Raw genomic sequence first — 55,474 nt, forward strand, 5'->3', positions numbered from 1 at the left:
CATCGGCGACACCCGCCCGCTCCAACACCGCCGCGCCGACGCCATCGGCATCCTCGCCGACCCCCGCTACACCGAACAACTCCTCACCCAAGCCCACATGACCCCCCACCCTCCGATCTCACCCACCGAAACCCCAACACCCACCGAAACACCAGCGCCCGCCGATGGACCAACACCTTCCCAAGCGCCGGCCTCCTCCCCCGAGCGGCCAGTACCCGCCGAAAGACCAGCACCTGCCGAAGCACGCACATCCGCTGGAGGCTCCATGCCTGCCGGTATCAGCGGATCGGCCGGAGGCTGTACGCCTGCTGGGGCGAGCGCGCCTGGCGGAGGCTCGATGCCTACTGACGTGAGCGGATCCGCTCACAGCTGTACTTCTGCTGGGCCGAGCGCACCCACTGGAGACTCCGAGTTCGCAGGAGTCAGCGGATCTGCCGGAGGTTGTACGCCTGCCGGAATGGGCGCACCTGCTGGAGTTGGCGTCGCTCGGGTGGTGTGCGCGCGGGAGACAGGCTTCGGCGTCGATGACGACGACCTGCTCGCCGCGTGGAACAGCGGCTGTACGGAGCCCGGCCCCCACGACGACGCCGACCGCGACGCACCACACCCCAGCCTCAGCGACCTCCCCGACCCACTCGACCACCCATTCACCGAATATCTCGAACCGTTCGAACCCGACACGGCGACCCACGCCGATGACATCGGCGACGGTGACTGGGCCATGGACCCTGCCGCCCGCCGCGCCCTCCACGCGCGACTCGCCCGGATCAGGCACGACGCCCACGCCAACCCGCACCGACTCCGCACACCGCCCAACGCACCCAGCACACCCGGAACACCGAGCGCACCCGGAGCACCCAGCACACCCGGAACACCCCGCGCGCCCGGGGGATCAGACCCGTCCGGATCAGACCCGTCTGCTCAGCCGCCGGCGTCCCGCGACCGCGGACACGTGCGCCCCGGCAACACCGACATCTTCGTGCACCTCACCGACCACACCCTCGCCACCAGCACCGGTGTTGTGCGCGCCGAAACCATCGGTCCGCTCCTCGCCGAACAACTCACCGAACTCATCGGCCACGGCCCCTACACCGTCAAACCCGTCATCGACCTCAACAAGACAATCAGCGCCGACGCCTACGAAATCCCCACCAAGATCCGCGAACACATCAAACTCCTCCACCCCGTCGAACTCTTCCCCTACGGCACCCGCGAGTCCCGCACCACCATCGACCTCGACCACATCCAGCCCTACGACCCACTCGGCCCACCCCACCAAACCAACACCACAAACCTCGCCCCACTCAGCCGGTACGCCCACCGCGTCAAAACCCACGCCCGCGGATGGACCGTCCACCGCCTCGACCGCCAAACCCTCCAATGGACCACACCCCACAACTTCACGTTCCGCGTCGACCCCACCGGCACACACCGTGTTCCGACGCGAGGTGATTCGTGAACCACCCAGGTTTTGATGCACACCGAGGCAGTACGACGAGCAGACGGAGGCCAAGATGGGTCCGGTTGGTGGCCGAGCACCGTGGTGACTATGGCGGTGAGTGGGAGGCGATCTCCACGGTCGCGGGCCGGCTGGGGATGACGCCGGAGGCGCTGCGGCGGTTGGGTCGCCAGGCCGCGGTCGACGCGGGTGGGGCCGAGGGTGGGCGCCGCCGAAACGGGGCTCCGTGGGAGCTCACGGTGACCTAGGTGCTGGCCAGGTGCTACGACTCGATGAGCACGACCGGGTGTCGGCCCGTGGGCTCACCTGCAGCGACGGGATCTTGGTGGCGCGCTGCACGGTCGAGCGGCGGTTCCGGGTGCCGGCGCCGAAGCGGCTGCTGGCTCCCGACTTCACCTGTGTGCGCCTGACAGGCGGCGGGGGGTCGCCAGCCGGCTCAGGCATCGCCTCGACCGAAGCCCACCCGCCGAGGCCGAAGCCGACGATCAACAATCCGAGACGACCAGCCGGTCGCACTCACACAACCGAGGGTGCATCAACCCGGGACGGTTCGCTTGTGATGGCCGAGCGCCCCGTGCGCATCCGCTCCCGCCCGACTCTGTCGGTTTGTACCGTGGGCGCATGAAGACGTTCGAGGGCAGGATCGTCGTCAATGACGGCGGCGGCGCCTGGGTGGAGGTGCCCGCCGAGGTAGCCACCGCGCTCGGCGGCGGCGGGCGCATTCCGGTACGGGCGACATTCGACGGCGTCGCGTATCGCGGCTCGATCGCCTCGATGGGCGGTTGCCTCGCCCTCGGCGTACTGAAGAGCATCCGCACGGAACTCGGCAAAGGCGCCGGCGACGCGGTCACCGTGACAGTCGAGCGCGACACCGCCGAACGCATCGTAGAGATCCCCGACGACCTGGCCGCGGCCCTCACCGCTGCCGGTGCGCGCGAGGCATTCGATGCCCTGAGCTTCAGCCACCGCCGCGAACACGTCAACGCCATCAACGAAGCCAAGAAACCCGAAACCCGCACCCGTCGAATCACCAAGACCATCAACATGCTCAAACCGCGATGACCTACAGCAGGCAGGCGCCGCGCTCGGTCAGTCGGTACACGACCTTGTGTCCGTCGCGCAGGCTCACGATCAGGCCGGCATCGCGAAGAATGCGGAGATGCCGTCCCACGGTTCCCAGTGACAGCCCCAGATCGCGGGCGAGTTCACTGACGGTGGCAGGCCGGGAGAGGGCGGCCAGGATGCGCGTGCGGCCGCGTCCGATGAGTTGTTCGAGCGCGGGGCGATCGCCGGCCATGTTCTCGACCGCCGCCCGTTTGGCCGGATAGACCAGGGCGTACCCGCCTGCCTCGCTCTCGCACAACCAAGTCCCGCTCTGCAACGTGACCGGCACGAACTGGAGCCCTTCAGCTCCGACGAAGCGGTCGGCTCCGGGCTGGTCGCTGAATCGGATGCTGTCGGAGCCGACCCATCTGCTCCGCCTGCTCATGCCCTCCAGCGCAGTGGGCCAGCCGAACGCGGCCAGCAGTCCCGCGCGGTACATCACCTCCCGCTCGAGGGCTTCACGCCGCCGCGCCCAGTCCACTGCGACGTGATCGTCCCAGATCGACCGCAGAGCGGAGGCAATCTGTGCTCCGAGGTCACGTCCGGAGAACCAGCTGGTGTCATGCTCGAGCCAGCTGTGCTGCAGCGAGACCTCGAGGGTGGCGCGGATCTCCGGGTCAGGCATCGAGCGAATCGGATCGAGTTCGCTCGCGAGTGACGTCGTCATGCCTCCACCGGGCGGCAGCGCGACGAAATCCGGCAGCCACTTCGTCGAGGTCAGGAGGTCCGCCAGCCCCTGGAGAAACGGATCGCGCTCCAGCCGCCGGTCGAACGGCCGCTGGTGCGCCGCGTGCCAGCTTTTCGTCCACGCCTCCGGCTGCCCGCGGCGGAGACTCATCATCGCCCCGACCGTCTCGGCCAGTGGTGACAAGGCGAAGCGCGACCTCGACAGTGCCATCGAACTCAACCGCAGGAGTGTCAACTTTCGCCTCCCAGCGAAATACTCGCCCGCCAGGCGGCGGCACCTCATCCTTACGCAGTGCCCACCCCGCTGCAGCAGCCGGCATTCCGTCGCTTTCTGGCCGGACAGCTGGTCACCCTGCTCGGCAGTTCGATGGCTCCGGTCGCCCTCGCGTTCGCGGTCCTCGACGCCTCGGGCAATCCGACGGACCTCGGCATCGTCCTTGCGGCCCGCATGGTTCCGATGGTGTGTTTCGTCCTGATCGGCGGCGCGGTCGCCGACCGGCTACCGAGGCGAACCGTCCTCGTCGCGGCGACGGCGGGGAGCGCCCTGACGCAAGGCGCGGTGGCCGCGACGCTGATCACGCATAACTACCAGCTCCTGCTGATCGGGGCGTTGAGCGCCGCGAACGGCGTACTGGATGCGTTCATGTCGCCGGCGCTGCGCGGACTCCTGCCGGAGCTGGTCGAGAGGGCAGACCTTCGCAAGGCGAACGCGCTGTTGAGCTCGGTGCGCAACGCCACCAAAATCGTCGGGCCCGCGTTGGCGGGCATCCTCGTCGCCGCCGCGGGCAGCGGCGCGACGATCGCCATCGACGCCGTCAGCTACCTCCTCGCGGCCATGCTCCTCGGGAGCCTGCGAGTTTCCGCACCGGTTGCTCCGCGCACGTCGACAGTCCTGACCGACCTGCGGCAGGGGTGGCGGGAGTTCCGCGGTATCCGTTGGGTCTGGGCCGTCACGCTCTCGTCCGCGCTGATGAACCTTGCGCAAACCGGCGTCTGGCAGGTACTTGGACCACCCATCACCAGGGAACTCGGCGGAGAGCAGACGTGGGGATTCGTCCTGAGCACACGCGGCGTCGGCCTGCTCGTCATGAGTGCATTGATGTACCGGCTGGTCGTCCGCCGCCTTCTCCGAACCGGCCAGCTCCTGAGCGCCCTCGGTGCGCTCCCGCTCTTCGCGCTCGGTCTTGGCCTGCATCCGGCGTGGCTGCTCGTCACTGCCTTTGCGGCCGGCGTGGGCTTCTCGGTCTCCGGTGTCAGCTGGGACACGTCCCTGCACGAACACATCGATCGCGGCGTGCTGTCCAGGATCTCGTCGATCGACGATCTGCTCTCCTTCATCGCCATCCCGGTCGGCGTACTGTCAGCCGGCCCGTTGGCGGACCGGTTCGGAGCGCAGAGCGTGACCCTGACCGCTGCCGTCGTCTACTTACTCGCTGCGTGGAGTTCCCCGGTTTTCAAGGAGGTTCGAGACCTCCCCCACGGACTGCTCAGGGTTTCTTGAGGGAGGCCAGTTCGGTTCGGTTGGAGACGTCGAGTTTGGCGTAGATGTGGGCCAGGTGGGTTTTGACGGTGCCTCGGCTCATGAAGAGGCGGGTGGCGATCTCGGGGTTGGTGAGGCCTTCTACGGCGAGGGTTACTACCTGCTCCTCGGTGGGGGTCAGGCTTGCCCAGCCTGAGGACGGGCGGCCGCGGGCGCCGCGGGTACGGCGGGCGTAGGCGACGGCCTCGTCCAGCGGCAGCGCTTGCTCGGCGGACTGTGGGAGGTCGGGACGATCGGGTGGTGTGGCGAGTCCGATCTCGGTGCGCGCGGCGGTAGCGGAGGCTGCGAGGCGGGCGGCGTCGGTGGCGCGGTTGGTGTGATTCGCCAGCAGGGCGATGGATTCGAGGCTGTCGACGGCGTACGTGCGCAGGCCGTGGTCGACGCGGATCGTCAACGCCTCGTGCAGGAGATCTGCCGCCTTGTCCGGTTGTTCCGCGATCGCGATCCGGCCGAGTTGGTCGAGCGCTTCGGCGTGGATGCGCGGGAGGTTGTAGCGGCGCGCCAGCCCGGCGGCACGCTCCAGCAGACCCCGCGAATCCTTCCCCTGCGCACGCAGAGCGGCCGCGACAGTTGGCAGCAGCATCGCCGGCGCAAACGTATCCGCAAGCGGACTGTCCGGTGCCGTATCGCGGGCCAGCCACTCCACCGCGGCGTCGTACTCGCCGCTCCAGAAGGAGATCAGCCCCATCACCTGCCCGAGGTTCGACAGTACGGCGCCGGAGGTCTCGGCCAGGTCCAGCAGCGGACGCATCAGCTCGCGGGCCTCGTCGAGCCGGCCGGTGCGGACGAGGAGGGTGGCGACCTGTCCGCGCGCGGCGCCGACCCGGTGGAAGTCGGCCAGTGGTTCGGCGGCGGCGAGTGCCCGCTCGGCTACCCGCAGAGCCTCTCGTGGCTCACCGATGGACATCAGGCTCTCGGACCAGACGGTCAGGACGGTTGAGGCGATGCCGCGTTCGCCGCTGCTGACCAAACCGTCCGCGACCAGTTCGATCAGCGGGCGCAGCTCGTCGTACCGGTCCTGCAGGGCGAGGAGCACGCATTGCAGGGCGATGTTCGCGTTCCGCGCCGGCTCGTTGCCGATTCCCTCCGCGAGCCGTCGCCCTTCGACTGTGAGATCCCAGGCCTTCTCGAAATCCGTGAAGAACTCACCGACCGCGACCAGCGCGAGGAACAGCGAGCGCAACCGATCGTCACCGAGCTCAGTCGCCAACTCGAGCCCGCGGCCCGCCGCGTCGTACCCGAACGGGTCGACGGTGTCGGCGACGGTCGCGTAGCCGTACAGCAAACGGGCCTGGAGCAACGTTCGGTCGTCGGGTGCGCAATCGATCGCGCGGCGGAGGTAGTCGATGCCCTCGCTGCCGGTCGCGTGCAGGTTCCACAGCCAACGGAGCGCGGCGGCGAGCCGACGGCCACGGTCGGGATCACTGGACGCCAGCCCGTGGTCGAGCGCTGCGCGACAGTTTTCGCGGTCCGGCTCGATCAGCGTCCGCCAGGCGTCGCGGTCCTTGTCCAGCAGGGGTTCCGCGGCCTCGGCGACGTGCAGATAATGGTCCAGGTGACGGTCCCGCAGGTCCTCGCCGGCTTCCGTCAGACGCAGCGCGGCGTACGCGCGGATCGTCTCCAGGAGCCGGTACCGGCCGCCCTCGGCGACCACCAGCGATTTGTCGACAAGTCGCGCAAGCACCTCGAGTACGTCGTCCCCGCCGCAGATCACCGTCGCGGCATCGAGGGTGAACCCACCCGCGAAAACGGCGAGCCGGCGGAACACCCGGCGCTCGTCCGGGTCGAGCAACTCGAAACTCCAGTCGATGGAGGCGGCAAGGGTCTGCTGACGGGCGGCGACCCCGCGAACGTTCCTGGTGAGCAGGCCGAACCGGTCACTCAGGCCGGACTCGATCTGCTCCGGGGTGAGCGTGCGGACCCAGGCCGCGGCGAGTTCCAGCGCGAGCGGCATGCCGTCGAGCCGCGCACAGATCGAGCGGATCGCCTGCTCCGACTGCGGGAACTCGGTGCCGGCGCGTTCGGCGAACAAGGCCCGCGCCTCGTCCGGCGCGAGCGCCGGCACCCGCCAGATCGCCTCACCGGGAAGATCCAGCGGCTCACGACTGGTCGCCAGGACGGAGATCTCGGGACAGCCCGCCTGCAGGGCGAGCACGAACTCCGCGACACCGTCGATGATCTGCTCGCAGTTGTCCAGGCAGATCAGGGCCCGCCGCGTGCGGAGCTGGCCAATCAGGAGCCGATCGCCCGACTCGACCAGGAGGCCGATCGCGGCCGCAACCGCCTCGGGAATCTGGGCAGTGCCGGTCGCCCCGGACAGGTCGACCCACCAGACGCCGTCAGGCCAGCGTTCGGCCAGTTGAGCAGCGGTCTGCGCGGCCAGGCGAGTTTTCCCGCTGCCACCTGGGCCGGTGAGCGTGACGAGCCGGCAACCGGACAGTTGCGTGCGAAGCGCCGCGACCTGGGTCCGCCGTCCGACGAAGCTGGTGAACATCACGGGGAGGTTGTTGGGTACGCCGTCCAACGACCGCAGCGGTTCAGCGGTCGAGGTCAGTTCGAAAATCCGTTCCGGCGAGCCGAGATCGCGCAGCCGGTGCACACCGAGATCGGCGACGTCCGTGAGATCGGCCGCAGTTGTTGCGGTGAGCAACGTTTGGCCGGGGTTCGCGAGGGCGAGCAGGTGTTCGGCATGACGGACCGCCGGCGCGAGGGTCGGTGCGGTGTGCACGGCGATCCGGAGCAGCTCGCCCGCCGGGACCCGCGAGGCCGACTCCCGCAGCGTGTACGCCGCGGCGATCGCGCCGGCCGGGTCGTCGTACCGGATGACCGGCCAGCCCGCGTCCCGGCGTACCAGAAGTTCCCCTGGCAGTTCCGCAGCCAGTTCGGCGGCCAGTCCGGCCAGGCGGGCGTAGGCGGGCGCGCTGGCGGCGCCGGCGTACGAGGCGGCCAGAACCGTTACCCCACTCATGGGGCTCAGTCTGCCATTCGGGCTGTGTCGGGTCGCCGTTGTCGACAGTATTCGTTACCCTCCCGGACAGGGGGATCGAAGCTCGGTGGACTCCAAGGAGTGAGGACCCTGATGGCAGACACCACAGCGACCGACCACGGACGATTCGCACTACCGACCAAGAACCTGCCCGCGCCGCAGGTCCGCGACCTGCCCGAGCCGCCCAGCAACACCTGGAAGATCATCGGCCCCGGCATGGTAGGCGCCGGCGTCGGGCTGGCCTCGGGCGAGTTCATTCTCTGGCCGTACATCTCCAGCCAGGTCGGCCTGGTATTCCTCTGGGGCGCCGTGGTCGGCGTGGTGGTCCAGTGGTTCCTGAACATGGAGATCGAGCGGTACACGCTGGCCACTGGTGAGACAGCGTTGACCGGCTTCAACCGGTACGGGAAGCACTGGGGACTGTTCTTCGCGATCATGACGTACTTCGCGAACCTCTGGCCCGGCTGGGCGACGAGCTCGGCGAGCATGCTCACGTACCTGTTCGGCGGCGGCGACCCACGCTGGATCGCGATCGGCATGCTGGTGCTGATCGGCGCGATCCTGACCTTCGCACCGGTCGTCTACGTGATGCTCGAACGCTTGATCGCGGTGAAGATCGCCGCGGTCGCGGTGCTGGTGATCCTGGCGCTGGTGTTCGCGATCCGCGGCAAGACGTACAGCGCGCTCGGCGACGCGATCACGCAGCCGCAGTTCCCGGCCGACCAGCTCGGGTTCGCGCTGGTGATGGGCGCCATCGCGTACGCAGGTGCGGGCGGCGGCCAGAACCTGGTGCAGAGCAACTGGATCCGGGACAAGGGTTTCGGGATGGGCGTGCACGTGCCGCGGCTGACGTCGCCGGTCACCGGTGAGTCCGAGGCCGACCCGACCGCCAACGGGTACACGTTCGAGCCGAACGACGAGAACCTGGCGCGCTGGCGGCGCTGGTGGAAGTTCGCGAACATCGAGCAGGCCGCGACGTTCGTGGCGATCACCGTGCTGACGATCGCGTTCACGTCGATGCTCGCGCACGCGACGCTGTTCGGGAACGACGCCGTGAAGAACAGCATCAGCTTCCTGAAGATCGAGGGTACGACGCTGCAGACGATCGTCGGCGGCTGGTTCGGGTACCTGTTCTGGGCGATCGGCGCGTTCGCCTTGTTCGCCGCGGCAGCCGGGATCGTGGACTACACGTCCCGACTGTCGTCGGACATGATCAAGGCGCGCTACCTGCGCGAGTCGAAGGTGACGGAGTCCAAGCTGTACTTCTGGCTGGTCTGGGGACTGGTTGCCTTCGGCATCATCGTGCTGCTGGCCGGTCTCACCCAGCCGCTGGTTCTGCTGGTCATCTCGGCCTGCACCGCCGGAACCATGATGTTCATCTACTCCGGCCTGCTCTGGTGGATGAACTCCCGAGCCCTCCCGCACGCCATCCGCATCACCAAGTGGCGCGCAGCCGTCCTCGCCTTCTCCTTCCTGGCCTTCGGCTTCCTCGCCGTCTTCACGATCATCGACCAGGTACAGAAACTGTGACCCACCCCGGGACACGCCGAACTCGCCGGTCTCTCAAAGGTGAGCCGTCGCGCTGGTGAGGTAGGCGACTGCGGCTTGCTCGGCGGCGGTTCGGCGGTCCAGGGGTACGTCGGAGTCGTCGCGGACCTTGCGATAGACGTCGACCGAGGCCCGGAGTGCGCGGAAGCAGTCGTTCGGGGTTGTGGTTGGGACGGTGTCGCGCAGGTCGGGAAGTAGTTCGGGCGCGAGGGTTTCCAGGCGGCGTACCCCGGCAGGCCTGGTGGTACGACCGATCCCCGCCAGTGGCGCGATCGCGGCCGAACGCATCATGCCCAGGCCGTCGATCGCCTCGAAGATCTCGCCGCGCTGGATCTTCACCGCGACATAGTGCACCCAGACCCAGAACCGGTCCTCGATCCACTGCGCATCGACCTGCGGCCAGGCCGGCGTACTCTCCTGCCGGAGGCGGTCGACCGTGTCGTCGCGCTGCCACAGCACGATCCCGTCCTCGACCCGCGTCCGCCACCCGTCCGGCGTCACGAACTTCAGGTCGACATGGATCAGCGGCGGACCGTACAGCGCGATCAGCAACCGCGGTTCGCCCACGTGTTCACCGGTGAAACTCGACAGCAGCGGCCCGACGCGACCGGCGAAGTCCTTCGCCTCGGCGAGACAGGCCGGCTGCCCTTCCTCCGTGCACACCAGCACCAGATCGAGATCCGAGTACTCGTCGGTGGTGCCGAAGGCAACCGATCCGCCCGCGATCACCGCCAGCACCCGCAGGTCCTTCGCCGCCTCGGCCACCACGTTGCCGGTCACTTCCCGGAGATGTTCCGGAACCATGCTCACCAGTCCTCCCTGGATCAGGTCAGCAGGCCATCATTACCCAGCACGAGTCCAGGAAGCGAACGAATTACCGGTGCGGGCCGTAGGCCTCCGGTGCGCCGTTGACGGTCGTGAAGAGCGAGTAGACCGACGTGGTCGCGGTGAGGAACAAGCGGTTGCGCTTGGGCCCGCCCCAGGTGAGGTTGCTGACGGTCTCCGGCACCAGGAGCTTGCCGAGCAGCGTGCCGTCCGGGTGGTAGATGTGCACGCCATCGGCGGCGGAGCCCCAGATGCGGCCCTCGGTGTCGAGGCGAATGCCGTCGAAGATCCCGTTGCCGCACTCGGCGAACAGTTCGCCACCACTCAGCTTGTCGCCGTCGACGGTGAAGACGCGGATCGTGCCTTCCTCCGAGTCGGTGATGTAGAGCAACGACTCGTCGGGCGAGAACGCCAACCCGTTCGGCCGGTTGAAGTCGTCGGCGACGCGGGTCAGTACGCCGTCCGGCGAAACGCGGTACACATGGCACCCGCCGGTCTCGATCTCACCCTTGTACCCCTCGTAGTCGCTGTCGATCCCGTACGCCGGATCGGTGAACCAGACCGACCCGTCACGCTTCACCACGACGTCGTTCGGGCTGTTCAGCCGCTTCCCGTCGTACTCGTGGGCGAGCACCGTGATGCCGCCGTGGTGCTCGGTCCGGGTCACGCGCCGGTTCCCGTGCTCGCAGCTCACCAGGCGGCCCTCGGTGTCCCGGGTGTGCCCGTTGGTGTTGCCGGCCGGCTGCCGGAACACGGAGACCTGGTACGACGTCTCGTCCCAGCGCAGGATGCGGTCGTTCGGGATGTCGCTCCAGAGCAGGTAGCGGCCCGCCGCGGAGTACACCGGGCCCTCGACCCAGCGGCCGCCGGTCCACAGTCGCTCCAGCCGGCCGTCACCGCGGATGCCGGCGAACCGGTCGTCGAGCTTCTCCCAGACGGCCGGTGCGGACCCTGCCAACGGCTCGAGAATTCCCGTCATCACGACTCCTCGCGAACTCGGCTGCAAACGCTTCCGCCCGAGCCTATGCGGTTCTCCGGCGGCGCGCCCCGAGACGCCCGTCGATTGGACCTCCCGCTGCGCGAGGAAGACCGCCGGCTCGGCGCGGTGGCCAAGTCCTACCGCTGAACCGTCGTCAGCCAGGACCACACCGACGTCGTCGCGGTGATGAACAAGCGGTTCCCCTTCGGTCCGCCGAAAGTCAGGTTGGACACCACGTTCGGCAGTAACAATTTGCCGATCAGCGTTCCGTCCGGGTCGAAGCAGTGCACGCCCTCGTGCGTCGCGGCCCAGACCCGGCCGGCGCCGTCCAGCCGGATGCCGTCGAACATCCCGGCCTCGCAGTGCGCGAACACTTCCCCACCGAGCAGCTTGCCGCCGTCGAGGGTGAACCGCCGGATGTGCTTCGCCGGGGTGTCGACGACGTACAACTGTGACTCGTCCAGCGAGAACGCCAGTCCGTTCGGGCGGATGAAGTCGTCGGCGACGACGGTCAATTCGCCGTCCGGTGCGATCCGGTAGACGTGGCAGCCGTCGATCTCCTGCTCGGCGGCGTGCCCCTCGTAGTTCGAGGTGATGCCGTACGGCGGGTCGGTGAACCAGATCGACCCGTCACTGTGCTCGATCACGTCGTTCGGGCTGTTCAGCCGCCGGTCGTCCAGGTGCGAGGCGAGCACGGTCCGGGTTCCGTCGTACTCCGTGCGCACGACCTGGCGATCACCTTGTGAGCAGCTGATCAGCCGGCCGGCGCGGTCGATGGTGTTGCCGTTGACGTAGCCGGACGGCTCGCGGAACACGCTGACGATTCCGGAGACCTCGTCCCAGCGGAGCATCCGGTCGTTCGGGATGTCGCTGAAGATCAGGCAGCGCCAGGCGGGCGAGTACGCCGGTCCTTCGAGCCAGCGACCGCCGTCGTACAGACAGTCCAGGTACTCGTCGCCGGCGATCCGCGCGAAGCGTTCGTCGAGCACCACGAGCTCGGCTCTCAGGCGCGGTGGAGTGTCGGTCAGGGTGATCGTCATGACCAAATCCTATCCTGCTATCTTCATCATCAACAGAATCTGATTTGGATGAAGGCGACAATGGCCATAGATGATGTGGATCGCACCCTGCTCGCGGCGCTCCAGGACGACGCCGGGCAGTCCTACGCGACCCTCGGACGGCTGGCCGGGCTCTCGGCCGGATCGGCCCACGAGCGGGTGCGGAAACTGAAGGCGTCCGGCGCGATCCGGCGCACGACGGTCGACGTCGACCCGGCGGAGGTCGGCCTCGGCGTCCTCGCGTTCGTCCTGCTCGAGGCCAATTCGTGGATGGGCGATGCTCCGACCGTCGACGCGCTGCGCGAGATCCCCGCCATCCAGGAGGCGCACATCATCGCCGGCCCGGCGTCGGTGCTGGTGAAGGTGCGGACGTCGACCACGGAGGACCTGCAGGCCACACTGCGTGCCCTTCATCAGGTGGACGGCGTGACCAGCACTCAGACAATCGTCGTACTGGAGTCCTTCTTCGAGCGACCACCCACCGTGGTGTGAGCAACACCCTGTCCTCCTGGACGGCCGCTTGACCCTAGACTCGGGCCAGCCGAAGGGAGCAGCTGTGTCCGACAGCAAGCAGATCACCAAGGTGCTGGTCGCCAACCGGGGCGAGATCGCCGTCCGGGTCGTCCGGGCCGCCGCCGACGCGGGCCTGGGCAGCGTCGCGCTGTACGCCGACCAGGACCGGGACGCGCTGTTCGTCCGGCTCGCCGACGAGGCGTACGCGCTGGACGGGTCGACCCCCGCCGACACCTACCTGAACATCGCGAAGATCCTGGACGTCGCGGCCCGCTCCGGCGCGGACGCCGTCCACCCCGGGTACGGCTTCCTGGCCGAGAACGCGGAGTTCGCGCAGGCCGTACTGGACGCCGGGCTGATCTGGATCGGCCCGCCGCCGTCGGCGATCGACTCGCTCGGCGACAAGGTCAAGGCCCGGCACATCGCCGAGAAGGTCGGCGCGCCACAGGTTCCGGGGACACCCGATCCGGTCGCCGGCGCGGACGAGGTCGTTGCCTTCGCCGAGCAGTTCGGCCTGCCGATCGCGATCAAGGCGGCGTACGGCGGTGGTGGACGCGGGATGAAGGTCGCGCGCACGATCGAAGAGATCCCGGAGCTGTTCGAGTCCGCGACCCGGGAGGCGGTCAGCGCCTTCGGGCGCGGCGAGTGCTTCGTCGAGCGGTACCTGGACAAGCCGCGGCACGTCGAGACCCAGTGCCTGGCCGATGCCCACGGCAACGTTGTGGTGGTGTCGACACGGGACTGCTCGCTGCAACGCCGGTACCAGAAGCTGGTCGAGGAAGCGCCTGCTCCGTTCTTGAGCGACGAGCAGATGTCGATCCTGTACTCCTCGTCCAAGAAGATCCTGCGCGAGGCCGGGTACGTCGGCGCGGGCACGTGCGAGTTCCTCGTCGGGCAGGACGGGATGATCTCGTTCCTCGAGGTGAACACCCGGCTGCAGGTCGAGCACCCGGTCTCCGAGGAGGTCACCGGTCTGGACCTGGTGCGGGAGATGTTCCGGATCGCCAACGGCGAGGAGCTCGGGTACGACGACCCGGAGATCTCCGGCCACTCGATCGAGTTCCGGATCAACGCCGAGGACGGCGGCCGTGGATTCCTTCCGGCTCCCGGCACGCTGACCCGCTGGCACGCCCCGTCCGGTCCCGGCATCCGCCTCGACGGCGGGTACGACCAGGGCGAGACGGTGCCCGGCGCGTTCGACTCACTGGTCGCGAAGCTGATCGTCACCGGCCGGGACCGCACCCAGGCGCTGGAGCGTTCGCGGCGTGCGCTGCGCGAGTTCGTCGTCGAAGGCATGCCGACGGTCATCCCGTTCCACCAGTCCGTCGTCTCCGACCCGGCCTTCGTCGGGACCGACGGCTTCCGGGTCCACACCCGCTGGATCGAGACCGAGTACGACAACCAGCTCACGCCGTACGACGGGCCGACGGCCGACGCGCCCGCTGACGACGAACGCGAGAAGGTGACGGTCGAGGTCGGCGGCAAGCGCCTCGAGGTCGTGCTGCCCGCCGGCCTGGGTGCGGTCGGCGCGGTGGCCGCGGCCGGCGCCGGTGCGAAGAAGAAGCCGTCGCGTCGGGCCGGTGGGTCGAAGGGGTCCGCGGCGTCCGGCGACTCGCTCACCTCGCCGATGCAGGGCACGATCGTGAAGATCGCCGTCGAGGAAGGCGCGACCGTTGCCGAGGGCGACCTGATCGTCGTACTCGAGGCGATGAAGATGGAGCAGCCCCTCAACGCGCACAAGTCCGGCACGGTCACCGGCCTCGCCGCCGAGGTCGGCGCAACTGTTTCCGCAGGTGCCGCGATCTGCGAGATCAAGGACTGACGGAGGGGGCCGGGAACCCCGGCCCCCTTGTGTTCAGTAGCTGAGCGTGCCGCCGACGACGTACCCGCCGTTGCCGCCCTTCGGGGCGAGCAGCATCACGAAGCACGTCCCCTTCGGCACCTCGGTGGCGAGCGTTTGCGCCTTCGCCTTCGCGGTGAACACCTTGACGTCACCCAGGTCGTGCCCGCTGTCGCACTCCTCCACCAGCACCTGCGTGTTCTTCGGCAGGGTGCTCAAGGTCAGCTTGATGTCCTCACCCTGGGACACGTACGCCCCACCGGTGCTGAAGCCTTTGCCTGACAACAGGTGCACGTACGGCTGACTCGCCCCGGTCGCCGTAGGCGCCGCGTAAGCACTTCCCACCGGCGCCGCCACCAACGCGACCCCCGCCACAACCGCTGCTCCGATCCGCATGACTTTGTCCCCTTCGTCGGTTACATACCGGGTATATAGATACCGAGTATGTCTGCCGCGAGGGTCACATCACCGGCCGGCTGTTCCCCGAGTCCGTTGAACCTCACTTCTGGCATAGTCCGGGAGTTATGGGGAGTTCAGTAGCGGAGTCGTGGGGGCGGATCGTCGGGTGGCTGGAGGAGCATCTGCCGGAGGCGGTGGAAACCCTCCAGCCGCCGGCATCGGCGCAGGACATCTCCCGGCTACGGGAGACGATGGCACGGCGGCTGCCGAGTGACTTGATCGCCTGGTTGTTGCTGAACAACGGTTTCAACCGACGCGCCGCGTTCGGGAACCTCATCCCGGTCCTCTACGTGCCGATGTCGACCGACCAGATGCTCCGCGACCGCGAGATGCTGCAGCAGGTCTGGACGTCGATCGTTCCGGAGCGGCCGTACGCGGCCGAGCAGGCTCCCGCCGGCACCCGGTCCTTCGAGTGGCTCGACGCGTTCCTCCCGATCGGCGACGCCGGAACGGACTGCCATCTCTTCGTCGACCTCCGCGAAGGCGACCACTTCGGCTGCGTCGGCAACTACGACGCACAGGCGGGTGGATTCGACGAACCGAAATGGTTCAGCATCACCGAGATGCTCGCCGACGTGGCGGATGCGCTCATCCTCGACCAGCCCGCCCTCGCCGACCACGGCCGCCGGGTACACGCCGCCAACCCGTTTCCCACGTCACCACCACGCGCCTGGACGCCATACATCGAGGACCGCTACCTCCGGTGGAACCTCGTCGACCTATAGCTACCCCGGAACGTACCGCGCCAGGTTCCGCCACGACTCCTGGCTGTCCTCGGAGTCGGCGTGCGGCAGGCGGAACAGCTGGACGTACGAGGCGATCTCGGCCAGCGTCCACCAGACTCCGAACAACTCAAGGGTCGCGGAGCGCGGGCTGACCGGCCCGGCCTCCGCTTGGTACGCCGGCAGGACGTCGGTCGACTCACCAAGGACTGGCCCTAGGTCACGTTCGCGCGGCGCGAGCTGCACGGTGTTCCAGTCGATCAGGTGCATCCGGCCGTCGGCTGTGCGTACGACGTTGGCGCTGTGCGGCTCGCCGTGGGTCACCACCCAGGGGTCGCCGGACGCGTCGACCTCGCGAACCAGCGCGTCGTAGTACGCGAGCCTTTCCTGCAGATGATCGAGCGCACCGGCCAGCCGCAGCCGCGTGGGCTCGGCGTAAGGCCCGGCGGACCAGGGCCGGTCGAGCTCCGTCAACGCGGCCAGCAGCGCATCGCGCCCCGGCACGGCGAAGTTCCAGCGCTGCAGGTTCTTCGGCGGTCGTGCGGTGTGCAGGCGGCCGAGGATTTCGGCGATCTGCAGGCGCTCCGCGGGGTCGTCCCATTCACCGCCCGGAGTGCTCCACCCCTCCAGGAACGGCAGGACCACCATCAGCCAACCCGGCAGCACCTCCCGGACGAGCTGCCCAGTGCGATCAGGCAAGGGCGCCACAACAAACTCGTAGCCACTGTCCGCCAGCTCCTTCGTCGCCCGCACCGCCGCCACGATCGCGTCTCGCACCCGCTCGGCGGTATCGCCCAGCCAGTTACCCCGCGGATCAAGCCGATCCGCGGTAACGAACCAACGCGGACCATCGGCATCTGCGGCAACCCAGTGATAACTGCCGAAACCCACAGGCGCGTAGGTCACCTCACGAGCCCGAAAACCCCAATAATCATTGAGGAATTCCCCCACCCTGCCACACGAGATCTCGCCGGGTTCATCCCTCATCCCACCGACACTAACCACCAGCCCAACGAGATTCAGGTGGTTTTCCTGGACCGAGAGTCACCCCAGCGCGAGTACGTAGATCGCCGCCGGATTCCCCGCACTCCACCCCGGCAACGGGTCAATCGTGTCGATCTGCACGAAACCCATCCGCTCCCAGAATGCCCGGGTGGATTCGTAGGGCTCGTACTCCACGCTCCCATCGAGCGTCTTCACCTCGACGACTTCTACACCGTCTGCCCGCAACTCCGCCAGTACCTCTCGCATCAGCAGCCCGCCAACACCCTGCCCGCGGAGCGATACCTCCACCGCCGCCCACAGAACCTCCGCCGCACGCGTGCCCCGGCGTTCAGCCACCACAAAGCCGGCCACCCGCCCGTCGCGCGCTGCGATCCACCCGTCGTGACGCTCGAGGTCCCCGCGCAGCGTCTCCGGTACGTCGGGCGTGAAGTACTCCGGAAGAGCCCGCACGATCCGCACGCAGGCGTCGACGTCCTCAGCCGCAGCTCGGCGCACATCCATCACAGCCCCCAGTCTCATAGCCACCCAGCCCACCCGCGAGCCCCCAGGCCGGACCTCCAGGCCATCGCGATCGAGGCGGGACGGCGCGCGTCACGCTCAGTGTGGCGGGGGCGGGGCGGATTGTGATGGCTTGGGGATTCGTTGGGTTGGGGAGGTGGGGTCTCAGGGGTGAAACGAATGGGGGGATTAACAGGCGGTTCTCAGGTTTTGGTTGTAGGTTCCCGTGCAGGCATTCGGGTGAGGAGGGTTACTGCATGTCCAAGAAGACCCATCAGCAGCAGCTGGCGGCGCGGAAGGCGAAGCGGCAGGCCGAGCGGGACGCGGAGCGGCGGCGGCAGCGGCGGAATCTGGCGATCACGGTGACGGCGGTCGCGACGGTGGTCGTGGTGGTGGTCGGGGTCTTCCTGGTGTTCGGCGTGGGCGGGGACGACAAGCCGGCCGCGGCGGGTCAGACGGCGCCGGCGGAGAACCGGCCGGCGAGCATCCCGACGGCGATGGCGGCGGCTCCGAAGCGACCGACGCCGCTGGCGGCCGAGGTGAACTGCACGTACAAGAAGTCCGCCGAGCCGGCCGCGAAGCAGGTGAACCTGCCGGCCGACGGGCAGACCAAGGCGTCGGGTACGTCGAAGGTCAGCCTGAACACGTCGATCGGCGACCTGCAGCTCACCCTCGACAGCGCGCTGGCGCCGTGTGCGGTGAAGAGCTTCCTGAGCCTGGTCGGGCAGAAGTACTACGACAACACCAAGTGCCACCGGCTGACGGTCGGCGAGGGGCTGCAGGTGCTGCAGTGCGGTGACCCGACGGGGACCGGGTCGGGCGGGCCCGGGTACAGCTTCGCGGACGAGGTGTTCCCGACGTTGAAGTACGGGCGTGGCACCCTGGCGATGGCGAACTCGGGCGCGAACACGAACGGGAGCCAGTTCTTCATCGTGTACGGCGATGCGTCGGGGCTGACCGCGCAGTACACCGCGTTCGGGACGATCGACGAGCCGAGCCTGAAGCTGATCGACAAGGTCGCCGAGGCAGGGGTGACGCCGCAGAACAGCCCGCAGGACGGGTCGCCGATCACGCCCGTGGAGATCAAGACCGCCAGCGCGGCAGCCTGAAACCGAACAGAAGCGCCGCCCGTCCCCTGCAGGGGACGGGCGGCGCGTTGTTGTTGCTTTGGGTCAGGCGAGGAGGCCGTACCTCGAGCGGGGCCAGGCCAGGAGGGCGTGGACTTGGGTCATGCCGGACTGCTGGAGGAGTTCGACCGTGCCCTCGCGGAACTTGTACAGGTTGGTCGCGGGGTCGCGGGTGGTGGTCCAGTTGTCGTCGGCGTACGACTGCATCGCCTTGCGGTACCGCGCGTCGGGGGCGACCGAGTCGAGGATCAGCAGGTTCTTGAACCAGATCGAGTTGAACGCCGCGCCCTGCTTGGCGAGCATCTCGGGGGTGTTGTAGAACGCCAGCGACGCGTTCGCCACCGACTTCGCGTCCTTCAGGTACTTCGCGTCACCCGTTGCCTTGAACAACAACACACCCGCACCGAGCATCACGCCCTGGTTGTAGCTCCACTGCGTTTTCTCGATGTTTCCGGCGAGGTCGATGTGGTCCCAGTACAGGCCGTTCGGCGCGAGCATGCAGGTCTGGGCCCACGTGTACATCCGCTGCGCCCAGGTCAGGTACGACTTGTCCCGGGTCAGCAGATAGAGGTGCGCGCCGAGCTCGGCGCCCGGGCCGTTCGAGATCGTGTTGCGGTCCTGGCTCCACGGGGCCTGGGTCCAGTAGACGCCGCCCGCGCACGGGTGCGACGTGTCGGTGTCCCAGCCGTGGACGGTCAGCGCGAAGATGTCCTTGGCACGAGCGAGTGCAGCGCGGTCACCAGTCCGCTTGTACCGCTGGATCAGGTTCAGCCCGATCCACTCGTTGTCGTCGTAGAACTTGTCCCCGCCCTGACCGTTGGGCGGCCGGACGTAGGAGTCGTAGCCGGTCGGCGTGGTCCCGGCGTTCCAGTAGAACTCGTACGCCGCGAGCCGGCGGTCGGCCTCCTTCGAGCCCTGCACACCAGCACCGGGCACCCCGGCCAGGTCCTCGGCCGCGATGGCTGCCTGCGAGTAGGGCCAGACGTACGAGTAGGCGTTGCCTCCCGTGTGCGGGTACTCCTCCAGCAGCAGTCCGCGGCCGGCGTCGAAGTACTTGTTGATGGCGTCGTACGACGCCCGGGCGCGCGCCGCGGCGGTCGGGTCGGTCCCGGCCCCGGCGTCAGCGGTCGTCATGTTCAGCGTCCCGAGGACGGCGACCGCGAGCGCTCCAGCGGCCAGACGAGTTGATATACCAAATTTCCTGCGCATCGACCTGCTCCTCCTGGGCGGTGGCGGTTGACAGCGATGTCATGGATCTAACCGGCGCAAACACCCGGCGTCAATGGCTAGCGACCGGGCTCTTCGAGCGGCGTAGTTGGTATGTCAAGTGGCCGGGCCGCGAAGCTGATCCAGGCCGATCGCAGGTGCAGCCGGATCCGCACCTGGTCCCCGGTCAGCACCCGCTTGCCCTTCGACCCGACGGCCTCGACGGTCAGCGCCCGCCCGCCGCCCGGACCGACGCCAGTGCGCTTCAGCACCCGGACGTAGCGGATCGATCCGACCGCGAAGACGGCCTGCATCTCGGCCGCCGACCGCGTCACGGTCCAGGTCACGTTCGGGTTCCCGTTCTTCGGGTACGCGTCCCAGCCGTCCACCTTCGTCAACTGGTACGGCGCATCGCCGGCCGCCGTCGCCCCGCCGTTCGACGACGAGAACTCCGCGATGATCGGTTTCCCCTTGTACAAGCGGATCTGCCCCGCGGTCGCCGCGATCGCGTTGTTCGTCGACGTTTTCTCCGCGTCGTACCCGCCGTACACCTGGCAGGACGTGGTGTCGCACAAGTCATACGCTTTCCGCGACGCGCGGTCCCGGTGGAACACCGAATAGGTGCGTGCGGCAACGGCCTGCGCCTGCAGAGCCGCCGGCCGCCAACTCGAGACGGCTTCCCGCGGTACGACGCCGCGCAGGTAGTACTCCAACGGCAAGACGTTCACCGTGTCCAGATGCGTTCCGGAAACGTCGGTCGCCCGCAGTGCGCCGCGATACCGCCGTACGTCGCCACTCGGCAGCACGAGCCCGATCACGGCCGGTCCCTCGAACTGCGCCATCCCCGTGAACGTCTTGTAGAGCGTCCATTTCCGCGTTTTCGCGTCGTACGAGCTGAGCTTCGTGCCGTGCTCGCCGTTCGGGTCGATCGACCACTGGTTCCGGTTCGCTGCCCGCGGCAACGCATAGACCTTGCCGGTGGCAAGGGAACGGACCCGCAGACCGCTCACCGCACCCACCCGGACGCCGTCGGTGGTGTCGGCGCTGACCCGGACCCGGATGCTCCCGGTCGCCTTCCCGGTGGTCGTGCCGGGGTAGTAGAAGTCCAGGATCTGCCGCACCGACTTTCCGGCGATCGCGGCTCCTTGCGCGCCGTACTGCGAGAGTCCGCGACCGTGGCCGAACCCACGACCGCTGATCGTGGTGTCCGGCGCGGCCGCTTTCGGCTCGATCGGTCCCGCCTGCGCGGTCGCACTGATCGCCGCCGACGACAGCACCACGGCCGCGATCACACGTTTTCTCACGATGCTCTTCCCCCGTACACGAGATGGACCTGACGATCGCGGCGGTCCCAGACCAGCCAGCCGCGCTGGAACTTCTGCCGCACCCCGCCCGGCACCTGGTAAGCGTCGGTGACCGGCAGCCCGAGCCGCGCGCTACCGGCCCCCAGTCGCCGGAACCTGGTCCGGAAAGCGCCCGCCGTCGAATGCGGGCCGGTGGCAACGGAATAGAACACGTCCCGGGTCGCGAAGTACGTCGCCCAGCCGGTCCGCGTCCGGTGCTCACCCCAGAACGGCTGGCCGATCGTGCGGAAACCGATCCGTCGCGCGTACTCGTAGATCGGTGTCGAGAAGTTTCCGCTCATCAGCGTGTTGACGCGTTGCTTCAGCCGGCCGAGTTTCTTGTACAGCTCAGTCCCCGGACACGCGGTCGCCTTCGTGTCGCGGTGTCCAGAAACCGTGTGCAGCCGCGTTCCGCCGAGCACGATCGTTGCCAACGGCGACCGATAGTTCGCATCCAGCTTCCACGCGATCACGCGCGCCGTGGACTCCAGCATCGCCTGCGGGGGCGGCGTTTTCTCGAAGTTTCCGATCACCGCGACGCCGAACGAGTTCGCGTTGTACGACGCCGTGTGCGCGCCGAGCACCGGCAGCTGCGCACCGCCGTACCTGCCCTCGAAAACGCGGCCGAAGCGGTCGACGAGGAAGTTGTACCCGAGGTCGCACCATCCGCGGCTCTTGACGTGGTACGCGTACATTGCCCGCACCATCGCCGGCACCTGCGTCCGCGTGTAGTCGTTGCGATCCGCGGTGTGGTGCACGAACGCAGCCTGCACGGTCGAGGTGTACTTCGGCCGCACGCAGTCCGCCCCGTTGTGCGCCCGCAACCGCTCATCGGCACCCCATCGACGACGGCTCACCATCAACGGCATCGGGTACGGCGCTCTGCTCGCCGCCGGCTCCACCTGGCCCGAGGCATCCGGTGCACTGTCCGACGCGAGCACCCCGGGCTGGATCAGCACGACCTTCGCGCCGGCGATCGTCGTACCCGCCGCGGTGACCGCGCTGGCCTGCACGCCCGTCGCATTGCCGACCCACAACGGATCGGTCCCGCCGCGCTCGATTCCTTCGGGTACCAATGGATCGGGCCCATGATCGTCCTCGACGTGCAGCGTCTCCCAGTCGGTCCATCGCCCGTCGCGCTCGACCCGAACCTTGGCGGTCACACCCGAAACGCCTTCCGGCCAGGTGACACCGACCATTCCGAACGGCGTCGTCCGGGCCTGCACCGACGGTCCGTCGAGCGGGATCTCCTGGTAGGCAGGATCTTCGGTCGGGTGGTGTGGGAGAGGGACCAGAGCAGCCGCGGTCATCATGAGCGGCAGCAGTCGCACGGTCTTGCCCATGAACAGCCTTCCGGCGGGGGACGGACATCGCTGGGCGGCGCGTCTCCATTGTGCGCTGGCGGTGACCGCTTTCCGGGCATTGCGTCACCCTGCGTGGCGCCGCCCGTCTTGAGGGGTTCGATAGGCTCTACCCAAAGAGCCCCCGAGAGAGGCCCGACATGGAACTCATCCTGATCATCGCGGTCGTGGTGATCGCGATTCTGGCGTACCGCTCGTACCGTCGGACCCAGCTGCAGAACAAGCAGCAGCACGAAATCACCGCCGCCGAGCTCGAGGCGGTCAAGCGCACCGCCGACGAGGACATCACCCGGTTCGGCGAGGAGCTGCAGGACCTCGACCTGGAGATGGTCGGCAAGGACCTCGGCGACGGCGCCCGCCAGGACTACCAGCGGGCGCTCGACTCCTACGAGTCCGCCAAGCAGGCGGTCGGCCAGGTCACCCAGGCCGACCAGATCAAGCACGTGGTGGAGATCCTCGAGGACGGCCGGTACGCCGCGGCCTGTGTGAAGGCGCGGGTGAACAACCAGCCGCTGCCGCAGCGGCGCCCGGCCTGCTTCTTCAACCCGCAGCACGGTCCGTCGGTGGTCGACGTGATGTGGACGCCGCCCGGTGGCGCGCCGCGAGAGGTGCCGGCCTGTGCGGCCGACGCCGAGCGGGTCCGCGCCGGCGCCGAGCCGGATGTCCGCAAGGTCATGGTCGGCCCGCAGCGGGTGCCGTACTGGGAGGCCGGCCCGGCGTACTCGCCGTACGCGCAGGGTCTGTTCGGTGGGCTCGGCGGTGCGATGACCGGTCTGTTCATCGGTACCGCGCTCGGCGGCATGTTCGCCGGCGGCGGCTACGGCGACTACGCCGCGGGCTACCAGGACGGGATGGCCGACGGTGGTGACGGCGGTGACGGCGGAGATGGTGGCGGCGACGGTGGCGACGGCGGGGGCGACTTCAACCCGTTCGACGGCGGCGGCGACGGCGGCGGCTTCGACTTCGGCGGCGACTTCTGACCAGCCCCGCTTCCCGAACAACCACAGGGCCCCGGTGACCACTCAGGTCACCGGGGCCCTGTGCATTGCACCTACCTGCAACCACGACAGCGAGACACGAGCCACCCACCACGGGTAGCCTTCGCATGCGCGACCGTGGGGTGACGGTCGCCTTTCACCGAGGGGACCCCATGCGCTACCTACCTGTCCTTGCCGCCGCCGGCCTCGTCGTGTCGGGCCTTCTGGTCCAGCAACCCGCCCAGGCCGCTCCCGACCAGGTGACCGCCACCTGCTCGTTCCCGGTCCCGCCGAAGCTGGTGCTTTCCGGCGGGTACCAGGAGGTGGAGTTCCCGGCCGGCCCGGGCTGTCCCAAGACGATGGTGTCTTCGACCTGGGACGCCGTCCCGGACGTCGGCCGGGCGAAGTACGGCACGGGGTGCGCGCGACTGGGCTGTAGCGTCACAGTGAACCTCACACCGCTCGGCGGCACCACGCACTGGACGCCGGTTGGTTACGGCATGGACATCAATGGACGCAAGGTGGCTGACCTGCTGCCGGCGACCTCTGTCACCAAGGCGGCGTCCGTCGCACGGTTGGCCGGCACCCGGCAAGGGACGAAGGTGACCTTGACCGCGTCGGCGACGTACTACAGCCCGAGCCGCAACAGCTACCTTCGCGCTCACGGCCGGATACTCTTGCAGTACAACGATGCCGGCCGTTGGAAGAGCCTCGTGTATGTGACACCGGCCTCGAGCGGTACGGCGACGTACACGATCACGACGAATCGGAGCCGGAGCTACCGGGTGTACGTGCCTTCGACGCAATCGGTCTGGTACACGTACAGCCCGGCAGTCACCCGCTGAGTTACTCGCCGAAGAGGTGTTCGGCGGTGTCGGGGGCTTCTCGGACGTTGATCGGGTCCGTGTGCGACCCGGGGAGTTGGCCGAGGAGGCTGATCGTGGTGGCCGTGCCGTTCGCGTGGCTGACGGCGTACAGGTTGGCCTTGCCGGTCTCCTTGTCGATCGCGGTGAGCAGCGTGCTCTGCGTGCCGCACTTCTCCGCGACCAGCGAGTCGAAGGCGCTCCAGCCGCTACTGCGAACCTGCTTCACCACCGGCTTCATCGGGTTCGCCAGCGGAACCCGGATCGTGTACAGCGCACCGCCACGCGTCGTCGCCAGGAACGTGTCGTAGGTGCCCGTCTGGCTGAGCAGCGCCAGCGTCTTGACCGAGGAGAACCCCGACGCCGAACCCGCCGCACGCCAGCCGCCGTTCGTCCCGGGCAGCCAGCGGAACAGCACACCGTCGCTCCGCAGGCCGTAGAGCATGCTCCGGCCGGTCGTCGCCCCGACGTACGGCTGGTAGATCGACTCCTCGACCGCGGTGAAGTCACCCCAGCCGCTGCCGACCTTCGCGAGGGTCTGGAACGGCTTGCCGGAGCTGTCGTCGATCCCGTAGTTCGAGCGGTACAGCGTGGAGTTGAGGATCACCATGCCGGAGTACGCGATGCCGCTCGCCACCCCGAGGGTGGAGAACCAGGTCGTGCTCGCCTTCGCGATCCCCGGCGTGAACAAGTGCGTGCCCGCCGACGGACCGGTGGCCTGCGGCGGCGTTCCGGCGGTCACCCTGGTGCCGGTGACGTCGCCGCCGGCGGTGATCGAGTTGAAGTCCATCACACAGGCGCGCGCCGCCGCCTGTGAGGCTGCCTGTGCCGGCGCCGCGACGCCCAGCCCGCCGGCCAGGGCCGCCACCGCGACCCCGGCCGTCATCCAGTTCGCTCTCATATCGGTCCTCACTCTCCGAACAGCGGCGGGTTGCCCTCGCCGGTGTGCAGGTAATAGACGAGGTCGGTGAAGGAGCCCGGGACCTTGCCAAGACCCTTGATCACGGTCGCGGTGCCGTTGGCGTGACCAACGGCGTACAGATAGGCCGAGCCGCTCTCCTTGTCGATCGCGGCCAGCAGCGTGCCCTGCGCGCCGCACTTCTCCGCGACCAGGTACTCGAAGCCCTGCCAGGTCGACGTCCGGATCTTCTTCACCACCGGCGCCTGCTTGATGTTCGCCGGGATGTGGATCGTGTACAGCGCACCACCATTGGTGGTCGCCAGGAACGTGTCGTACGTCGCCGTCTCGCTGATCAGCGCCATCGTCTTCACCGCCGAGTAGCCGGTGTACCGCGACGACTCGCGGGTGTCCGGGTTGTACCGGTAGAGCACACCGTCCCCCCGCAGCCGGTATTGCGCCCCGCGCACCGTCCGGCCGCCGTAGAACGAGGTGTCGATCGCCTTGTAGCCGTTGTAGCCACCGCCCTGCGCCTTCAGGCCGCTGGTCGGCTTGCCGGTGGAGTCGTGCCCGAAGAACCCGGAGTACAGCGTCGAGTTCAGGATCACGTCGCCGTACGTCGTGTCCTCGCCGCCGACTCCCAGCGTCGTGGTCCACGTGGACGCGATCTTCGCGGCGCCCGGGGCGAACAGGTGCGGGCCCGTGGTGCGCTTCGCGGTGATCGGCGACGACGCGGTGATCGCGGTGGTGGCGATGTCGCCGGCACCGGTGATCGAGCCGACCTCGATCGTGCAGGCCGCGGTGGCGGACGTGGTGGCGGACGTGGCCGCCGTCGCCGGACCGCAGGCCGCGGCCGCCAGACCGCCCAGCAGCACGGCCGAGGCCGCCACGGCGGAGGCGCGCTTGAATCTCATCGGAAAGTCCTCTCGGGGAAATGTTCAGGGAGGGCTCTCTCCCACACTTCACCCGATGCGGACCGCGCGCCCGAAGTTGCGGCCCCGACGAACTCAGTTCCGCAGGTGCAGGCGGCGGGCGGCTTCGGCGATGGAGCCGGAGACCGACGGGTAGACGGTGAAGGACTGGGCCATCTGGTCGACCGTCAGCCGGGCGCCGACGGCCAGCGAGATGGGGTGGATGAGCTCGCTGGCCCGCGGCGCCACCACCACGCCGCCGACGATGATGCCGGTGTTGGGCAGGCAGAAGAGCTTCACGAACCCGTCCCGGACACCCTGCATCTTGGCACGGGCGTTGTCCGCGAGCGGGACCTTGACCACCATCGCCGTACTGCCGCCGGCGTCGACGACCGCCTGGGAGAGGCCGACGGTGGCGATCTCCGGGGCGGTGAAGACGTTCGCCGAGACCGTTGACTGGTCCAACGGCGTGACCGCGTCGCCGAGCGCGTGCGCCATCGCGATCCGGCCCTGCATCGCGGCCACGGAGGCGAGCATCAGTACGCCGGTGCAGTCGCCGGCCGCGTAGACCCCGCGGGCCGTGGTCCGGGACACCCGGTCCACCTGGACGAACCCGCCGTCGGTCAGCGACACGCCCGACTCGACAAGGTTCATGTCATCGGTGTTCGGCAACGATCCGACGGCGAGCAGCGCGTGCGATCCCTCGACCTTCCGGCCGTCGGTCAGCGTCACCACGACCCCGTCGCCGTTGCGCTTGACCGACTCGGCCCGGGACTTGCTCAGCACGGTCAGACCGCGCCGCTTGAACACGTCCTCCAGCACCGCCGCCGCGTCCGCGTCCTCGCCCGGCAGCACCCGGTCCCTGGACGACACCAGGACGACGTCGCTCCCGAGCGCGTCGTACGCGCTGGCGAACTCCGCGCCGGTGACACCGGACCCGACCACGATCAGCCGCTCGGGCAGTTCGTCGAGCTCGTAGACCTGCTCCCAGGTCAGGATCCGCTCGCCGTCCGGCTCGGAGCCCTTGAGGATACGAGGCCTTGCCCCGGTAGCGATCAGCACCACGTCGGCGGTCAGTCGCTCGTCGCCGACCACGACCGTCTCCGGGCCGTCCATCCGGCCGCGGCCCTGGATCACCCGCACCTTGTCCCGGTCCAGCCGGCGGCTGATCCCGGAGGACTGCGCGGCGGCCAGCGCCTTCACCCGTTTGTTGACGACGGAGAGATCGACACGCACGGCGTTCGCCGGATCGTCGTCGCCGTCGTCCAGCCGGACGCCGAGCTCGCCGGCCTCCTCGACCTCGGTCATCACTTCCGCCGTGGCGATCAGTGTCTTGCTCGGGACGCAGTCGGTGAGCACGGCAGAACCGCCGATCCCGTCGGAATCGACAACCGTCACCTCCGCCCCGAGCTGGGCAGCCGCACTGGCCGCTTCGTACCCGCCTGGACCGCCTCCGATGATCACAACTCGCGCCACGAGAGGCCATTGTTCCGTATCCTCTGATTCCGTGACCCTGTACGCCGCGTTTGCGTCGAACCTGGACCCGAATCTGATGGCCGAGCGGTGCCCCTACTCGCCCCTGCGCGGGACCGGCTGGATCACCGGCTGGCGGCTCACGTTCGGCGGTGAGGAGCTCGGCTGGGAGGGTGCGATGGCGACCGTGGTCGAGGATCCGGCCGACCCGACCAACCAGGTCTTCGTCGCGTTGTACGACGTCCACCCCAAGGACATCGAGCGGCTGGACGAGTGGGAGGCGACCGACCAGGGCGTCTACCGGAAGATCCAGGTCCGGGTGCAGACCCTGGACGGCGAGCAGCTGGCCTGGATGTACGTCCTGAACGCCTACGAGGGCGGCCTGCCCTCGGCCCGGTACCTAGGCATCCTCGCCGAGGCCGCCGAGGCCGCCGGCGCCCCCGACGACTACGTAGCCGACCTGCGGGCCCGGCCGTGTCAGTCCTCGGGTCATTAGAGTGCCCATGTGACCGATGATCTGAAGGCCGCCGCCGAGGCCTGGCTGAGCGAAGACCCCGACCCCGACACCCGCGCCGAACTGCGCGCGCTGCTGGACTCCGGGGACACCACCGAGCTGGCCGACCGGTTCGCCGGCACGCTGGAGTTCGGTACGGCGGGCCTGCGCGGTGCCGTCGGCGCCGGACCGAACCGGATGAACCGGGTGGTCGTGATCCGGGCCGCCGCCGGACTCGCGGCGTACCTGAAGGCGAAGGGGCTGACCGACGGACCGGTGCTGATCGGGTACGACGCGCGGCACAAGTCGGACGTCTTCGCGCGGGACACGGCGGCGGTGATCCGCGGTGCGGGGCTGGACGCCGTTCTGCTCGACCGGCCGGCGCCGACGCCTGTCGTTGCCTTCGGGATCAGGCATCTGCGCGCGGTCGCCGGCGTGGTCGTGACCGCCTCGCACAACCCGCCGCAGGACAACGGCTACAAGGTCTATCTCGGGGACGGCTCGCAGATCGTGCCGCCGGCCGACGCGGAGATCGCGGCCGCGATCGCGGCGGTCGGCGCGCCGGCCGACGTGCCCCGGGGCGACGACTGGCAGACCACGGGCGACGACCTGCTGAACGCCTACCTGGACCGGATCGCGGACCTGGTGCCGGCCGATGCGCCACGAGAGCTGAACGTCGCGTACACACCGCTGCACGGCGTCGGGCGGACCCTGGTCGAGGCCGCGGTCGCGCGCGCGGGGTTCGCCGTACCGCAGGTGGTCGCGTCGCAGGCCGATCCGGATCCGGACTTCCCGACCGTCTCGTTCCCGAACCCGGAGGAGCCGGGCGCGATCGACGCCGCGCTCGACCTGGCGCGGTCGATCGGCGCGGACATCGCGGTCGCCAACGACCCGGACGCGGACCGTTGCGCCGTCGCCGTTCCCGATCCGGCGGCCGAGGGTGGCTGGCGGATGCTCCGCGGTGACGAGCTCGGCGCGCTGCTCGGCGAGTTCCTGCTGGCGTCGCGACCGGACGGCGTCGCCGCCTGCTCGATCGTGTCGTCGTCCCTGCTCGGCAAGATCGCCACGTCGTACGGCGTCCGGTACGTCGAGACCCTCACCGGCTTCAAGTGGATCGGACGGGTCCCGGAGCTGGTGTTCGGCTACGAGGAGGCCCTCGGGTACTGCGTGGATCCGGCGGCCGTGAAGGACAAGGACGGCGTCTCGACGCTGGTCCGGGTGCTGCAACTGGCGGCGCGGGCGAAGGCCGACGGGCGCACGTTGCTGGATCTGCTGGACGACCTGGCGGTCAAGCACGGTCTGCACGCGACCGACCAGTTGTCGGCGCGGGTCGAGGACCTGTCGCTGATCGGGCAGGCGATGGAGCGGCTGCGGGCGACGCCGCCGTCGGCACTGGGCGCGTACACCGTCGAGCGGATCGACGATCTCAGCCAGGGGTCGGAGTCACTGCCCCCGACGGACGGGCTGCGCTACACGCTGTCCGACGGCGCACGCGTGGTCGTGCGCCCGTCGGGTACCGAGCCCAAGCTGAAGTGCTACCTGGAAGTGGTTGTCCCGGTCACCACGGATGTCACCGCGGCGCGGAGCGATGCTGCTACTGCCTTGGCAGCCATCAAGACCGACCTGGCTGCCGCGGCAGGTATTTAGGAACAGAACACCTGGCGGGTGGTTCTGGTCCGGTCAGCGAGCCGCCGCGGCGGCCGCTTCGGCTTCCTCGGCCCGCAGGGAGCTCTGCAGCGAGGAGTGCAGGATGCGGAGCGTGCTGGTCGACTGCATCAGCGCGTCCCGCTCGTCCGGGTTCCGGTTCGCCAGCGCGGTGATGTCGTTGATGGCGGCCTCGATCCGGACGATCCGGTCGCGGACCGTTCCCTCCTGGCTGCTGGCCCGGCGGATCGCGTCGGACGTGACCGTCCAGACGTCTTCCTTGTCGTTCGTACGCCGGGACATGTCCACCATCTGGCTCAGCGCGGCGAGGTCGTGGTCGACCTGGGTGCGCTCCACCGGGGCGGTGATGCCCGCGGTCGCCTGGCGCAGCCGGGTGACGTGCCCGGACAGCTCCGACCAGGTGCTCCGACCGCTCTTGATCTTGTCCAGCACCTTCGCGTACTCGGTGTTGAACTCGTCGTAGTTCACTGTCCTTGACTCCTGCCGTTCGACGCTCGACTCAGAACTCTAGGGCGTGCGCACCAAAAACAAGTAACCACACGATCGCAGATCGTGCAGGTGTCGCCAAAACGCAACAGCCGCCCGGTACGCCAACGCGTACCGGGCGGCCGAGTTACGAACTGCGTCAGGCGACGTACGCCGAGGACGCGTTGAAGGTGTTGCAGTTGCCCGCGACCGCGTAGCTGTGCCGCGCGTTGAAGCCGGCGGTCACCCAGAAGGCGTGGTTCTTGATCGAACCGTGGTCCCGCACGCCGCCCGGCTGGTCACCGCTGTTGCTGATCACCCAGTTGTACTGGGTCATGAAGCCACCGCTGAACGGGTAGTTGCGCTTGTTCGCGCCGTCCACGGCACCGCCCAGGCAGGACGCCTGCAGCTCACGACGGCGGCTCTCCTCGAGCTGCGCGGCGTAGGTGCTGAACGCCCGCTGACGCGCCCAGGACGCGTTCAGGATGCCGGTCAGCCACTGGACGTGGTGACCGTACTCGTGCGACAGCGTGAAGGTCGCGTAAGCCTGAGCCATCGTCGGGCTCTGCTTCCAGTAGTTGATGATCACGTACGCCGGGATGTAGATGTACCCGTGGTCGACACCGCAGAAGAACGCGGTACCGCCGCGGACCGTGCCACACTTCGACGCGACCGCGCTCGAGTTGTGCACGACCAGCTTCGGCGCCACCTTGTACGCCGCGCCGGCCTGCTTCAGCGGCAGCGCCCAGGAGCCGTACAGGCACTTGAACAGGTTGTTCTCGTAGGCGACGACACCCTCGAACGTGCGCAGGGAGACGTTGGCCTGCTTGCAGCCCGACGACGGGATCGCACCCGTCTTGTACAGGCGGTTGTAGCGCACCACGTTCGTCAGCGACGACTTGGTGGTGAGTGCGTCTCCAGCCGGCGGCGGGCCGGCGACCAGACCGGTGCCGATCTCGATCGGCTTCGGGGTCGCGGCGGCCTGCGTGGCAGCAGCCGTCGTCGTGCTGGAGGACTGCGCGGCCTGGGCGTTCGGCAGCGCCAAAGCCGCGAACCCGGCCAGGGCACCAACCGTGGCCAGGCCACGCAGGGTGGTGCGGGAGAGGTTGACCATGAGCTCCACTCTCGATGTGTCTAGGGACCTGTCGGACCAATCCTGAGGTGCGCAGGGGTTCACCCAGGGTCGGACACGGGCTCTGACGCGGCGATTCGCGCCACAGTTCCGCCTACTTCAGCAGATTTCCGCCGAGGAATCGCAACTGGTCAGGGAGCATGCGCCGCCAGTAGCCGCCGGTGTGCAGGCCGGGCTGCTGTCCACCGGCCGCATGCAGCTCGGCGCGCAGGTCGCCGGCGGCCGCCGCGAACGGGTCGTCGCGCCCACAGTCGATGCGGACGGCAACGTCCCGGAACCCGCTCGGCCGGCCGAAGACCTGGTTGCGTTCGAAGTCCGCGGCGCCGTCGAACGCACCGGCCTGGACGTCGGCGTAGTCGTGCCACAGGGCCGGGCTGAGCGCACCGACCGCGACCGCGCGCGCCGCCGGCCGGACCCGGCGCTGCCAGTACTGCAGGGCGACCCAGAGCAGGGCGCCGTACCCGCCCATCGACCAGCCGAAGACGCCGTACGTGCCGGTGCGCAGACCGCGATCGGCCAGCAGGGGAAGGAATTCCTGGTCCAGCATGTACCCGGGATCGTTGCCGTCGGCGCGGCGGTGCCAGTAGCTGTCCCGGCCGCCGTCGACGGTCGCGATCGCGAACGGCGGCGTACCGGACCGGACGGCCGAGGTCAGGTAGCGGTCGATGCCGAGGTCATTGATCGCGGATGTGTGGTCGCCCCCACGACCGTGCAGGGCCAGGACGACGGGCAGTGCCGCGGACGCGGCGTACCCGTCGGGATAGACGATGCTGTAGCCGACCTTCGTCCCGCGCCCCAACGAGTCGAAGCTCCCCGACACCACCGGGCCGGCCGGCACGTCGGGGACGACACCATCCGGTCCGGTCAGCCCGAGTACGTCGTGCACGCGGCCCCGGCCTGGGATGACGCCGGTCTCGAGGGCCGCCACTCCGGCGACACCGGCGACCGCGGCCGCGGCGCCGGTGCGAACCAGCGTGCGCCGGGTCAGCACAGGGTCAACGGACAACGGCTGACACGACGGCGACCAGGGCCAGCACGCCGATGAGGATCAGCTCGGGCCGCGCCCACTGCGTGACGACGTCGCCCTCCGACTCCGCGGAGTACTGCTCCTGCATGGTCTCGATCCGGTTGACGACCAGGTCGGCCTTCGAGATCGAGCTGTCGGCCGCGAGCTTGCGGCCGCCGACACGTTGCTTGCGAAGATCACGCATGACGAGTTGGACGCCGGGCGCCCGGAAGCGGTTGCCGTCGGTGTGCACCCGGAGGATGTCGGTCACGTCGGCACCGGTGACCTTCGACCACGGGATCTGCCGGTCCCGCAGGTGGTTACGCAGCAGGATGTTCTCGGGGCTGAGGGTGACGGACGGGCGCATCAGGCCGACGTACGCCAGCACCATGAAGATCCCGATGATGCTGGCGACCAGCAGTCCGGTCGCGGTCCGCCATTCCAGGACGATGTCGAGCAGGCCGAGGGCCCCGATCAGCAGCACGATGGTGCCGGTGATCCGGTTCGATGCGGACAGGTACTGCTCGCGCTCCGGCGATGTCGACTTCACCAGCACAACGTAACCGGCCCTCAGAATCCGCACTAGACTCCCTGGGGTGACCACACTCGACAGCGGCGTCGACACCCTGGCCGACGTGACCTCGTCCGAGGACCGGCTGCGCCGGTTCCTGCTCGGGCTGCCGGGCGTCGACCAGGTCGGCGCCGAGGCCCGGGCCGCCACCCTGAGCAGCCGGTCGATCAAGACCACCGCGAAGCAGTACGCGCTGGACCTGGCGATCCGGATGATCGACCTGACCACGCTCGAGGGCCAGGACACCCCGGGCAAGGTGCGGGCCCTGTGTGCGAAGGCGAAACGGCCCGATCCGGCCGACCCGAGCACCCCACAGGTCGCCGCGGTCTGTGTCTACCCGGACCTGGTCGCCACCGCGAAGCGGGAGCTGCAGGGCTCCGGCATCAACGTGGCCAGTGTCGCGACCGCCTTCCCCAGCGGGCGTTCCAGCCTGCCGATCAAGATCCAGGACACGAAGGACGCGGTCGCCGCCGGCGCCGACGAGGTCGACATGGTGATCGACCGGGGCGCGTTCCTGTCCGGCCGGTACGCGCTGGTCTTCGACGAGATCGCCGCGATCCGCGAGGCCGCGGGTGACGCGCATCTCAAGGTGATCCTGGAGACCGGCGAACTGGTCACCTACGACAACGTCCGGCGGGCGTCCTGGCTGGCGATGCTGGCCGGCGCGGACTTCATCAAGACCTCCACCGGCAAGGTGTCCCCCGCGGCCACACTGCCGGTGACCCTGGCGATGCTCGAGGCGGTCCGCGACTACCACGAGGCCACCGGACTGCACATCGGCGTCAAGCCGGCCGGCGGGATCCGGACCGCGAAGGACGCGATCAAGTACCTGGTCACGGTGAACGAGACCGCCGGACCGGACTGGCTGGACCCGGAACTCTTCCGGTTCGGGGCGTCCAGCCTGCTGAACGACCTGCTGATGCAACGCACCAAGCTCGCCACCGGCCACTACCCGGGCCCCGACTACTTCACGTTGGACTGACGCATGAGCAGATTCGAATACGCACCGGCCCCGGAGTCGCGGGCGATCGTCGACATCAAGTCGTCGTACGGGCTCTTCATCAACGGCCAGTTCACCGACGCGACCGACGGGAAGCCGTTCAAGACCGTCAGCCCGGCGTCCGAGGAGGTGCTCGCCGAGGTCAGCGAGGCCGGACCAGCGGACGTCGACAAGGCCGTGCGCGCGGCCCGGAAGGCGTTCGACAAGGTCTGGGGCCCGATGAGCGGTCGCGACCGGGCGAAGTACCTGTTCCGGATCGCGCGGCTGGTCCAGGAGCGCTCGCGCGAGCTGGCGGTGCTGGAGTCGCTGGACAACGGCAAGCCGATCCGCGAGTCGCGTGACGTCGACATCCCGCTGGTCGCCGCGCACTTCTTCTACTACGCCGGCTGGGCCGACAAGCTCGAGTACGCCGGAGTCGGTGACGACCCGCAGCCGTGGGGTGTCGCGGCCCAGGTCATCCCGTGGAACTTCCCGATGCTGATGCTGGCGTGGAAGATCGCGCCGGCGCTGGCGGCGGGAAACACCGTCGTACTGAAGCCGGCGGAGACCACGCCGCTGACCGCGCTGGCGTTCGCGGAGATCTGCCGGCAGGCCGATCTGCCGCCGGGTGTGGTGAACATCGTCACCGGCGCGGGCCGCACCGGCCAGGCACTCGTCGAGCACCCGGACGTCGACAAGGTCGCGTTCACCGGGTCGACCGAGGTCGGCCGGGCGATCGCCAGGTCGGTGGCCGGTACGCACAAGGCGGTCACCCTCGAACTGGGCGGCAAGGCGGCGAACATCGTCTTCGAGGACGCGGCGATCGACCAGACCATCGAGGGCATCGTCAACGGCATCTTCTTCAACCAGGGCCACGTCTGCTGTGCGGGCTCGCGCCTGCTGGTCCAGGAGAGCGTGTACGACGAGGTGCTCGGCCGGCTGAAGCGCCGGATGGAGACGCTGCGCGTCGGCGACCCGCTGGACAAGAACACCGACATCGGTGCGATCAACTCGGCGGCCCAGCTGGCCAAGATCCGCGAGCTGTCGCAGATCGGTGAGGACGAGGGCGCGGAGCGCTGGTCGCCGCAGTGCGAGCTGCCGGCCAACGGCTACTGGTTCCCGCCGACCGTGTTCACCGGCGTGTCGCAGGCGCACCGGATCGCCCGCGAGGAGATCTTCGGGCCGGTGCTGTCGGTGCTCACCTTCCGGACCCCGCAGGAAGCGGTCGAGAAGGCCAACAACACCCCGTTCGGGCTGTCCGCCGGGATCTGGACCGAGAAGGGCTCCCGGATCCTCTGGATGGCGAACCAGCTGCGCGCCGGCGTGGTCTGGGCGAACACGTTCAACCGCTTCGACCCGACCTCGCCGTTCGGCGGCTACAAGGAGTCGGGCTACGGCCGCGAGGGCGGTCGCCACGGTCTGGAGGCCTACCTTGCCCACTGAGACGCAGCGGCTCGAAGTACGCAAGACCTACAAGCTGTACATCGGCGGCGCCTTCCCGCGCAGCGAATCCGGCCGCTCGTACGTCGTGTCCAATGCCAAGGGCAAGTTCCTCGCGAACGCCTCCCAGGCCTCCCGCAAGGACGCCCGCGACGCCGTGGTGGCGGCCCGCAAGGCGTTCACCGGCTGGCACGCGCGGACGGCGTACAACCGGGGTCAGGTGCTGTACCGGATCGCCGAGGTGATGGAGGGGCGGCACCAGCAGTTCAGCTCCGAGGTGGCCGCGTCCGAAGGGATCTCGATCTCGAAGGCCCGCGCGGTCGTGGACGCGTCGATCGACCGCTGGGTCTGGTACGCCGGCTGGGCCGACAAGCTCGCCCAGGTGGTCGGCTCCAGCAACCCGGTGGCCGGCCCGTACTTCGACTTCTCGTTGCCCGAGGCAACCGGTGTGGTCGCGGTGCTGGCCCCGCAGGACTCCAGCCTGCTCGGGCTGACCAGTGTGATCGCGCCGGCGATCGTGTCCGGCAACACGACGGTCGTGGTCTCGTCGTTCGAGCGCCCGCTGCCGGCCGTGACGCTGGGCGAGGTGATGGCGACCTCCGACGTACCGGGTGGCGTGGTGAACATCCTCACCGGGTCCGCGTCCGAGATCGGTCCGTGGCTGGCGTCGCACCAGGACGTGAACGCGATCGACCTGTGCGGCATCGAGTCCGAGGACGAGGCGCGTGACCTGGAGGTCGCCGCGGCCGGCAACCTCAAGCGGGTACGCCGTCCCGCCGAGGAGGACTGGACCGCGGACCAGGGCCTCTCGCGACTCACGCAGTACCTGGAACTGAAGACCGTGTGGCACCCGATCGGAGTCTGATCGGTGCTGACACCTGGTGACCGGGTCGCGATCGTTTCGCCGTCCGGTGGGTTGCCGGAGCTGTTCCCGGCGCCGTTCGAGCTCGGTCTGCAGCGGTTGCGTTCCTGGGATCTCGAGCCGGTGGAGTACCCGACGACTCGCACCCTGCGGTCGACGCCGGCGGAGCGCGCGGCCGATCTGCACGCGGCCTGGTCGGATCCGTCGATCCGCGCGGTGCTCGCGACCATCGGCGGCGACGACCAGCTCACCGTGCTGAAGCACCTCGACCCCGAGGTGTTCCGGGCGAACCCGAAGCCGTTCTTCGGGTACAGCGACAACACCAACCTGCTGAACTTCCTGCACACGTTGGGTTTTCCGGCCTTCCACGGCGGCAGTGTGATGGTGCAGTTCGGCCGTGGCGGCGCGATGCACCCGGACACCGAGCGTTCGTTGCGCGCGGCCCTGTTCACCGGCGGCGAGTTCGAACTGACTCCGGCGACCGGCTGGACGGATCGCGACCGCGACTGGACCGACACGACGACCCTCGAGACCGAGCCGGAGCTGTTCCCCGGCACCGGATGGACGTGGCGGGGCAGCGCGACGGTGCACGGCAGGCTCTGGGGTGGTTGCCTGGAGATCCTCGACTGGCAACTCGCCGCGAACCGCTGGATGCTGCCGACCGAGTCGTACGGCGGCGTGCTGTTCCTCGAGACCAGCGAGGAGATGCCGACGTCCGACGCGGTCTACCGGATGCTCCGGAACTTCGGCGAACGCGGTCTCCTGGAACGCTTCGACGCCGTCCTCTGGGGCCGCCCGAAGTCGTGGTCGCTGGAGCAGCACCTGACGCCGGACGAGTCGGCCGAGTACGTCTTCGCCCAGTACCTCGCCGTCGACCGCGCCCTGCAGGAGTACAACCCGACCGCGGTCGTCGTGAAGGGCCTCGACCTCGGACACACCGATCCCCAGTTCATCCTCCCGTACGGCGGCCAGGTCCGCATCGACCCGGCCGCCGAACGGATCACGGTCAGTTACTGACGTGCAGGACCTTGGCGATCGCTGCCTCGGTCTCCGCGAGCTGCTCGGTCGGGCTGAACTGGACGAGTTCGGTGCCTTCTTCGGCTTCGGGCGCGTGCCCGGGTGGCAGGTAGTAGGCGTTGCCTGCCTCGATGGTCTCTTCACCGCCCGGGTACCGAACGATCAATCGGCCTTTGAACACGTAGCCCCAGTGCGGACATGAGCAGTTCCCGCCCGGGAGCGATGCGAGCATCGGGCCGAGATCGTGGCTCTTGGTGATGGTCGTGAAGTTGACGGTGTAGCCGTCGAGCTCGGCCGTCCGGTCGATCGCTACCCCGAAGTCAGCCACCTTGTCGGCGCTCGCACTCGATGCCTTCGCCATGATCCTTCCTTTCGTTCGATCCTGACAGGACCGTAACCAGCACGGTCACAGCGGGTCATGGGGCGAACCCCTCATCTTCGGGTGGGCGGCGGCCTATGCTGCGATCATGGGCGGAGGTGCGGAGCCTGACATCCGGTTGGCGGAGTTGCTCGCCGCGCTGTCGCTCGGGATCGACCTGGCCTTCGGGCAGCCGATGGAGCATGTCCTGCGCCAGTGCCGGATCGCGACGCGACTGTGTGAGCTGGCCGGCGTCGACGAGGACACCCGAGCCGCGGCGTACTACAGCGCCTTGCTCGTCAACGTCGGCTGCCACGCGGATGCCCATGAACAAGCGTGCTGGTTCGGCGACGACATCGCGTTCAAGACCCACAAGTACGACGACCCGGCGAGCAAGCTGGCGGAGCTGACGACGATGCTCGGGCTCCTCGGAGCCGGTTCGCCGCCACTGCATCGCCTGCGGGTCGGCTTCGAGTTCCTGCTCGGCGGTTACCGAGAGGTCGAGGCGATGATCGCGGGGCACGCCCGTCTCGCCCGCGCGCTCGGCGAGGAACTCGATCTTCCGAAGGGGGCGCTCGACGCGCTGGCCGGATCCTACGAGCGATGGGACGGGCGCGGGTGGCCCGGCGAACGCCACGGTGACCAGATCCCGATCGCGGCCCGCGTCGTCCAGCTCGCGGAGTTCACCGAGGTGGCCCATCGCAACCACGGTGTCGACGGCGCCGTCGCCTTCGCCACCCGCGGAGCGGGAACGCAGTTCGATCCGGGTCTCGTCGAGACCCTTCGAGCCAACGCCGGGAAGGTGTTCCACGAACTCGACGAGATCGGGTCGTGGGACGCCGTATTGGACGGCGAACCGGCACTGCGTGTGATCCCGCCGGCCAAGGTCGACGCCGCGCTCGCTGCGATCGGTCGATTCGTCGACCTGAAGTCCCCGTTCTTCCTTGGTCACTCCGAAGCTGTCGCCAACCTCGCCTCGGCTGCCGCATCCGGCGTCGGGATGAGTGCGGTGGAACGCTCGTCGGTCTACCGCGCCGGGCTGTCCGCGGGCTTCGGACGTCTCGGAGTGTCGAATGCCGTGTGGGACAAGCCCCGTCCACTCACCACCGCCGAGTGGGAGCGCGTGCGGCTCGTGCCGCAACTCGCCCGGCGCATGCTTCAGCAATCTGCGGCGCTGGCTCCGACCGCTCGCATCGTCGGCCAGCACCGCGAACGACTCGACGGATCCGGCTACCCCAGCGGTATCGCCGGCGACAGCATCTCGCGCGCCGCACGCGTCGTCGCCGCCGCCGACAGCTACCAAGCGATGCTCGAGCCGCGTCCACACCGCGCGCCACACACCCCCGACGAGGCCGCCCACGTACTACGGGCCGACGCGCGAGAAGGCCGGCTCGACCCGGACGCGGTCGCGGCGGTGCTCGCCGTCGCCGGCCATCGGGTGCCGCGCCGACGTGCCGACAACGCCGGCCTCACGAACAGAGAGGCCGACGTCCTCCGTCTCGCCGCCCGCGGTCTGCCGAACAAGGAGATCGCGAAGCGCCTCATGGTCACCCCCAAGACCGTCGGCAACCACATCGAGCACATCTATACGAAGATCGGTGTGTCGAACCGAGCCGCCGCAGCACTCTTCGCCATGAGGCACGGCCTACTCCCCGAAGACCCGAGCACCTGAGGTCGACCCGGCCGACAACGCAGCCAGGCCTCGGGGGCCTGGACTGGTGAGCGGGTCCTTGGACAGGCTATTTCAGGTCCGCAGACCCCAGTACATGTCCAAGCCCCCGGTGCGGAGAACACGGCCAGGTCTGGGGGGCATGAACCCCCGAGCGGGTCCTTGGACAGGTTATTTCAGGTCTGAGGACACCAGTTCCTGTGCAATGTCCCCGGCCTCGACCGACTGCGCTCGCGTGGCGGGCCGGGCGGGGCGGGTGGGGTTAGCGGATTGTGGTTGTGGTGAGGGCGGGGTTCGGGTCCGGGTAGCAGGCTACGGGGGCTGTGGTGGTGAGGAACTTCCACTTGATCTTGGCTTGCAGCGTGAGGCCGGGGTCGTCGTACGACGTGCCCTTGAGTTTGGTTTCGACGACCGTGCCGTGACGGCCGGACTTGAGGCGGACGCCGAGGGTGGGGAGCTGGTAGCTCGCGCCGCCGGGGATCGGGCCGGCCACCTTGATGACGACGACGTTGCCGTCGAGCTGGACGGTCGGGGTCGAGTTCAGCCCCGAGCCGCCGGTGAGCTGCGCGCTGACGTACGACGAGTTCGCCGGGACCGGGATTCGCAGGGCCAGGTCGCGGACTTCCTGGAGTTTGAAGCCCTTGACCTCGCTGGGTAGCGCACCAGGCTTGAGGTCGACGGCGATCGTGAAGCGGGTGTTCGGGCGGACGGTCGCTGGTGCCTTCGCATCCACGCCCTGCCGCAGCGAGAGGATGTGCCGGCCGAACTTGGTGTCGGCGCGGCAGGCATAGCTGGCAACAGGTTGCGCCGTGGGAGTCGGGGCGAGGAGGGCGAGAGCCACCACAAAACTGCAGTAAGTAGCCATATGGCTACTCTAAGCAATCAGCCTCCGAAGAGGAACCAGCCGCCGACGGCTGCCCCGACGAACACGATCGGCAGCGCCAGCAGGAACCACGCCCGCATCCGGCGCCGGCGGCGTACCGGCGGGTCGGTGGCGACCGTCGTGTCCAGGTCGTCGTCGGTGATCGCGGTCCGCTCGGCCGCGCGCAGCGGTGCCTCCTGCTCCAGCCGGTACGCCTCCGCCTCCAGCCGGTCGGCGAGCGTGTCCGCCCGCTCCCAGCGGTCGGTGACCCGGTAGGCCAGCGCCCGCGCGAAGACGTCGTCGAGCTGCCCGACCGAGTCGTGCAGCACCGGTCGCAGGCTCGGGGGCGGCAGGTCCGGGTCCCGGTTGAGCACCTCGCCGATCGACGCCGCCGAGTACGGCGGATGTCCGGTGAGCAGCGCATACGTCACCGCACCCACCGCGTAGATGTCCGCCCGCTCGTCGAAACCACCGTCGCCGCGCCCCTGTTCGGGCGCCATGTACGACGGCGTACCGACGGCTTGCGTGAGTCCGGACGCCTCCGCGGCCCGCTTCGCCAGGCCCAGATCGGCCAGCACGATCCGGTGGGTGCCACCGCCCGACTCGTCGCCTGGCCGGAGCAGCAGGTTCGCGGGGGTGACGTCGCGGTGCACGACGCCTTCACCGTGCAGTGCGGCCACCGCCCGCGCCAGGTCCGCGCCCCACCAGAGCGCGTCCACCGCGTCCAGCCGCCCCTGCCGCAGTACGTCGCCCAGCGTGCCACCGCCGACGTAGTCCATCACGAAGTACGGGCGTCCGTCGTCGAGCTTGCCCAGGTCGAAGACGCGCACCACCCGGTCGCTGGAGATCCGGCGCATCAACCGGGCCTCGGACAGGAAGCGTTCGCGCACGTCAGCACGCGACGCCCAGTTGTCCGCGAGAACCTTGACGGCCACGTCGACGTCCAGGTCGTCGTCGTACCCCCGCCAGACGGTCGCGAACGCGCCCGCGCCGATCTTGTCCCGCAACCGGTACCGCCCGATGACATCCATCCCGGCTATTGTCGACCACGGAGAGCTCAACCGGGACTGGGGGACGATGAACGACGAGCTGGAAGAACTGGCGGCTCGGGCGGCGGCGGGGGACCAGGCGGTGATCCCACAGATCCTGCAGGCGATCCGGCCGCAGGTTCAGCGCCGCGTGGCCAAGTTCCTCCCGTACCGGGAGGACGCCGAGGAAGCCGTCCAGGACACCCTGCTGCAGGTGGCCAACAAGGTGCACACCTTCAAGGGCACCGGGAGCTTCGCCGGCTGGGTCACGATCGTCGCCACCAACCAGGCCCGCCAGACCTACCGCTCGCTGAAGCGCCGCTCGGTCGAGCAGTCCGCCGAGGTGCTGCCCGAGTCCGTCGACCCGCGCACCACCTCGGTGATCGCCGGCTCCCGCCTGGACCTGCTGGAAGCCCTCGAGGCGCTGGAGTCCAGCCACCCGCAGCTCGTCCAGCCCCTCGTCCTCCGCGACCTCGGCGCCCTGTCGTACGCCGAGATCGCCGACGAACTGGACGTCCCCCTCGGCACCGTCAAGGCCCGCATCCACCAGGCCCGCAAAGCCGTCGCCGAACGCCTCACCGTCCGCTGAAAGTACGGCGTACCTCCAGCGCCCGCCGCAGCTCGTCGAGATAGTCGGCGGTCTGTCGCCGGATGCCCGACACGACGCTCTGGTCCGCGATCAGGGCCTCGGCGAGCGGGATCAGCTCGGGGTCGATCGCGAACCGCGGCGTCATCCGGTGCGCGGTGAGGCCGAGCACCATGCCGGAGCGGATCTCGCCGGTGCGCGGGATGTCGGTGAAGAAGCGCCGGACGTACGGCGCCGTGAGCGCGGCCTGTCCCGGGTGCCAGAACCCTTCCGCGGCCGCGAGCAGTTCCTTCACGCCGATCGACGGGTCGGTCATGATCCGGGTCCAGGCGGCCTCCTTGCCGTCGGGCAGGGCGGCGCGGCATCGGGCGGCGTGGTTGACGCCTTCGGTGGAGCGGTCGCGCGCCAGCTCGGCGTCGATCTCCGCCGCACCGTACGCGCCGAGGCGGACCAGCCGCAGGACGAGCGCCCAGCGGAGATCGGCGTCGACCTCCAGACCTTCCGGTGCACCGCTGTCGAGCCAGGACTTCAGCAGGTCGGCGTCGTCGCTGGTCGCGATCAGGCCGCGAGCCGTCACCAGCTGCAGGCTGCTCCCCGGCGCGGTGGTCGCCAGCTTGTCGCCCAAAGCGCCGGCCGTGGGGGCGCGGTACTCGTCATAGTCGAGGTAGCGACCGAGGACCCGGTTCTCGAGCCATTGGACGAGGGAGCCGACGGCGACGTCGCTGCTTTCGTGGGGCAGTGCCGCGGTGAAGAGTTCGAGCGCGCGGCGCGGATCCAGTTCGGCATCGGCCACTGCGTCCCGTACCGAGTTCCAGACCACCGCGCGCGTGGTGCCGTCCGCGATCGTCGGCAGCACGCCGGCGAGATGGCTCAGGCTCAGTGCGTCGAGGCGGATCTTCGCCCAGGTGTCGTCACCCGCGTCCGGGACCACCACATCATTGCCCAGCGCAACTTCCACCGAGTCGCCGGTCAGCACCACGTCGACCGCGGCGGCCGATCCGTCGAGGTCGTACCCGCCGACGCTCAACTTGTGCATCCGCCGGGAGCTGTCCGGGCTCGTGCGGTGCAGTGTCACACCCGCAGCTGTCCGCACCGCCGTGATCGTGTCCAGTCCCGACGTACGCAGCCACTGCTCGGACCAGGTGTCGAGGTCGTGTGCTCCGGCCTCGGTGAGTTTCTCGATGAACTCGTGGAGGTCGGCGTTGCCGTACTCGTGGGCGTTCAGATGCGCGTTCACGCCGCTGAGGAACACCTCGTCGCCCAGGTACTTCGCGAGTTGCTTGAGGACCGCCGCGCCCTTCGCGTACGAGATTCCGTCGAAGTCGTCCAGTGACTGGCGTGCGTCCTTCAAGGTGTCCGGGGCGACCGGGTGTGTCGAGCTGCTCTGGTCCGTGACGAGCCCCCACCACTTGCGGACGAAGGCGAAGTCGGTCCAGTTGCCGGTGTAGCTGGTGGCGTCCTCGGAGACTCGGTGGGCCATGTACTCGGCGAACGACTCGTTCAGCCACATGTCGTTCCACCACTTCATCGTGACCAGGTCGCCGAACCACATGTGCGCCATCTCGTGCACGACGACCCGGGCGCGGGTACTGCGCTCCGCCTCGGTCGCCTGCCCGCGGAACACCAGGCTGTCGGCGAACGTCACGCAGCCCGGGTTCTCCATCGCGCCGAGGTTGAAGTCCGGGACGAACACCTGCCAGTACTCACCGAACGGGTACCGCTCGCGGAACATCCGGTGGTACTCCGCGAACGCCTCGCGGGTGGTCCCGAACAGGTCCTCGGCGTCCCGCTCCAGGTGCTCGGCCAGCGACTGCCGGCAGGCGAGTCCGAGCGGAATCCCGTCGTACTCGCTGCGGATCTGGTGGAACGGGCCGGCGACGAGCGTGACGAAGTACGTCGAGAGCGGCTTGGTCCCCGCCAGCGCCCACTCCCCCGGCGCCGTTCGCCGGGCCGCACCGTTGCCCAGGACAACCCAGTCCTCGGGGCACCGCACGCTGACCGTGTACGGCGCTTTGAGGTCGGGCTGGTCGAAGCACGGGAAGTAGCGTGGCGCGGACTCCAGCGACGACATGCCGTAGGTGTAGACGCGCCCGTCGGCGGCGTCGACCGACCGCACCAGGCCCTCACCGTCCGTGGAGTACTTCATCTCCGCGGTGACCACGAGTTCGTTCTCCGGTTGCAGTCCGGTCAGCGGGAACCGTCCGCCGTCGAGCGCGCCGGGATCGAGCGACTGCCCGTTGAGCTCGACGCTGATCAGCCGCTCGGGCTTCACGTCGACCCAACTCGTCGTACTCGTGGCCTCGAACCTGATCCGGCTGGTCGCCACGAAGGTGTCACCCGGATCGGTGAGGTCGAACGCGATCTCGTACGACCGCAGGTCCAGGTCCGCTGCCCGTTGCCGGGCTTCTTCGACTGTCAAAGCGCGCATGGACAGCACGCTATCCCGGCGGGGTGTGAGCAGCGGCGGCCGCGAGCTTCGCCACCGCGCGGATCTCCTCGTCCTGCGTGTTCTCCAGCACCGTGCCGATCAGCTCGGCGTCCTCCGGCTCGGCCAGCGTCGTCATCACGTTCAGCGCGCTCAGGTGATCGAAGCCGGCGCGGATCTCCGCACCTGCCTCGACCGGCGGCCGCGCCAGGATCCCGCGCGCCACCTGCCGTACGTCGGCGGCCAGCGGCTCGAGTGGATTCCCACCACTCAGCCGCGTGTACGCCGCCGCGACCTGGTACATGTTCAGCGCCCGGCACACCGTGGGGACGTTCGGACTGTGCAAGAGGGCCTCGAACGCCTGCAGCGGAATGTCCACACCGACAAACCTAGTCGACCCTCGTGAAGAACCTCAGAACCTTCTGGGCGAGCGCCGCGCGGAACGCGCGTCCGGCCTCGACCGGCGGCAGTTCCAGCACGCCACCGGTCCCTACCTGACCCGGATGTTCGGCACCGGGAAGTATCCCGTGCTCGCGGAATGGGTGCACGACGCCCGCCACCGCAAGGCCGCTGAGATCTTCGACCTCGGCCTCGGCTACCTGATCGCCGGCATCCGAAACCAGCTGCCCTAGATTCGCGCGGCCGCGTGCAGGTGTTCGGCCAGCAACTGCACGGAATCGGGCGCGTCGGCGGCGTAGCAGATCAGGTGGTTGCGGGTGGACCACGCGTCTTGCAGCGGGCAGATGTCCACGTCGGCGTTCGCGTGCACGGCCCGGCGCGGAACGACGGCCAACCCGGCGCCCGCGGTTGCGAGGATGATCAGCGCGTGCAGTGTCGGGACCAGCGTGCGGTAGCGCGGCGCGGGGGCGTGCGGGCCGAGGCGATCGTCCATCCACTGGCTGAGTGGTGAGTGGCGGTCGAGACCGACGAGCGGGTGCTCGGCGACTTCGGCGTACGCGATCGAGGCGCGGCCGGACAGGGTGCCGCCGGCCTGGCCGATCACGACCAGGGAATCGTCGGCGAGCGGCTCGGTCCGTAGCTGCGTGGGCTCGTCGTCGAGGATCACGCCGAGATCCGCCTCCCCCGCCGCGAGCAGGCGGACCATCCGGACGGTACGGCGCTCGCTCACGTTCACGTCGTACTCCGGGTGATCGCGGAGGAACGTGGCGAGCGCGAACGGGACGAGCTGGTGCATCGCGGACCCGCCGGCAACCAGGCGGATCGGTGCTTCGCGCGCGACGGCGTACGAGGCGACCGCGCTGTCCAAACGGATGGTTTCGGCGAGCACTTCGCGAGCGTGCCGGGCCAAGGTGGCGCCGGCCGGGGTCAGCCGGACGCCGCGCCGCTCGCGCACCAGCAGCGGCACGCCGGCCTGCGCTTCGAGCGCTCTGACCCGCGCACTGGCCGAAGGCAGGCTGAGATGCATCACCCGCGCGCCGGCCGTGATCGAGCCCTCTGCCGCGACATGCGTGAACAGCCGGAGGTCGTCGAGGTCGTACCGCATGACCTCAGCCTACGTCTCAGGCTGAGGCTGACTACGGGGATCACGCATTGTGGCGATGCCGAAGACCCCTGATCCTCGAAGGGTGCTGCTGATCCTCCTGGCCGGTGTCGCGGCCGGTGCCCTGAACGCCGTCGGCGGCGGTGGGAGCTTCGTGGCGCTCACCGCCCTGGTCGCGGCCGGGATGCCGCCGGTCACCGCGAACGCGACCACCACCGTCGCGCTGCTTCCGGGGAACGCGACCAGCGCGTGGGTCTACCGACGGGAGATCGAGGGCTTCACGCACCCGTCGCCGGCCCGGCTGACGCTCGCGAGTGTGCTCGGCGGCGCGATCGGCGCGGGGCTGCTGCTGTTGTTGCCGTCCGCCTCGTTCGACGCGGCGGTGCCGTGGCTGCTCGCGTTCGCGACCGTCGTCCTCGCGTTCGGCAAGCGGCTGACGGCCGCGTTGCGGCTCGGCAAGCCCGGCCCGGCGGCGATCCTGGCCGGACAGTTCGTGCTGGCGATCTACGGCGGGTACTTCGGCGGCGCGGTCGGGCTGATGATGCTCGCGTTCTGGACCGCGACGACGTCCCTCGACCCGGCCCGGGGCAACCCGCTGCGGGTCATCCAGGTCGCGGCCGTCTACCTGACCGCCGCGGTGATTTTCGTGTTCGCGGCCGATGTCCTGTCCCAGCCGGTCCACCTGGTCGCGCTCCTCGCCGGCGCGGTCGTCGGCGGCTACTTCGGCGCCCATCTGGTACGCCGTCTGGCTCCGCTGGTCCTGCGCGTCCTGGTGCTGAGCACTGCGGTGGCGATGACCGCGATCTTCTTCCTGCGGGCCTTCGGATGAACCGCGCGCAGCTCGCGATGGCGTATCAGGCCTGCGAGGTCGCGGACCTGGCAACCGCGGCCGCCACTCTGCACGATCCCGCCGAGGCCACTGCCCAGGCAGCGCGAGTCCTCGCGGCAGCGCGGCAACTCGTCGCCGCCGCCGACCGCCTCACCTCGCAAGAGCCGCCAACGGATCCCCTCCAGCGCTTCGCCTACGAGCACCCCGACGAGGCCGCCGCGGACCTGGCCCACTGGCTCGGGGAGGATTCCTGCCCGATTCGGGACTGAGATCCTCCCCGCTCCCCCCAGCTACGGCGTGGCGCGACGGCCGCGGGGTGGCTCGTGCGGGAGCTGCTCGCGTTCCTTCCGGAGGTAGAGGCCGGCCGCGGTCGAGACGCTGGTGAGAAGCCAGACCGCGACGCCCGCATCGTCGGTGACGCCAATGATCGGCAGCAGGTCCGGGAGGATGTCGATCGGCGAGACCAGGTACACGATGGCGAGCACCCAGAGGAACGTCCGGTTCTTCGGCAGGTCGGTGTACGCGCCCCGGCGTACGTCGCGCAGCAGCCGCGGCAGCGCCCGCGCACGCTCGATCACGTTCCCGACCGGCACCGGCTCGCCACGCTCGATCTTCCGCCGCCGCACCACGCGCCGCCGGACCACACCGAGCGCCCCGACCCCGATCCCGATGACGAGCAGCGCGATCCCGACCGCCGCGCCGGGCATGCCGAGCACGTCGTCGTGCCGGAACACCAAAGTCAGCAGCCCGATCACACCGAGCAACCCGCCGAAGTACACCATTCACCCAGGGTAGGACGAGACCCCCGGCCCCGCCCCGCGCGCCGTGCCGGGCTCCTACTGGTTGTACGGCTGGGCGAGCAGTGGGCGGGTGTTGGTGAGGACCTGCGCGTAGTCGGCGCGGATCTTCTCGGCGTTGACGGAGACCGCCGGCTCGGGTTTGCCGACGGGAACGCGCCAGGTCGGCGGCGTGTCGGCCCCGGACAGTGCCCAGGCCGCTTGGCGGGCCGCTCCGAGGGCGACGTACTCCGCCGGCTCGGGAAGCACGACGTCGGCGCCGAGGAGGGCCGGGGCGAGGGCCTGAACGGAGCGCGATCGGGCGCCGCCGCCGAGGAGCAGGACGCGGCGGACCGGCAGGCCCTGGTCGCGGAGCGCGTCGACGGCGTCCGCCAGGCCGCAGAGCAGGCCTTCGACGGCGGCGCGGGCCATCGTCGCGGGCTGCATGGTGGCGCGAGTCAGGCCGTAGATCAGGCCGGTCGAGTGCGGGAGGTCCGGCGTCCGCTCGCCGTCCAGGAACGGCAGCAGGACCAGACCGTTGCTCCCCGGCGAGCTGATCGCAGCCTCGTCGAAGGCGGACAGTTCCAGACCGAGCATCTGAGCGGTGGCCGACATCACCCGGGCCGCGTTCAGCGTGCAGACCAGCGGCAGGTACTCGCCCGTGGCGTCCGCGAAGGCGGCGACCAGGCCGGATGCGTCCTTCGTCGGGTGCGACGACCGAGCGAACGCCGTACCGCTCGTGCCGAGCGAGACCGCGACGTCGCCGGGCTGCAGGTCGAGGCCGAGGGCGGCGGCCGCGTTGTCGCCGGTACCGGCCGCGATCGCGGCGCCGAAGGCCGTCTGCCCGACGATCTCCGCCGGCGCGGCCACCCGCGGCAGCGCGAGCGAACGCCCGAAGGCGAGCTCGACCAGGTCGGTGCGATAGCTCTCCGTCGACGGCGCCCACCACCCGGTCCCGGACGCGTCGCCCCGGTCGGTAGTGATGCCTTCGATGCCCTTCCGGTCCGCGGCCAGCCGGTGCGTCATCCAGTCGTGCGGCAGTACGACGGCTGCGGCTCGCCTCGCCGCCTCACGACGGGCCTCCCCCAGCGCGTCGCCCGCCGGATCGTCCGCGGCCGCGTCGCGCAGCCAGCGCAGCTTCGTCACGGTGAAGCTCGGCACCGGCACCGAGCCGACGGCCTCCGCCCACGCCTCGGGGCCGCCCAGCTCGGCGATCAGCTCGGTGGTCGCGTCGGCCGAACTCGTGTCGTTCCACAGCACCGCCGGGTGGACGACCTCACCAGAGTCGTCGAGCAGCACCATGCCGTGCTGCTGCCCACCGACCGCGATCGCCTGGACGCCGTCGAGCAGCCCGTCGGACGCGCTCTCCCACGCCTTCCACCACTCGGCCGGATCGACCTGCGTGGCGTCCGGATGCGGCGCCCGCCCTTCGCGAACGACCTCCCCGGTCTCGGCGTCGCACACCAGAACCTTGGTCGCCTGGGTGGAGCAGTCCACCCCGGCAACCAGCCTCAGCTCAGTCATGGCTCCCAGACTAGAGGGCTTCGAGGGTGGCGCGGGCGCCGATCTCGTGCAGCGACTTCAACGCGGCCTTGTACTGCGTGACGAACTGCTCGTCGGACGCCAGGTCGCCGAACAGGTCCGGGTCCGAGATGAACACCAGCGGGTCCTCGCGGTTGTGCTGCGCCCGCTCGACCAGCTTGTCGCGCAACCGGTCCACGACCTCGATCGGCTCGCCCTGCTCATCGGTGCCCTCGGCGTACCGCGCCCAGGACGCGACCACGAGCACCGACCGGGTGATCTCCCGCCCGGCCGCCAACTGCTCCCGCACCACCGGCAGCAGCCACTTCGGGATCCGGTCCGAACTCTCCGCGCACAGCCGCGCGAGCGTGTCCCGGACTTCGGGATTCGCGAACCGCTCGATCAGCTGGTGCTTGTAGCGATCCAGGTCCACGCCGGGCACCGGCGGCAACGTCGGCGTACCTTCGTTGTCCATGTAGCCGAGCAGGAAGTCGACGAACAGCTTGTCCTGGCACACCTCGTGCGCGTACCGGTAGCCGGACAGGTAGCCGAGGTAGCACAACGCCTGGTGCGACGCGTTCAGCAGCCGCAACTTCATCAGCTCGTACGGCTCGACGTCCTCGACGATCTGGACGCCGACATCCTCGTACGGCGGACGCACGCCACCGAAGTCGTCCTCGAGCACCCACTGCGTGAACGGCTCGCAGACCACCGGCCAGGCGTCCTCGATCCCGAACCGTTCAGCCAGCGCCTCCCGGTCGGCGTCCGTGGTCACCGGCGTGATCCGGTCCACCATGCAGTTCGGGAACCGCACCTCGGTCTCCAGGAACTCCGCCATTGCCGGGTCCTTGAGCCGCGCGAACGAGGACAGCATCTTGCGCGCGACGTGCCCGTTACCCGGGATGTTGTCGCACGACATCACCGTGAACGGCGGTACGCCGGCCTCGCGGCGCCGGCGCAGCGCCTCGACGATGAACCCGAACGCGCTCCCCGGGGTCGCGCCCGGCTCCAGGTCCGCGGCGAGCGCCGGGTCCGAGGTGTCGAGCTCGCCGGTCACCTGATTGACGTGGTACCCGCCCTCGGTGATCGTCAGCGACACGATCCGGGTCGCCGGGTCGACCATCCGGGCCAGCACCGCCTCGCGGTCGTCCGGCGCGAACAGGTACCCGACGATCGACCCGATCACGCGGGGCTCGAGGGTTCCGTCCGGGTGCTTGACGACCAGTGTGTAGAGGTGGTCCTGCGCCGCGAGGGCGTCGTACATGCGCCGGTCCTGGGGCAGGACGCCGACGCCGACGATGCCCCAGTCGAGCGCCTTGCCGTCGTTCATCAGCCGGTCCAGGTACATCGCCTGGTGGGCCCGGTGGAAGCCGCCGACGCCGAAGTGCACGATGCCGGGCGTCACCGCCGTCCGGTCGTACGTCGGGACGCCGACGTCATTGCCGAGGGCATCGAGAGCCGCTGTCGTCAGCCTCACTTGACCGCCCCCAGCGACAGACCCTGGACGAGCTTGTCCTGGGCGGCGAACCCGGCGATCAGCACCGGCAACGACACCACGATGGACGCGGCACAGACTTTGGCGAGGAACAATCCTTGACTGGTCACGAAGCCAGTCAAGAACACCGGCGCGGTCTGCGCCACTGTGCCGGTCAGCACTCGGGCGAAGAGCAGCTCGTTCCAGCTGAAGATGAAGCAGATCAGCGCTGCCGACGCGATGCCCGGTGTCACGACAGGCGCGACCACGGACCGCAGGGTGCGGGTCAGCGACGCACCGTCCACCGAGGCCGCCTCGAGAATCTCCACCGGGACCTCGGACAGGAAGCTGCGCAGCATCCAGACCGCGATCGGCAGGTTCATCGAGGTGTACAGGATGATCAGCAGCCAGATGTTGTCCAGGAAGTGCACCGACTGCGCGAACAGGTAGATCGGCAGCAGGCCGGCCACCACCGGCAGCATCTTCGTGGACAGGAAGAAGAACAGCACGTCGGTCCACTTCTTCACCGGCCGGATCGACAGCGCGTACGCGGCCGGGAACGCGAGCAGGAGGACCAGCACCGTGGACAGGATGCTCGCGGTCAGCGAGTTCGCGATCGACGGCCAGGGTCCGCTGTCGAAGAACGACCGGTAGCCGTCGAGCGTCAGCGGCGCGCCCAGGTCCGGCGGGTTCTTCGCCGCGTCCTCCTCGGAGTGGAACGACGTCAGCAACATCCACAGCACCGGCAGCACGAACAGGATCCCGACGATCCACGCCAGCCCGCTCAGCACGAACCCACCACCGCGGTTCTTCTTTCCGGTCACGATCGTGACCTGCGAACTCATCGACCGGTCTCCTCTCGGAACAGCGTGGACACCGACCGGAGCGCGAAGGTGGCGATGGCGATCGTGCCGATCACCACGATCACGCCGGCCGCGGACGCCCGGCCGTAGTCGTGGGCGGTGTAGAAGGTCTGGTAGATCGTGTACGGCAGGTTCGCCGTACCGAGGCCGCCGGACGTGATCGTGAACACCGCGTCGAAGTTCTGCACGACGTAGATGGATCCGAGCAGCGCGGACAGCTCCAGGTACTGGCGCAGGTGCGGCAGCGTCATGTAGCGGAAGATCTCCCACTGGTTCGCGCCGTCGATCCCGGCCGCCTCGATGACGTCCAGCGGACGGCTCTGCAGACCGGCGAGCAGGATCAGCATCATGAACGGCGTCCACTGCCAGACCAGCGCGAAGATGATCGACCACAACGGCTGGTTGCTGATCCAGTCCGGCTGTGGGGCGTTGTCACCGAAGATCCACTTCAGCACCCCGTTGAACAAGCCGTACGTCGGGTTGTACAGCGCGTGCTTCCACAGCAGCGCGGCGGCCACCGGGACGACCAGGAACGGCGTGATCATCATCGTCCGGACCGCGCCGCGACCGCGGAACTTGCGGTCCAGCAGCAGGGCGATCGCCAGGCCGAGCACCAGGCTCAGCAGCACGACACCCGCGGTGAGCAGGATCGTCACCACGATCGCGTGCCGGGTGTTCGCGTCGGTGAGCACCCGGCGGAAGTTGTCCACCCCGGCGAACCCGCGCTCGTCCGGGTAGTAGGCGTTCCAGTCCATGAAGGACACCACGATCGTGACCACGAACGGCAACTGGGTCACGATGATCATGAACACCAGGGCCGGCAGCAACGGGCCGCGCCGGGCCCAGTCGCCGGCCTTGCGCATGATCGTGCCCTCGGAGCCGGGTGGCGCCGCGTGCCGCTTCGGCTGCGCCGTTGTGTCAGGTTTCGCGTCGACGGACATGAACTGCACCCCTCACTTCGCTGCGCGCGAGCGGTACCGCTCGGCGACGTCGTCGGCGAGCTCCTGCCCGCGATTCAAGGCTTTGTCGACGCTCATCCGCCCGGCGATCGCCGAGCTCACGTCCTGGCTGACCTGGGTTCCGAGATCCGGGAACTCCGGGATGTCGACGAACTGGATCCCGGGCGCCGGCCGCGGCTGCGTGCCGGGGTTGTTCGGGTCCGCGTTCTCGATCGCCTGCTTGGTCGGCTCCGCGAACGCCGCCGCCTCCTTGACGTAGTCGGCGTTCTCGTACGTCGACGCGCGCTTGCCGGCCGGAACGTTGGACCAGCCAACCTTCTCGCCGACCAGCTGCTCGTAGTCCTTGCCGGAGGCCCAGGAGATGAACTTCCAGGCGTTGTCCTTCTTCTTCGAGGCTTCCTGGATACCCCAGGCCCACGCGTACAACCAGCCAGAGCTGTCGGTCTTCACCACCGGCGCCGGCGCGTAGCCCATCTTGCCCTTGACCGGCGAGTTCGGTGCCTCCAGCGATCCGGCCGCCGACGTGGCGTCGTACCACATCGCGACGTTGCTCTGGATGGTGTTGTTCAGGCACTCGGTGAACCCGGCCTGCGGGGCGCCGGCCTCGCCGTGCGCGCGGACCAGGTCGACGTAGAACTTGGTCGCCTCGGTGAACGCCGGCGAGTCCACCTGCGCCTGCCAGTCCTGGGTGAACCAGGTGCCGCCGAAGGTGTTCACGACCGTGGTGAGCGGGGCGAACAGCTGCCCCCAGCCCGGCTGGCCGCGCAGGCAGATGCCGCGCATCCCGGGCTTGGCGTTGTCGACCTTGGCCGCGATGTCCGCGACCTGCTGCCAGGTCGGCTTCGCGGGCATCGTCACGCCCTTGGCCGCCAGGATGTCCTTGCGGTACATCAGGAACGACGACTCACCGTAGAACGGCTCGCCGTAGATCTTCCCGTCCTCCCCGGTCATCGACTGGGTCATCGGCTTCAGGATGTCGTCCTGGTCGAACGACGCGTCCTTGGCGATGTAGTCCGACAGTGGCGCGATCCACTTGGACTTCGCGTAGATCGGGATCTCGAAGTTGCTCACCGAGGCGACGTCGTACTGGCCGGCCTGGCTGGAGAACTCCTGGCTGATCTTGTCCCGGACGTCGTTCTCCGGCAGCACGGTGAAGTTCACCTTGATGCCGGTCTGCTTGGTGAAGTTGTCGGCGGTCAGTTTCTGCAGGTCGACCATCTGCGGGTTGTTCACCATCAGCACGTTGATGCTGTCCGCGCTGTCACCACCGCCGGCTCCGCCTCCCCAGCCCGCACAGCCGCTGACCGCACTCACCAGGAATGCGACCCCGACCGCTCCGATGCGTTTGCGCCTACTCAGCACGAGCCACTCCCTTGCCGGTCCGCTTCGAGCCCGCTCATTTGAGCACGCCTCTGCTCACAGCATGAGTAGACCGGGAAGCCCCTTGACCTGTCAAGGGTCTGTGCAACACTTGGGTACACACGTGCTCATATGAGCAGGGGAGGCAGTGATGGAGTCGAGCGCTGGCGCCTTCGGGCCGGCTCAGCTGGTACTCACCGCGTCGATCGCACGGCGGTACTACGTCGACGGGCGGTCGAAGGTGGAGATCGCGGACGAGTTCCGGCTCAGCCGGTTCAAGGTCGCGCGGTTGCTGGACCAGGCGCGCAGCAGCGGGATGGTGCGGATCGAGATCAGCCACCCCGGGGCGATCGACATCGACCTGTCCGCGCGGTTGCAGGAGTCGCTCGGCCTGCGGCGCGCGATCGTCGTGGACACCCCGGAGGTCGACGAGCCCGCGTTGCGGACCCAGCTCGGCAAGGCCGCGGCCGACCTGCTCTCGGAGATCGTCACCCCCGAGGACGTGCTCGGCCTCGCCTGGGCGCGCGCGGTGACGGCGATGACCGAGCAACTCACCACGCTCGCGCCGGTGCCGGTGGTCCAGCTCACCGGTGCCCTGACCCGTCCGGATGTCGAGGCGAACTCGGTGGAGCTCGTGCGTCACACCGCTCGCCTGTCCGGCGGACCGGCGTACCTGTTCTATGCGCCCCTTGTGGTGCCGGATGCGGCGACCGCTCGCGCGCTGCGGCAGCAGCCTGAGGTGGCCGAGGCGATCAGCCACTTCGACTCGGTGTCGAAAGCCGTCGTCGGGCTCGGGTCGTGGGCGGCCGGCCAGTCGACGCTGTACGACGCGATGGACGAGAAGTCCTGTGACCAGCTGGCCAAGCGAGGCGTGGTCGCGGACATCTCCGGGGTCTTCGTCGATGCGGACGGCCAGCCCGTGCAGAGCCGCGTCACCGACCGGGTGATCGCGATCAACGCGGAGCAGATGGACAAGATCGACGAGGTGATCGCGATTCCGTACGGTCTGGCCAAGGTCGCGGCGGTGCGCGCCGCCGTCCGCAGCGGGCTGGTCAACGGGATCGTTACCCACGCACCCCTGGCGAAGGCACTGCTGGACGAGTCACACTGACCGGCGATGCCTGCTGAGGGGGAGACCCAGTTGCTCGGCGGTACGGCGAATCGCGGCCTGGTCGTGCGGGTCGGGGACACCGTCCGGCGACCGCTGCGTGCCAGTAGTACGGCGACGCACGCGCTGCTGCAACACCTGGAGAGTGCCGGGTTCAAGGGCGCACCGACGTACCTGGGGATCGACGAGCAGGGGCGCGAGGTGCTGACGTACCTGCCGGGCGAGACCGTCACGGCGCCGTACCCGGCCTGGTCGATGACGGTCGAGGCGCTGGACAGCGTGGCCTTGCTGCTGCGGGCCTATCACGACGCGGTGGCGGACTTCCGGCCGGCCGGACTCGAGTGGGCCGAGCCGGTGCCGCCGGGTTACGTCACCGGGCTGATCAGCCACAACGACCCGAACCTCGACAACGTGGTGTTCCGGGACGGCGTCGCGGTCGCGCTGATCGACTTCGATCTCGCCGGTCCGGGGTCGGAACTGTGGGACGTCGCGACCGCGGTGCGGTTGTGGGCCCCGCTGCGACCGGACGCTGACATTCACGACGTACGGCGTGGTCACGCGACGGCTCGTCTGCGACGCTTCGCGGACACCTACGGCCTGGCGGAGGCCGACCGCCTGCGGTTGGTGGACGCGGCCGCGGACAACCACATCTGGTGCATGGACTACGTACGCCGAGGCGCCGAGACCGGCCACCCCTGGTTCCACCAACGCTGGACCACCGGCGAGTCAACCCTGACCGACCGCACGAATATCTGGTTCAAGAATCAGCGCGAGGCACTTCGCCGGGCTCTGCTATGACTCCGTTGCGTTCCCGGACTGCTTGGACCTCGGCTTCGACGCGGCCGTCCCAGTAGTTCTCCTGCAGTCGCCGGATCCAGTGCGGGATGAAGATCGCCGGACTCGTTTGGATAAACGGTATGTCGGCATCGGTCAGCAGCCCCAGCACGAAACTGACGACCGTGAGCCCGAGGAGCACGGTCCAGCCGTTCCGGCAGATCCACGGACCATCGCCGGCTATCAATCCGCGCCGCGTGACCGCCCCGATCGCCAGCACCACCGCCGAGGCGGCGACAACGGCCACCAGTCCGCCGAAGACCCAGCCGTGGACGTCGGCCCACGGACCATGCCGCAGAAGCATGAGCAC

Annotated in this window: 55 protein-coding genes (1 of these 55 cut by a window edge); 24 read left to right on the forward strand and 31 right to left on the reverse strand. The window is 69.0% G+C overall.

Annotation, left to right across the window (positions count from 1 at the left end):
- Positions 1-979: 979 nt before the first annotated feature.
- The 3 genes from ACFYRH_RS34355 (at position 980) to ACFYRH_RS34365 (ending at position 2,521) form a co-directional block, all read left to right on the forward strand.
- The gene (locus ACFYRH_RS34355; protein ID WP_387783983.1) at positions 980-1,459 is read left to right on the forward strand and encodes a hypothetical protein; all 480 of its coding nucleotides are present in this window, start codon (positions 980-982) and stop codon (positions 1,457-1,459) included.
- Positions 1,460-1,527: 68 nt separating this feature from the next.
- Entirely contained in the window at positions 1,528-1,707 is a 180-nt protein-coding gene (locus tag ACFYRH_RS34360; RefSeq protein ID WP_387783985.1) for a hypothetical protein, read from the forward strand.
- Between the two features lie 373 nt (positions 1,708-2,080).
- Positions 2,081-2,521, forward strand: coding sequence for a YdeI/OmpD-associated family protein (locus ACFYRH_RS34365; protein ID WP_387783987.1), 441 nt, complete (start codon positions 2,081-2,083; stop codon positions 2,519-2,521).
- A 1-nt stretch (position 2,522) separates the two neighbouring features.
- Here ACFYRH_RS34365 and ACFYRH_RS34370 read toward each other — a convergent pair whose 3' ends face one another.
- Entirely contained in the window at positions 2,523-3,461 is a 939-nt protein-coding gene (locus ACFYRH_RS34370; RefSeq protein WP_387784554.1) for a winged helix-turn-helix domain-containing protein, read from the reverse strand.
- An 81-nt stretch (positions 3,462-3,542) separates the two neighbouring features.
- Here ACFYRH_RS34370 and ACFYRH_RS34375 point away from each other — a divergent pair, with 81 nt between their 5' ends.
- Positions 3,543-4,751, forward strand: coding sequence for an MFS transporter (locus ACFYRH_RS34375; protein ID WP_387783989.1), 1,209 nt, complete (start codon positions 3,543-3,545; stop codon positions 4,749-4,751).
- Here ACFYRH_RS34375 and ACFYRH_RS34380 read toward each other — a convergent pair.
- Positions 4,738-7,758: a LuxR C-terminal-related transcriptional regulator gene (locus ACFYRH_RS34380; RefSeq protein WP_387783991.1), complete on the reverse strand. Its 3,021-nt coding sequence runs from the start codon at positions 7,756-7,758 to the stop codon at positions 4,738-4,740. The two genes, ACFYRH_RS34375 and ACFYRH_RS34380, sit on opposite strands and share 14 nt — an antisense overlap.
- Before the next feature lie 111 nt (positions 7,759-7,869).
- Between ACFYRH_RS34380 and ACFYRH_RS34385 the strand changes: the two genes are divergently transcribed.
- Positions 7,870-9,306: an Nramp family divalent metal transporter gene (locus ACFYRH_RS34385; protein WP_387783993.1), complete on the forward strand. Its 1,437-nt coding sequence runs from the start codon at positions 7,870-7,872 to the stop codon at positions 9,304-9,306.
- A 33-nt stretch (positions 9,307-9,339) separates the two neighbouring features.
- Here the strand turns inward: ACFYRH_RS34385 and ACFYRH_RS34390 are convergent, their stop codons facing one another.
- The 3 genes from ACFYRH_RS34390 to ACFYRH_RS34400 form a co-directional block, all read right to left on the reverse strand.
- Positions 9,340-10,134 carry a hypothetical protein gene (locus tag ACFYRH_RS34390; RefSeq protein WP_387783995.1) on the reverse strand — a complete coding sequence of 265 codons (795 nt, stop codon included), beginning with the start codon at positions 10,132-10,134 and terminating at the stop codon, positions 9,340-9,342.
- A gap of 64 nt (positions 10,135-10,198) precedes the next feature.
- On the reverse strand, positions 10,199-11,128 hold the full coding sequence (locus ACFYRH_RS34395) for an SMP-30/gluconolactonase/LRE family protein (RefSeq protein ID WP_387783997.1): 930 nt from the start codon (positions 11,126-11,128) through the stop codon (positions 10,199-10,201).
- Positions 11,129-11,265: 137 nt separating this feature from the next.
- On the reverse strand, positions 11,266-12,168 hold the full coding sequence (locus ACFYRH_RS34400) for an SMP-30/gluconolactonase/LRE family protein (protein ID WP_387783998.1): 903 nt from the start codon (positions 12,166-12,168) through the stop codon (positions 11,266-11,268).
- Between the two features lie 60 nt (positions 12,169-12,228).
- Here ACFYRH_RS34400 and ACFYRH_RS34405 point away from each other — a divergent pair, with 60 nt between their 5' ends.
- Entirely contained in the window at positions 12,229-12,678 is a 450-nt protein-coding gene (locus tag ACFYRH_RS34405) for an Lrp/AsnC family transcriptional regulator (RefSeq protein WP_387783999.1), read from the forward strand.
- Positions 12,679-12,742: 64 nt separating this feature from the next.
- On the forward strand, positions 12,743-14,521 hold the full coding sequence (locus ACFYRH_RS34410; protein WP_387784000.1) for an acetyl/propionyl/methylcrotonyl-CoA carboxylase subunit alpha: 1,779 nt from the start codon (positions 12,743-12,745) through the stop codon (positions 14,519-14,521).
- A 33-nt stretch (positions 14,522-14,554) separates the two neighbouring features.
- Here the strand turns inward: ACFYRH_RS34410 and ACFYRH_RS34415 are convergent, their stop codons facing one another.
- The gene (locus tag ACFYRH_RS34415) at positions 14,555-14,935 is read right to left on the reverse strand and encodes a hypothetical protein (RefSeq protein ID WP_387784001.1); all 381 of its coding nucleotides are present in this window, start codon (positions 14,933-14,935) and stop codon (positions 14,555-14,557) included.
- 128 nt (positions 14,936-15,063) lie between these two features.
- Here ACFYRH_RS34415 and ACFYRH_RS34420 point away from each other — a divergent pair, with 128 nt between their 5' ends.
- Positions 15,064-15,723: an SMI1/KNR4 family protein gene (locus tag ACFYRH_RS34420; protein ID WP_387784003.1), complete on the forward strand. Its 660-nt coding sequence runs from the start codon at positions 15,064-15,066 to the stop codon at positions 15,721-15,723.
- On the opposite strand, the gene ACFYRH_RS34425 is transcribed toward ACFYRH_RS34420, so the two are convergent.
- The gene (locus tag ACFYRH_RS34425) at positions 15,724-16,497 is read right to left on the reverse strand and encodes a phosphotransferase enzyme family protein (RefSeq protein ID WP_387784004.1); all 774 of its coding nucleotides are present in this window, start codon (positions 16,495-16,497) and stop codon (positions 15,724-15,726) included. It lies immediately after the preceding gene.
- A 267-nt stretch (positions 16,498-16,764) separates the two neighbouring features.
- A complete protein-coding gene (locus tag ACFYRH_RS34430; RefSeq protein WP_387784006.1) occupies positions 16,765-17,226 on the reverse strand; it encodes a GNAT family N-acetyltransferase in 462 nt (153 codons plus the stop codon).
- 254 nt (positions 17,227-17,480) lie between these two features.
- On the opposite strand from ACFYRH_RS34430, the gene ACFYRH_RS34435 reads away from it, so the two are divergent.
- Complete coding sequence (locus ACFYRH_RS34435) at positions 17,481-18,332, forward strand: peptidylprolyl isomerase (protein WP_387784008.1); 852 nt, start codon at positions 17,481-17,483, stop codon at positions 18,330-18,332.
- A gap of 63 nt (positions 18,333-18,395) precedes the next feature.
- Here the strand turns inward: ACFYRH_RS34435 and ACFYRH_RS34440 are convergent, their stop codons facing one another.
- The 3 genes from ACFYRH_RS34440 to ACFYRH_RS34450 all read right to left on the reverse strand — a co-directional run bounded on the left by ACFYRH_RS34440 (position 18,396) and on the right by ACFYRH_RS34450 (position 22,242).
- Entirely contained in the window at positions 18,396-19,559 is a 1,164-nt protein-coding gene (locus tag ACFYRH_RS34440) for a glycoside hydrolase family 76 protein (RefSeq protein ID WP_387784010.1), read from the reverse strand.
- 77 nt (positions 19,560-19,636) lie between these two features.
- Complete coding sequence (locus ACFYRH_RS34445) at positions 19,637-20,860, reverse strand: SpoIID/LytB domain-containing protein (protein WP_387784011.1); 1,224 nt, start codon at positions 20,858-20,860, stop codon at positions 19,637-19,639.
- A complete protein-coding gene (locus tag ACFYRH_RS34450) occupies positions 20,857-22,242 on the reverse strand; it encodes an N-acetylmuramoyl-L-alanine amidase (RefSeq protein ID WP_387784013.1) in 1,386 nt (461 codons plus the stop codon). The genes ACFYRH_RS34445 and ACFYRH_RS34450 overlap by 4 nt, the downstream gene beginning before the upstream one ends.
- Positions 22,243-22,400: 158 nt before the next feature.
- Between ACFYRH_RS34450 and ACFYRH_RS34455 the strand changes: the two genes are divergently transcribed.
- The gene (locus ACFYRH_RS34455) at positions 22,401-23,240 is read left to right on the forward strand and encodes a hypothetical protein (RefSeq protein ID WP_387784014.1); all 840 of its coding nucleotides are present in this window, start codon (positions 22,401-22,403) and stop codon (positions 23,238-23,240) included.
- A gap of 170 nt (positions 23,241-23,410) precedes the next feature.
- The gene (locus tag ACFYRH_RS34460; RefSeq protein ID WP_387784016.1) at positions 23,411-24,082 is read left to right on the forward strand and encodes a hypothetical protein; all 672 of its coding nucleotides are present in this window, start codon (positions 23,411-23,413) and stop codon (positions 24,080-24,082) included.
- A gap of 1 nt (position 24,083) precedes the next feature.
- On the opposite strand, the gene ACFYRH_RS34465 is transcribed toward ACFYRH_RS34460, so the two are convergent.
- From ACFYRH_RS34465 to ACFYRH_RS34475, 3 genes are all read right to left on the reverse strand, one after another.
- Positions 24,084-25,001: a hypothetical protein gene (locus ACFYRH_RS34465; RefSeq protein ID WP_387784017.1), complete on the reverse strand. Its 918-nt coding sequence runs from the start codon at positions 24,999-25,001 to the stop codon at positions 24,084-24,086.
- A gap of 8 nt (positions 25,002-25,009) precedes the next feature.
- The gene (locus tag ACFYRH_RS34470; RefSeq protein WP_387784019.1) at positions 25,010-25,912 is read right to left on the reverse strand and encodes a hypothetical protein; all 903 of its coding nucleotides are present in this window, start codon (positions 25,910-25,912) and stop codon (positions 25,010-25,012) included.
- A 93-nt stretch (positions 25,913-26,005) separates the two neighbouring features.
- Complete coding sequence (locus ACFYRH_RS34475) at positions 26,006-27,385, reverse strand: NAD(P)H-quinone dehydrogenase (RefSeq protein WP_387784020.1); 1,380 nt, start codon at positions 27,383-27,385, stop codon at positions 26,006-26,008.
- A gap of 31 nt (positions 27,386-27,416) precedes the next feature.
- Here ACFYRH_RS34475 and ACFYRH_RS34480 point away from each other — a divergent pair, with 31 nt between their 5' ends.
- Both ACFYRH_RS34480 and ACFYRH_RS34485 read left to right on the forward strand, forming a co-directional pair.
- A complete protein-coding gene (locus ACFYRH_RS34480) occupies positions 27,417-27,878 on the forward strand; it encodes a gamma-glutamylcyclotransferase (RefSeq protein ID WP_387784021.1) in 462 nt (153 codons plus the stop codon).
- Positions 27,879-27,887: 9 nt separating this feature from the next.
- A complete protein-coding gene (locus tag ACFYRH_RS34485) occupies positions 27,888-29,522 on the forward strand; it encodes a phospho-sugar mutase (protein ID WP_387784022.1) in 1,635 nt (544 codons plus the stop codon).
- A gap of 33 nt (positions 29,523-29,555) precedes the next feature.
- Here the strand turns inward: ACFYRH_RS34485 and ACFYRH_RS34490 are convergent, their stop codons facing one another.
- From ACFYRH_RS34490 to ACFYRH_RS34505, 4 genes are all read right to left on the reverse strand, one after another.
- Entirely contained in the window at positions 29,556-30,008 is a 453-nt protein-coding gene (locus tag ACFYRH_RS34490; RefSeq protein ID WP_387784023.1) for a hypothetical protein, read from the reverse strand.
- 157 nt (positions 30,009-30,165) lie between these two features.
- The gene (locus ACFYRH_RS34495) at positions 30,166-31,119 is read right to left on the reverse strand and encodes a neutral zinc metallopeptidase (RefSeq protein WP_387784025.1); all 954 of its coding nucleotides are present in this window, start codon (positions 31,117-31,119) and stop codon (positions 30,166-30,168) included.
- Positions 31,120-31,231: 112 nt separating this feature from the next.
- Positions 31,232-32,143, reverse strand: a complete 912-nt coding sequence (locus tag ACFYRH_RS34500) for an alpha/beta hydrolase (protein WP_387784026.1) — start codon at positions 32,141-32,143, stop codon at positions 31,232-31,234.
- Positions 32,133-32,693 carry a PH domain-containing protein gene (locus ACFYRH_RS34505; protein WP_387784027.1) on the reverse strand — a complete coding sequence of 187 codons (561 nt, stop codon included), beginning with the start codon at positions 32,691-32,693 and terminating at the stop codon, positions 32,133-32,135. Before ACFYRH_RS34505 ends, ACFYRH_RS34500 begins: the two co-directional genes overlap by 11 nt.
- A 46-nt stretch (positions 32,694-32,739) precedes the next feature.
- Here ACFYRH_RS34505 and deoC point away from each other — a divergent pair, with 46 nt between their 5' ends.
- From deoC to ACFYRH_RS34525, 4 genes are read left to right on the forward strand one after another with little or no spacing between them, the layout of a single operon-like run.
- The gene (deoC, locus tag ACFYRH_RS34510) at positions 32,740-33,696 is read left to right on the forward strand and encodes a deoxyribose-phosphate aldolase (RefSeq protein WP_387784028.1); all 957 of its coding nucleotides are present in this window, start codon (positions 32,740-32,742) and stop codon (positions 33,694-33,696) included.
- A 3-nt stretch (positions 33,697-33,699) separates the two neighbouring features.
- Positions 33,700-35,136, forward strand: a complete 1,437-nt coding sequence (locus ACFYRH_RS34515) for an aldehyde dehydrogenase family protein (protein ID WP_387784029.1) — start codon at positions 33,700-33,702, stop codon at positions 35,134-35,136.
- Positions 35,126-35,998, forward strand: coding sequence for an aldehyde dehydrogenase family protein (locus ACFYRH_RS34520; protein ID WP_387784031.1), 873 nt, complete (start codon positions 35,126-35,128; stop codon positions 35,996-35,998). The genes ACFYRH_RS34515 and ACFYRH_RS34520 overlap by 11 nt, the downstream gene beginning before the upstream one ends.
- Before the next feature lie 3 nt (positions 35,999-36,001).
- A complete protein-coding gene (locus ACFYRH_RS34525; protein WP_387784032.1) occupies positions 36,002-37,012 on the forward strand; it encodes a S66 peptidase family protein in 1,011 nt (336 codons plus the stop codon).
- Here ACFYRH_RS34525 and ACFYRH_RS34530 read toward each other — a convergent pair.
- Entirely contained in the window at positions 37,002-37,373 is a 372-nt protein-coding gene (locus tag ACFYRH_RS34530) for a hypothetical protein (protein ID WP_387784034.1), read from the reverse strand. The genes ACFYRH_RS34525 and ACFYRH_RS34530 overlap by 11 nt on opposite strands.
- Positions 37,374-37,479: 106 nt before the next feature.
- Between ACFYRH_RS34530 and ACFYRH_RS34535 the strand changes: the two genes are divergently transcribed.
- The gene (locus ACFYRH_RS34535; protein ID WP_387784036.1) at positions 37,480-39,042 is read left to right on the forward strand and encodes an HD domain-containing phosphohydrolase; all 1,563 of its coding nucleotides are present in this window, start codon (positions 37,480-37,482) and stop codon (positions 39,040-39,042) included.
- Positions 39,043-39,301: 259 nt separating this feature from the next.
- Here ACFYRH_RS34535 and ACFYRH_RS34540 read toward each other — a convergent pair whose 3' ends face one another.
- Positions 39,302-39,904: a hypothetical protein gene (locus ACFYRH_RS34540; RefSeq protein WP_387784038.1), complete on the reverse strand. Its 603-nt coding sequence runs from the start codon at positions 39,902-39,904 to the stop codon at positions 39,302-39,304.
- 17 nt (positions 39,905-39,921) lie between these two features.
- Positions 39,922-40,932 (reverse strand): serine/threonine-protein kinase, encoded by a 1,011-nt coding sequence (locus ACFYRH_RS34545; protein WP_387784039.1) that lies wholly within the window; start codon positions 40,930-40,932, stop codon positions 39,922-39,924.
- Between ACFYRH_RS34545 and ACFYRH_RS34550 the strand changes: the two genes are divergently transcribed.
- Positions 40,922-41,518: an RNA polymerase sigma factor gene (locus ACFYRH_RS34550; RefSeq protein WP_387784041.1), complete on the forward strand. Its 597-nt coding sequence runs from the start codon at positions 40,922-40,924 to the stop codon at positions 41,516-41,518. The two genes, ACFYRH_RS34545 and ACFYRH_RS34550, sit on opposite strands and share 11 nt — an antisense overlap.
- On the opposite strand, the gene pepN is transcribed toward ACFYRH_RS34550, so the two are convergent.
- Complete coding sequence (gene pepN, locus ACFYRH_RS34555; protein ID WP_387784042.1) at positions 41,505-43,943, reverse strand: aminopeptidase N; 2,439 nt, start codon at positions 43,941-43,943, stop codon at positions 41,505-41,507. The genes ACFYRH_RS34550 and pepN overlap by 14 nt on opposite strands.
- Positions 43,944-43,953: 10 nt before the next feature.
- Positions 43,954-44,319, reverse strand: coding sequence for a hypothetical protein (locus tag ACFYRH_RS34560; RefSeq protein WP_387784044.1), 366 nt, complete (start codon positions 44,317-44,319; stop codon positions 43,954-43,956).
- Here ACFYRH_RS34560 and ACFYRH_RS34565 point away from each other — a divergent pair.
- Positions 44,312-44,572, forward strand: coding sequence for a TetR/AcrR family transcriptional regulator C-terminal domain-containing protein (locus ACFYRH_RS34565; RefSeq protein WP_387784045.1), 261 nt, complete (start codon positions 44,312-44,314; stop codon positions 44,570-44,572). The genes ACFYRH_RS34560 and ACFYRH_RS34565 overlap by 8 nt on opposite strands.
- Here ACFYRH_RS34565 and ACFYRH_RS34570 read toward each other — a convergent pair.
- Entirely contained in the window at positions 44,569-45,444 is an 876-nt protein-coding gene (locus ACFYRH_RS34570; RefSeq protein WP_387784046.1) for a LysR family transcriptional regulator, read from the reverse strand. The genes ACFYRH_RS34565 and ACFYRH_RS34570 overlap by 4 nt on opposite strands.
- A gap of 82 nt (positions 45,445-45,526) precedes the next feature.
- Here ACFYRH_RS34570 and ACFYRH_RS34575 point away from each other — a divergent pair, with 82 nt between their 5' ends.
- Complete coding sequence (locus ACFYRH_RS34575) at positions 45,527-46,270, forward strand: sulfite exporter TauE/SafE family protein (protein WP_387784047.1); 744 nt, start codon at positions 45,527-45,529, stop codon at positions 46,268-46,270.
- On the forward strand, positions 46,267-46,539 hold the full coding sequence (locus ACFYRH_RS34580; protein ID WP_387784048.1) for a hypothetical protein: 273 nt from the start codon (positions 46,267-46,269) through the stop codon (positions 46,537-46,539). Before ACFYRH_RS34575 ends, ACFYRH_RS34580 begins: the two co-directional genes overlap by 4 nt.
- Before the next feature lie 21 nt (positions 46,540-46,560).
- Here ACFYRH_RS34580 and ACFYRH_RS34585 read toward each other — a convergent pair whose 3' ends face one another.
- Genes ACFYRH_RS34585 through ACFYRH_RS34610 form a run of 6 tightly spaced genes read right to left on the reverse strand, consistent with a single transcriptional unit; the run spans position 46,561 to position 53,225 of the window.
- Entirely contained in the window at positions 46,561-47,052 is a 492-nt protein-coding gene (locus tag ACFYRH_RS34585; protein ID WP_387784049.1) for a YkvA family protein, read from the reverse strand.
- A gap of 54 nt (positions 47,053-47,106) precedes the next feature.
- Entirely contained in the window at positions 47,107-48,570 is a 1,464-nt protein-coding gene (gene xylB, locus ACFYRH_RS34590; protein WP_387784050.1) for a xylulokinase, read from the reverse strand.
- A 10-nt stretch (positions 48,571-48,580) separates the two neighbouring features.
- On the reverse strand, positions 48,581-50,044 hold the full coding sequence (locus tag ACFYRH_RS34595; RefSeq protein WP_387784052.1) for a mannitol dehydrogenase family protein: 1,464 nt from the start codon (positions 50,042-50,044) through the stop codon (positions 48,581-48,583).
- Entirely contained in the window at positions 50,041-50,886 is an 846-nt protein-coding gene (locus tag ACFYRH_RS34600) for a carbohydrate ABC transporter permease (protein WP_387784054.1), read from the reverse strand. Before ACFYRH_RS34600 ends, ACFYRH_RS34595 begins: the two co-directional genes overlap by 4 nt.
- On the reverse strand, positions 50,883-51,845 hold the full coding sequence (locus ACFYRH_RS34605; RefSeq protein WP_387784055.1) for a carbohydrate ABC transporter permease: 963 nt from the start codon (positions 51,843-51,845) through the stop codon (positions 50,883-50,885). Before ACFYRH_RS34605 ends, ACFYRH_RS34600 begins: the two co-directional genes overlap by 4 nt.
- 12 nt (positions 51,846-51,857) lie before the next feature.
- Positions 51,858-53,225, reverse strand: coding sequence for an ABC transporter substrate-binding protein (locus ACFYRH_RS34610; protein WP_387784056.1), 1,368 nt, complete (start codon positions 53,223-53,225; stop codon positions 51,858-51,860).
- A gap of 148 nt (positions 53,226-53,373) precedes the next feature.
- Here ACFYRH_RS34610 and ACFYRH_RS34615 point away from each other — a divergent pair, with 148 nt between their 5' ends.
- The gene (locus ACFYRH_RS34615) at positions 53,374-54,333 is read left to right on the forward strand and encodes a sugar-binding transcriptional regulator (RefSeq protein ID WP_387784058.1); all 960 of its coding nucleotides are present in this window, start codon (positions 53,374-53,376) and stop codon (positions 54,331-54,333) included.
- 6 nt (positions 54,334-54,339) lie between these two features.
- Entirely contained in the window at positions 54,340-55,128 is a 789-nt protein-coding gene (locus ACFYRH_RS34620) for a phosphotransferase (protein ID WP_387784060.1), read from the forward strand.
- Here ACFYRH_RS34620 and ACFYRH_RS34625 read toward each other — a convergent pair.
- Positions 55,088-55,474, reverse strand: partial view of a hypothetical protein gene (locus ACFYRH_RS34625; protein WP_387784061.1) — the 3' portion only. It continues 66 nt past the right edge of the window; only the last 387 of its 453 coding nucleotides appear in the window; the start codon falls outside the window, past its right edge — the gene reads right to left on this strand; it ends in the stop codon at positions 55,088-55,090. The genes ACFYRH_RS34620 and ACFYRH_RS34625 overlap by 41 nt on opposite strands.

Source organism: Kribbella sp. NPDC004875, assembly GCF_042873375.1.
GTDB lineage: Bacteria > Actinomycetota > Actinomycetes > Propionibacteriales > Kribbellaceae > Kribbella.

Excerpts from the sequence above, each read along its gene's own strand:
- ACFYRH_RS34540 (WP_387784038.1), bottom strand. The coding sequence starts at position 39,904 with ATGGCTACTTACTGCAGTTTTGTGGTGGCTCTCGCCCTCCTCGCCCCG.
- ACFYRH_RS34440 (WP_387784010.1), bottom strand. The coding sequence starts at position 19,559 with ATGCGCAGGAAATTTGGTATATCAACTCGTCTGGCCGCTGGAGCGCTC.
- ACFYRH_RS34615 (WP_387784058.1), top strand. The coding sequence starts at position 53,374 with ATGGAGTCGAGCGCTGGCGCCTTCGGGCCGGCTCAGCTGGTACTCACC.
- pepN (WP_387784042.1), bottom strand. The coding sequence starts at position 43,943 with ATGCGCGCTTTGACAGTCGAAGAAGCCCGGCAACGGGCAGCGGACCTG.
- ACFYRH_RS34415 (WP_387784001.1), bottom strand. The coding sequence starts at position 14,935 with ATGCGGATCGGAGCAGCGGTTGTGGCGGGGGTCGCGTTGGTGGCGGCG.
- xylB (WP_387784050.1), bottom strand. The coding sequence starts at position 48,570 with ATGACTGAGCTGAGGCTGGTTGCCGGGGTGGACTGCTCCACCCAGGCG.
- ACFYRH_RS34450 (WP_387784013.1), bottom strand. The coding sequence starts at position 22,242 with ATGGGCAAGACCGTGCGACTGCTGCCGCTCATGATGACCGCGGCTGCT.
- ACFYRH_RS34580 (WP_387784048.1), top strand. The coding sequence starts at position 46,267 with ATGAACCGCGCGCAGCTCGCGATGGCGTATCAGGCCTGCGAGGTCGCG.
- ACFYRH_RS34470 (WP_387784019.1), bottom strand. The coding sequence starts at position 25,912 with ATGAGATTCAAGCGCGCCTCCGCCGTGGCGGCCTCGGCCGTGCTGCTG.
- ACFYRH_RS34535 (WP_387784036.1), top strand. The coding sequence starts at position 37,480 with ATGGGCGGAGGTGCGGAGCCTGACATCCGGTTGGCGGAGTTGCTCGCC.
- ACFYRH_RS34430 (WP_387784006.1), bottom strand. The coding sequence starts at position 17,226 with ATGGATGTGCGCCGAGCTGCGGCTGAGGACGTCGACGCCTGCGTGCGG.
- ACFYRH_RS34515 (WP_387784029.1), top strand. The coding sequence starts at position 33,700 with ATGAGCAGATTCGAATACGCACCGGCCCCGGAGTCGCGGGCGATCGTC.
- ACFYRH_RS34365 (WP_387783987.1), top strand. The coding sequence starts at position 2,081 with ATGAAGACGTTCGAGGGCAGGATCGTCGTCAATGACGGCGGCGGCGCC.
- ACFYRH_RS34465 (WP_387784017.1), bottom strand. The coding sequence starts at position 25,001 with ATGAGAGCGAACTGGATGACGGCCGGGGTCGCGGTGGCGGCCCTGGCC.
- ACFYRH_RS34380 (WP_387783991.1), bottom strand. The coding sequence starts at position 7,758 with ATGAGTGGGGTAACGGTTCTGGCCGCCTCGTACGCCGGCGCCGCCAGC.
- ACFYRH_RS34545 (WP_387784039.1), bottom strand. The coding sequence starts at position 40,932 with ATGGATGTCATCGGGCGGTACCGGTTGCGGGACAAGATCGGCGCGGGC.
- ACFYRH_RS34550 (WP_387784041.1), top strand. The coding sequence starts at position 40,922 with ATGACATCCATCCCGGCTATTGTCGACCACGGAGAGCTCAACCGGGAC.
- ACFYRH_RS34455 (WP_387784014.1), top strand. The coding sequence starts at position 22,401 with ATGGAACTCATCCTGATCATCGCGGTCGTGGTGATCGCGATTCTGGCG.
- ACFYRH_RS34620 (WP_387784060.1), top strand. The coding sequence starts at position 54,340 with ATGCCTGCTGAGGGGGAGACCCAGTTGCTCGGCGGTACGGCGAATCGC.
- ACFYRH_RS34495 (WP_387784025.1), bottom strand. The coding sequence starts at position 31,119 with ATGGTCAACCTCTCCCGCACCACCCTGCGTGGCCTGGCCACGGTTGGT.
- ACFYRH_RS34600 (WP_387784054.1), bottom strand. The coding sequence starts at position 50,886 with ATGAGTTCGCAGGTCACGATCGTGACCGGAAAGAAGAACCGCGGTGGT.
- ACFYRH_RS34585 (WP_387784049.1), bottom strand. The coding sequence starts at position 47,052 with ATGGTGTACTTCGGCGGGTTGCTCGGTGTGATCGGGCTGCTGACTTTG.
- ACFYRH_RS34420 (WP_387784003.1), top strand. The coding sequence starts at position 15,064 with ATGGGGAGTTCAGTAGCGGAGTCGTGGGGGCGGATCGTCGGGTGGCTG.
- ACFYRH_RS34400 (WP_387783998.1), bottom strand. The coding sequence starts at position 12,168 with ATGACGATCACCCTGACCGACACTCCACCGCGCCTGAGAGCCGAGCTC.
- ACFYRH_RS34405 (WP_387783999.1), top strand. The coding sequence starts at position 12,229 with ATGGCCATAGATGATGTGGATCGCACCCTGCTCGCGGCGCTCCAGGAC.
- ACFYRH_RS34370 (WP_387784554.1), bottom strand. The coding sequence starts at position 3,461 with ATGGCACTGTCGAGGTCGCGCTTCGCCTTGTCACCACTGGCCGAGACG.
- ACFYRH_RS34460 (WP_387784016.1), top strand. The coding sequence starts at position 23,411 with ATGCGCTACCTACCTGTCCTTGCCGCCGCCGGCCTCGTCGTGTCGGGC.
- ACFYRH_RS34435 (WP_387784008.1), top strand. The coding sequence starts at position 17,481 with ATGTCCAAGAAGACCCATCAGCAGCAGCTGGCGGCGCGGAAGGCGAAG.
- ACFYRH_RS34605 (WP_387784055.1), bottom strand. The coding sequence starts at position 51,845 with ATGTCCGTCGACGCGAAACCTGACACAACGGCGCAGCCGAAGCGGCAC.
- ACFYRH_RS34530 (WP_387784034.1), bottom strand. The coding sequence starts at position 37,373 with ATGGCGAAGGCATCGAGTGCGAGCGCCGACAAGGTGGCTGACTTCGGG.
- ACFYRH_RS34570 (WP_387784046.1), bottom strand. The coding sequence starts at position 45,444 with ATGCGGTACGACCTCGACGACCTCCGGCTGTTCACGCATGTCGCGGCA.
- ACFYRH_RS34395 (WP_387783997.1), bottom strand. The coding sequence starts at position 11,128 with ATGACGGGAATTCTCGAGCCGTTGGCAGGGTCCGCACCGGCCGTCTGG.
- ACFYRH_RS34385 (WP_387783993.1), top strand. The coding sequence starts at position 7,870 with ATGGCAGACACCACAGCGACCGACCACGGACGATTCGCACTACCGACC.
- ACFYRH_RS34565 (WP_387784045.1), top strand. The coding sequence starts at position 44,312 with ATGTCCACACCGACAAACCTAGTCGACCCTCGTGAAGAACCTCAGAAC.